At 48.6% G+C, this 57,671-nt stretch carries 40 protein-coding genes, 1 tRNA gene and 1 pseudogene (1 of these 42 running past the window's edge); 18 read left to right on the forward strand and 24 right to left on the reverse strand.

What is annotated here, in order from left to right; genetic code table 11:
* Positions 1-64: 64 nt before the first annotated feature.
* From istA to AB1656_22015, 8 genes are all read right to left on the reverse strand, one after another.
* Positions 65-1,579, reverse strand: a complete 1,515-nt coding sequence (gene istA / locus AB1656_21980) for an IS21 family transposase (protein MEW6238068.1) — start codon at positions 1,577-1,579, stop codon at positions 65-67.
* 291 nt (positions 1,580-1,870) lie between these two features.
* Entirely contained in the window at positions 1,871-2,137 is a 267-nt protein-coding gene (locus AB1656_21985) for a helix-turn-helix domain-containing protein (GenBank protein MEW6238069.1), read from the reverse strand.
* A gap of 714 nt (positions 2,138-2,851) precedes the next feature.
* Entirely contained in the window at positions 2,852-3,079 is a 228-nt protein-coding gene (locus AB1656_21990) for a DUF2283 domain-containing protein (protein ID MEW6238070.1), read from the reverse strand.
* Positions 3,067-3,378 (reverse strand): hypothetical protein, encoded by a 312-nt coding sequence (locus tag AB1656_21995; protein MEW6238071.1) that lies wholly within the window; start codon positions 3,376-3,378, stop codon positions 3,067-3,069. Before AB1656_21995 ends, AB1656_21990 begins: the two co-directional genes overlap by 13 nt.
* A 205-nt stretch (positions 3,379-3,583) precedes the next feature.
* A complete protein-coding gene (locus AB1656_22000) occupies positions 3,584-3,763 on the reverse strand; it encodes a hypothetical protein (protein MEW6238072.1) in 180 nt (59 codons plus the stop codon).
* A 105-nt stretch (positions 3,764-3,868) separates the two neighbouring features.
* On the reverse strand, positions 3,869-6,322 hold the full coding sequence (locus AB1656_22005) for a DNA methyltransferase (GenBank protein ID MEW6238073.1): 2,454 nt from the start codon (positions 6,320-6,322) through the stop codon (positions 3,869-3,871).
* 1,205 nt (positions 6,323-7,527) lie between these two features.
* Positions 7,528-10,719, reverse strand: coding sequence for a helicase-related protein (locus tag AB1656_22010; GenBank protein ID MEW6238074.1), 3,192 nt, complete (start codon positions 10,717-10,719; stop codon positions 7,528-7,530).
* Positions 10,720-11,672: 953 nt separating this feature from the next.
* The gene (locus tag AB1656_22015; protein ID MEW6238075.1) at positions 11,673-12,866 is read right to left on the reverse strand and encodes a tyrosine-type recombinase/integrase; all 1,194 of its coding nucleotides are present in this window, start codon (positions 12,864-12,866) and stop codon (positions 11,673-11,675) included.
* A gap of 726 nt (positions 12,867-13,592) precedes the next feature.
* Here AB1656_22015 and AB1656_22020 point away from each other — a divergent pair.
* From AB1656_22020 to AB1656_22030, 3 genes are all read left to right on the forward strand, one after another.
* Positions 13,593-13,898: a hypothetical protein gene (locus tag AB1656_22020; protein ID MEW6238076.1), complete on the forward strand. Its 306-nt coding sequence runs from the start codon at positions 13,593-13,595 to the stop codon at positions 13,896-13,898.
* A gap of 281 nt (positions 13,899-14,179) precedes the next feature.
* The gene (locus AB1656_22025) at positions 14,180-16,858 is read left to right on the forward strand and encodes a formylglycine-generating enzyme family protein (protein MEW6238077.1); all 2,679 of its coding nucleotides are present in this window, start codon (positions 14,180-14,182) and stop codon (positions 16,856-16,858) included.
* 20 nt (positions 16,859-16,878) lie between these two features.
* Positions 16,879-17,490, forward strand: a complete 612-nt coding sequence (locus tag AB1656_22030) for a sigma 54-interacting transcriptional regulator (GenBank protein MEW6238078.1) — start codon at positions 16,879-16,881, stop codon at positions 17,488-17,490.
* 44 nt (positions 17,491-17,534) lie between these two features.
* Here the strand turns inward: AB1656_22030 and AB1656_22035 are convergent.
* Both AB1656_22035 and AB1656_22040 read right to left on the reverse strand, forming a co-directional pair.
* A pseudogene (locus AB1656_22035) lies at positions 17,535-17,684 on the reverse strand (hypothetical protein).
* Entirely contained in the window at positions 17,672-17,959 is a 288-nt protein-coding gene (locus tag AB1656_22040) for a hypothetical protein (GenBank protein ID MEW6238079.1), read from the reverse strand. Before AB1656_22040 ends, AB1656_22035 begins: the two are co-directional and overlap by 13 nt.
* A gap of 572 nt (positions 17,960-18,531) precedes the next feature.
* Between AB1656_22040 and AB1656_22045 the strand changes: the two genes are divergently transcribed.
* Positions 18,532-21,015: a hypothetical protein gene (locus tag AB1656_22045; protein MEW6238080.1), complete on the forward strand. Its 2,484-nt coding sequence runs from the start codon at positions 18,532-18,534 to the stop codon at positions 21,013-21,015.
* Positions 21,016-21,433: 418 nt separating this feature from the next.
* Here the strand turns inward: AB1656_22045 and AB1656_22050 are convergent, their stop codons facing one another.
* From AB1656_22050 to AB1656_22085, 8 genes are all read right to left on the reverse strand, one after another.
* Positions 21,434-21,943 carry a hypothetical protein gene (locus AB1656_22050; GenBank protein MEW6238081.1) on the reverse strand — a complete coding sequence of 170 codons (510 nt, stop codon included), beginning with the start codon at positions 21,941-21,943 and terminating at the stop codon, positions 21,434-21,436.
* Positions 21,940-22,389 carry a helix-turn-helix transcriptional regulator gene (locus AB1656_22055; GenBank protein ID MEW6238082.1) on the reverse strand — a complete coding sequence of 150 codons (450 nt, stop codon included), beginning with the start codon at positions 22,387-22,389 and terminating at the stop codon, positions 21,940-21,942. Before AB1656_22055 ends, AB1656_22050 begins: the two co-directional genes overlap by 4 nt.
* Positions 22,390-23,591: 1,202 nt before the next feature.
* Positions 23,592-24,008 carry a response regulator gene (locus tag AB1656_22060; protein ID MEW6238083.1) on the reverse strand — a complete coding sequence of 139 codons (417 nt, stop codon included), beginning with the start codon at positions 24,006-24,008 and terminating at the stop codon, positions 23,592-23,594.
* A 152-nt stretch (positions 24,009-24,160) separates the two neighbouring features.
* Positions 24,161-25,576 carry a sigma-54 dependent transcriptional regulator gene (locus AB1656_22065; GenBank protein MEW6238084.1) on the reverse strand — a complete coding sequence of 472 codons (1,416 nt, stop codon included), beginning with the start codon at positions 25,574-25,576 and terminating at the stop codon, positions 24,161-24,163.
* An 8-nt stretch (positions 25,577-25,584) separates the two neighbouring features.
* Positions 25,585-26,970, reverse strand: a complete 1,386-nt coding sequence (locus tag AB1656_22070; protein MEW6238085.1) for a sigma-54 dependent transcriptional regulator — start codon at positions 26,968-26,970, stop codon at positions 25,585-25,587.
* Between the two features lie 8 nt (positions 26,971-26,978).
* Positions 26,979-28,127, reverse strand: coding sequence for an ATP-binding protein (locus AB1656_22075; protein MEW6238086.1), 1,149 nt, complete (start codon positions 28,125-28,127; stop codon positions 26,979-26,981).
* Positions 28,128-28,427: 300 nt separating this feature from the next.
* The gene (locus AB1656_22080; protein ID MEW6238087.1) at positions 28,428-29,015 is read right to left on the reverse strand and encodes an OmpA family protein; all 588 of its coding nucleotides are present in this window, start codon (positions 29,013-29,015) and stop codon (positions 28,428-28,430) included.
* A gap of 258 nt (positions 29,016-29,273) precedes the next feature.
* The gene (locus AB1656_22085; GenBank protein MEW6238088.1) at positions 29,274-30,053 is read right to left on the reverse strand and encodes a sirohydrochlorin chelatase; all 780 of its coding nucleotides are present in this window, start codon (positions 30,051-30,053) and stop codon (positions 29,274-29,276) included.
* A 673-nt stretch (positions 30,054-30,726) separates the two neighbouring features.
* Here AB1656_22085 and eno point away from each other — a divergent pair.
* The 6 genes from eno (at position 30,727) to AB1656_22115 (ending at position 37,896) form a co-directional block, all read left to right on the forward strand.
* Complete coding sequence (gene eno / locus AB1656_22090) at positions 30,727-32,010, forward strand: phosphopyruvate hydratase (GenBank protein MEW6238089.1); 1,284 nt, start codon at positions 30,727-30,729, stop codon at positions 32,008-32,010.
* Positions 32,011-32,101: 91 nt separating this feature from the next.
* Positions 32,102-32,413, forward strand: a complete 312-nt coding sequence (locus tag AB1656_22095) for a hypothetical protein (protein MEW6238090.1) — start codon at positions 32,102-32,104, stop codon at positions 32,411-32,413.
* 229 nt (positions 32,414-32,642) lie between these two features.
* A tRNA-Met gene (locus AB1656_22100) sits at positions 32,643-32,714 on the forward strand.
* A 246-nt stretch (positions 32,715-32,960) separates the two neighbouring features.
* Positions 32,961-33,236, forward strand: coding sequence for an HU family DNA-binding protein (locus tag AB1656_22105; protein ID MEW6238091.1), 276 nt, complete (start codon positions 32,961-32,963; stop codon positions 33,234-33,236).
* A gap of 3 nt (positions 33,237-33,239) precedes the next feature.
* Positions 33,240-33,656, forward strand: coding sequence for an Asp23/Gls24 family envelope stress response protein (locus AB1656_22110; protein ID MEW6238092.1), 417 nt, complete (start codon positions 33,240-33,242; stop codon positions 33,654-33,656).
* A gap of 250 nt (positions 33,657-33,906) precedes the next feature.
* Positions 33,907-37,896, forward strand: coding sequence for an Ig-like domain-containing protein (locus AB1656_22115; GenBank protein ID MEW6238093.1), 3,990 nt, complete (start codon positions 33,907-33,909; stop codon positions 37,894-37,896).
* Between the two features lie 228 nt (positions 37,897-38,124).
* On the opposite strand, the gene AB1656_22120 is transcribed toward AB1656_22115, so the two are convergent.
* The 3 genes from AB1656_22120 to AB1656_22130 form a co-directional block, all read right to left on the reverse strand.
* A complete protein-coding gene (locus AB1656_22120) occupies positions 38,125-40,755 on the reverse strand; it encodes an FAD-dependent oxidoreductase (GenBank protein MEW6238094.1) in 2,631 nt (876 codons plus the stop codon).
* 384 nt (positions 40,756-41,139) lie between these two features.
* Positions 41,140-42,612, reverse strand: a complete 1,473-nt coding sequence (gene dacB, locus AB1656_22125; protein MEW6238095.1) for a D-alanyl-D-alanine carboxypeptidase/D-alanyl-D-alanine-endopeptidase — start codon at positions 42,610-42,612, stop codon at positions 41,140-41,142.
* 257 nt (positions 42,613-42,869) lie between these two features.
* A complete protein-coding gene (locus AB1656_22130; protein MEW6238096.1) occupies positions 42,870-43,277 on the reverse strand; it encodes an ester cyclase in 408 nt (135 codons plus the stop codon).
* A gap of 107 nt (positions 43,278-43,384) precedes the next feature.
* Between AB1656_22130 and AB1656_22135 the strand changes: the two genes are divergently transcribed.
* Positions 43,385-43,837 carry a hypothetical protein gene (locus AB1656_22135; GenBank protein MEW6238097.1) on the forward strand — a complete coding sequence of 151 codons (453 nt, stop codon included), beginning with the start codon at positions 43,385-43,387 and terminating at the stop codon, positions 43,835-43,837.
* A gap of 121 nt (positions 43,838-43,958) precedes the next feature.
* On the opposite strand, the gene AB1656_22140 is transcribed toward AB1656_22135, so the two are convergent.
* Entirely contained in the window at positions 43,959-45,134 is a 1,176-nt protein-coding gene (locus tag AB1656_22140; protein ID MEW6238098.1) for a 1-deoxy-D-xylulose-5-phosphate reductoisomerase, read from the reverse strand.
* Between the two features lie 527 nt (positions 45,135-45,661).
* Here AB1656_22140 and gyrB point away from each other — a divergent pair.
* The 6 genes from gyrB to AB1656_22170 all read left to right on the forward strand — a co-directional run bounded on the left by gyrB (position 45,662) and on the right by AB1656_22170 (position 53,601).
* A complete protein-coding gene (gene gyrB / locus AB1656_22145; GenBank protein MEW6238099.1) occupies positions 45,662-48,193 on the forward strand; it encodes a DNA topoisomerase (ATP-hydrolyzing) subunit B in 2,532 nt (843 codons plus the stop codon).
* Positions 48,194-48,200: 7 nt separating this feature from the next.
* Positions 48,201-48,398: a hypothetical protein gene (locus AB1656_22150; GenBank protein MEW6238100.1), complete on the forward strand. Its 198-nt coding sequence runs from the start codon at positions 48,201-48,203 to the stop codon at positions 48,396-48,398.
* A 26-nt stretch (positions 48,399-48,424) separates the two neighbouring features.
* Positions 48,425-50,317: a hypothetical protein gene (locus tag AB1656_22155; protein MEW6238101.1), complete on the forward strand. Its 1,893-nt coding sequence runs from the start codon at positions 48,425-48,427 to the stop codon at positions 50,315-50,317.
* Positions 50,318-50,530: 213 nt separating this feature from the next.
* Positions 50,531-52,309 (forward strand): NAD+ synthase, encoded by a 1,779-nt coding sequence (locus AB1656_22160; protein MEW6238102.1) that lies wholly within the window; start codon positions 50,531-50,533, stop codon positions 52,307-52,309.
* A gap of 12 nt (positions 52,310-52,321) precedes the next feature.
* Complete coding sequence (locus AB1656_22165; protein MEW6238103.1) at positions 52,322-52,864, forward strand: hypothetical protein; 543 nt, start codon at positions 52,322-52,324, stop codon at positions 52,862-52,864.
* A gap of 386 nt (positions 52,865-53,250) precedes the next feature.
* Positions 53,251-53,601, forward strand: a complete 351-nt coding sequence (locus tag AB1656_22170) for a hypothetical protein (GenBank protein ID MEW6238104.1) — start codon at positions 53,251-53,253, stop codon at positions 53,599-53,601.
* 122 nt (positions 53,602-53,723) lie between these two features.
* On the opposite strand, the gene AB1656_22175 is transcribed toward AB1656_22170, so the two are convergent.
* On the reverse strand, positions 53,724-55,952 hold the full coding sequence (locus AB1656_22175; GenBank protein MEW6238105.1) for a two-component regulator propeller domain-containing protein: 2,229 nt from the start codon (positions 55,950-55,952) through the stop codon (positions 53,724-53,726).
* A gap of 360 nt (positions 55,953-56,312) precedes the next feature.
* Positions 56,313-57,215, reverse strand: a complete 903-nt coding sequence (locus AB1656_22180; protein MEW6238106.1) for a sugar phosphate isomerase/epimerase family protein — start codon at positions 57,213-57,215, stop codon at positions 56,313-56,315.
* A gap of 242 nt (positions 57,216-57,457) precedes the next feature.
* Here AB1656_22180 and AB1656_22185 point away from each other — a divergent pair, with 242 nt between their 5' ends.
* Positions 57,458-57,671, forward strand: the 5' portion of a protein-coding gene (locus AB1656_22185) for a PTS sugar transporter subunit IIA (protein ID MEW6238107.1). The gene runs 245 nt beyond the window's last position; the window shows 214 of its 459 coding nt (coding positions 1-214); the start codon lies at positions 57,458-57,460; its stop codon lies beyond the right edge, outside the window.

Below are 57,671 nucleotides of genomic sequence, written 5' to 3' on the forward strand. Positions count from 1 at the left end.
GTCGTAACGTTTTCAGTTTTTCCAGAGTCGGATGAATGAGCATGGAATCGTCTCCTTCCAAGGATTAGTGATAGTATTGCGCGCCGCGGATGTTGGAGTGTTGAATCGAGGGAGCCGGAGGCGGCGGTTGCGGGGGCGGAAGGCGATCCAATCCTTTCTTGAGAATCGAATGTACGCTCTGGTAGGTCAGGGCTTGAATGAGCAGCGCGCGTTCGCAGGCGCGCTCCAAGCGATCCGTTCCAAAGATCTTGCCCAGACGGAGAATCCCCAAACTCGTGCGGGCTCCTTGCAGGGGATGACGGCTGCTTTCCAACACGCGCTCGATCAGGCGTCCGCTGAAAAGGCCGATGCTCTGGGCTTGGTTCCGCAATTGTTCCGGCGTCCAATCCAGAACCTCTTGATGCTCTTTCGGCATGTGCTCGCGCACTGTCGTACATCCCCCCGCCCGGTCGCTGCGCGCGTGGCTGGCAATCCGCTCGCCCCGCCAGTACGCTTCCACCGTCTTGGCCGCATGCCGGATATCGACTTTCCGGCGCATGTAGGCGTGCGGAACGCTGTAATAGTGGCGATCCAATTCCACATGATAATCGTTTCCCACCGTGACCTGCTTCCACTCCGCCAACTCGAACGGCGTCGCGGGAAGCGGTTGCAGCGCGGGGCGTTCCACGGATTCAAACAACGACCGGCGAGTCCCATTCAGTTTTTGAAAGGGACGGTCGTTGAGCTCCTGCAAACACGCGCCCATCGCTTGATTGAGTTCGGATAAACTGAAAAAGGTTTGATTCCGCAATCGAGCCAGAATCCAATTTTCGACCAGCTGCACGCTTTTTTCCACTTTGGCCTTGTCTTGCGGTTTTCGAACCCGCGTCGGAATTACGGCTATTCCGTAATGCGCGGCGAAGGCCTGGTATGTTGGATTGAGGTCGGGCTCGTAGCGGCAGGCTTGGCTGACTCCGCTTCGCAGATTGTCGGGTATCAGAACCTCCGGACAACCGCCGAAAAAATTCAGCGCCCGCACGTGCGCCCCGATCCAGTCGGGAAGCTGCTGCGTCCACGTCGCTTCCGCATAGGTGTAGTTCGACGCGCCCAGCGCCGCCACGAAAATTTGCGCTTCTTTCGCTTCCCCCGTGGTTCGGTCGATCACCGGGACGGTCTGTCCGCAGTAATCTACGAACAACTTCTCCCCCGCTTTGTGTTCCTGCCGCATACAGGGATCGAGGCTCCCCTTCCAACGGCGGTAGCGTTCGCAAAACTGCGTGTACTGATAGCCGTCGGGCCGCCTCTGTTTAAACCCCTTCGGCTTAAACCGGCAAACTTCGAATAAGAGATTTCCCTTTTCATCTTGATAGGGATAGGCTTTAGTCTGGATCGGTTTTTCGCCCGTGGGCTTCACCGTTGACGCTGGAAACACCGGGCCGTGGTTCTTACCGCATTCGCATGAGCCGTCTAACCGATGAGGATAGGTTTGCCCGTTCGGATCGGGCTTGAGGTTTCCCGCGTATTCTTGCCTGCTACAGTGAGCAAAAAGACCATCGCCGGAAAGAAAGCCATGACAGCGTTTCCCCTTGCCTCTAGGCATTTCATCGTATCCGCCGCATATAGGGCAGGGTGAATTTTTTGTAAATCGCGTCTTGCCGCCTAAAGGCGAGCGGGTTATAATGCTTCGCGAAGGGAAATTATCTTTATTGTTATGTGATGGAGAACACGAACGAGAGTCCATAACGTATTTGCCTTTCAGCCCGCCTAGCCGCCAAGCAAAGAGCGGGTTTTTCCTTTTTAAAGGGCTTTCTTTTTCGATGGAAATTACAGAAACTATAATATGCCAGGACAAAAAAAGGCATTATCGTTTCTCTTTCGAATACCGGGGCGTTCATAGACCTCTTCTCCCCTCTGCCAATTCCACCGATGCCAACACTGCAGCTGCGCCGCTTCCGTCGACGCTCGTCGAAGTTCGCAAATGCTCTTCAATCCAGCGGTCAAGATCGGCTTGGCGATAACGAACCGCCTTTGTGTCTTTTTTGAAAAAAAGCGGGCCGCCTCCGCGATGACGCCAAGATTGGAGCGCCGAAACACTAAAACCCAAATATTCAGCTGCTTTTTTCTCATTCATTACTACTACTTGTTTCTCCATATTCATTTCTTTTATTTCTCCAGTCTATTGGTTTGTATGATTCCTTGCATCGAATGATAAGTCTTTTTTATAACCTGTCAAGATTTATTTTCATATTGTGATAGTTTTTACATGGGCGTCAACTATTTGTGCAGTTAAAATACCTCAACTCCGACCAAAAGCAAAAATAGTCTATTAATGTCTGACAATGTACGGCTCATGTCTTACCTTATTAAACCGGTGTTTCGGATGTGACGCAGGGCGATGCTGGGGCTATGAAAGATGAGCAAGGCTTCACCTTGCATGAATCCAGAAAAAGATAGCTTTCTGCCCCCCAAACGATCAATAAATTTATTGCGGAAGCATATATATATATATATATATATTGTCTGTAAACTTTTGTTTCCACTATGGGACCATAATTCATTATAATGTTTTACCCGTCACTCGCCCTCTGTCTGTGCGTTAAGTACTTGCTTATCCCCTTGTCTTGAGAGGCATGAGAGAGATTGGAGGCGGCCCAGAAACGATTGGAACAATACCAGACGGTTGGCAGAATAATCGGTACGAACGCAGCCATTGAATAAAAGCGCCCCCGCCCCCCTCTAAGCCCCCGGCTTGGGACCCCCGACTGGTTCCATACGGTAGCGGGCGTGAGTGAAGATAGTTTTTTTATTCAACGCAGAGAGAAGCATGTTTAGCAGGGCGTGAGTTGGCGAGAGATTGGGAAGAAAAGCGAATTCAGGCGGGATAACTCTCCAACTGTTGAAGGGTTCTCGCTCGCAGCCCTATAACCGTTAAACCGACAATTTCTCTCTCTTTTTCGTCATAGCGAACAATCAAACCCTCGCCTATATCCGTTCCCAGGGCGGGGCGGGGTTCGCCGAGGGAAATATAGAGGACATCCGCTCCTTCGTCGTATTCCCAGGTTAAAGCGTTGTTTTTTTCTTTAATTTTTATCGTTTCCATAGGATGGTTCTCCTTTGCGAAGGCTGAGACGCGAAATAAGCCGTTAGAATAAAGCCGTCGTTCTGCGACGATTCTCGATACGCCGCAACCAGATATTTTCGGGTTAGCGGCGTTTGGGGAAATAAACGAATGGCTAATAATTCCTTCGTATCTCCTTCCAGAATCATATCCGGATTGGAAAGAGTCAGCGATACCTTGTCCAGTTGATTATACATCTCCGGATGACGATGCGTAATATGCCGCCATCTTTCATCGGTAATCCGTATAGGTACGGTATTGATTGAATTGACGATAATCACTTTTTACGCGCTCTCCGCCTTCTTCAACCGCGTCTCCACCAAGTTAATTGCCACCTCGCACGCCGCCTCCCAAGAGAAAAAATGGCGTCATACTATATTGACTTTTTCGAATATTTCAGTTATAAATATTAGATCCGGTGGACGAAATTCGGCTCCATGCCGTGTAGATTCTGGACTTCGGTTCGGGAACTCTATATTCACCGGCTTATAACTTGAATGAATCGGTAATCGTTTTTTCGATTTCCTCTTGTTCCTGACGGAATACTTCATTACGTTTTCGCCAATATTCGATTTTTTCCTGAAGACTCATATTCTTTAATTGTTCGTGAATTCGAATCGCGGCCTTACGCTTCATTTCAACGCAATCAAATGTTTTCGTTTTCATCCTGGATCACCTCCTGAGGAGTATGAATGGCAAGGGCGCCATAGCCGTTAATGGTATTTACCGCATTATACATTTGCGTTAAAATCTTTTCTTTGCTCCTCATTCTTACACGCTCTCCGCCTTCTTCAAACGATTCTCCACAAGGTTAATCACTGCCTCGTATACAGCATCCCGCTCGCCGGAGGTTAAACCAAGAACATCAAATAAAATATTATCTAAATCTCGACGATCTTCTAAATTGGATTCTACGGCAACATTATTAATTGGACGATTTGATAATTTTTTACGAACTGATTGAAAAGAGCTAATAATACTTATATCTCTTAGTCTCAATGTATAAAGTTTTTTAATGTCAATACCTTCAGTTTTCAACGCTCCTTGTCCAAGATTCGATCTTCCAAAAAGTTCCCTAAAAATTAATTGACCTGTCCAGGAAAGACTACCCCATAATATATCATCATCGAATCCATAAATTTCAAAAAGGTTGTGATCAACCGCAATGTTGTTGGGATTCCAAAATACATTTTGTCTGTTGTTATGGATCATAGGCCATAAAACTTTCGCCCATTTTTTTTCAGGAAATTCATACCATATTTTTCTACTATTACAACTTGGCCTTATATGAAATTCATTATTTTCACCCCATTGAATATATTTTAATGCGTTTGTTCCCTTAAGTTTATATTTATCTTTATGACAAACAAATGCTTGATACTTCAGTTCATTGCATTTTACTTCTATAGACAGGCATTCTCGTGGGCTAACAATTACCGGCTTCAAAAACTCCTCCTCAATACCCCACTCTTCGATCTTCTCGGCATCAAGGTAAAAAAACTCGTTGGCGCCGGTTTTAATTCCAAATCGCACTTCTGCCACATCGCCCAGACGAACCAATTTGCCTTTGCCCTTTTCCAGGATCGTCCAGTATATATCCGGGGCGCGCAGATATTTCCCTCCCCATTTGTTGCCGGAATAGGCGGACGTGTTCAGGCTGGTTTCGCCGTCTTCGTCTTCCACAACGCCGTATCCTTCTTCCAAAAGGATTTTCTGGGGGATGAGGCAAACCCGATATTCCGGCTTCACAATTCTTTCCTTGGTTTCTTCGACTTCCTGAAAGATAACGGGAGACAAAATCTGCTCGAAAGGCAGTTTAAACATAACGAATCGCGCTAAATGACTTTGATTGCTTTCAGAATCATCATGGGGCGAGGAAAAAAGGGAAATCACCGTATTGACATCGGCTTCCTTAAAGGAACGCTTTGCTTGATTGTCAATAATAAGTTTCACTTGGCAATTTTTCAGTAAAAATTCCTGTAAATCCTTTCCATACCCCACATCCAACCAGGAATTCGAAGTGATAAAACAGAAGGAGCCATTAGCATTTAACAGGTTCAGGCCGTGGAAGTAAAAATAAATATACAAATCGCTTTTGGCGTCCAACTTATGTTTAGGCTTATTTCTCTTGTCATCATATCCAAAAAAGCGAGGATACATGGAATAAACAGATTGGATGAGTTTTTCTTTGTAGGCTTTTCTGTTTTCGGGAGTAGCTGACTCTCTTGTCATGGCGGGATCGGAGATTTTTTCTTGCCGAACGTAAGGAGGATTGCCGATGACAATATCGAAACCTTGCTTTTCCCCTGCAAAAATTTCGACAAAGGCAATGTCCCAGATAAAAGGAATATTTTTGACTCCTTTTAGACGATCCAAGGATTGGCCGATTTGGCGCAAGGAGTCTTTAATGGATTCGGACTCCTTTTTTAAGCGCGCCATTGCTTCAGGTACTATTCCGGATATCTTTCCTCCAAATAGATCGGTCGAAGATAACGATAGCGATTTTTCGATCCGCTGAAGAGAGATGTTGCCCGCTTTTTGCAAATCGTAAAGAATCTCTTGAAAAAGAGTAAATTCCTCGCGATTGACATCTTTGGGATTATGATAACGGCAATTAGGATCATTATAAAAAAATTTGAGTTTTTGTTCGCGTAAATCCTGAATTCGATTTTTCGTTTGGGGTGAAATTTCAATCGCGGAATGAATGCGGCTGAATTCGATGCCGCCCACTTCCTGCACCAAACTATTGCCGCTGCGGATTTTGAAAGAGAAATGGGGAAGCAAAGGTTTATCTTTGGGGAGTTTTTCCAAAGTCAGATCGGGATCGACAATTAACGTTAACCAAAGCCGCAGTTCGGCCACATGGCAAGCCCAATCCATAACATCCACGCCATAGAGGTTTTGCCCAATAATGCGTTTTTTCCGTTCGTAGGCGGATTCTTTGATTTCAAGACGCCGATGGCAGCGCTCCTGCAAATCGTCCAAGATATGCAGCATACCTACAAGAAACGATCCGGAACCGCAAGCGGGATCGAGTATGGAAAGGTCTTTAAGATGGCGAGATAATTCACTCCAAAGTTTACGTTCGGAAACTTGCCGGTCAGCGTCTTTCTTATCTTCCGGCTCCAACGCAAATATCCAATCGTATAAAACCGTTCTGATGGATTTATTCTTTTTCTCATCCAAACGATTCGCAAGGTGATCCACAAGGGTTAAACGGCACATGAGATCGATTTCCACGCGGGGAGTGTAGAAAATGCCCGCATCGCCCCGTTCGTCGGCTTCGATGGAAACATTCACCAGGCTTTCGTAAACCTTTCCAATCATTTCGGGATCGACGGCGACTTCTTGATCGAGAGGACTGTCTTCGGTAATGGTAAAGTTGTATTGTTCCAGGAAATCGATGATCTGTTTTACTTGGTTATCCGTTATAGAAAATTTCCCTTGATATTTTTCATCCAATTCATTTTCCAAAAAAAGGCCGCCATTGAGGAATGGGGCTTCTATCAGCGCTTGCCGAATGGCGCCGGGCAAATAGGCTCGTTGGGGAGTACTTAACAAATTCTTATGGTTATTGAAAGATTCAAAGAATAGGACATTTAACCATTGAGAACAAAAAGAATCGTTTTTATGACGATTCGCGCGGTATTCATCCCAAAAGGTTTTTATGAATTGAGGATTGTTTCCCAACCATTTCTTTCGTTGAATAAAGTAAATGAACATCAACCGATTTAAGAATTGGAGCGCATAATCGTGCGCCCATTGGCGATCGCTCGTCTGTTTTCGTAAATTTTCCAAAAGCCAGTCAAATTGTTGTTTATATTCTTCGTAGAATTTTTGAGTTAGTTTTTGTTTATCGAAAGCTTTGAGCCATTGGGAACGCCAAATATTTACATTTTGGGGATCCTTAGGCCAATGTAACGGCGGAAGATTGAATTCCAGCACGGTGCGGTTATGGGAATCCGGCGTCCATCCAAAAGAAGAAAGCCGAGCCGCTCGTCCTTCGAGATTCGGTTGCGAGAAATGGACAAAGGTAATGGCATTCCCATTTTCCACAATATGGGCGCATATAAAAAGCAAATCTTCAAGATTCCAAGTGGGACGTTTTGCGTAATCGATGGATTGGCGTTTTTTTCGGACAAACGAACGCAATATTTGGCGCAAAGCGACAACCGGCAATCGCTTTTTTTTAAAATTTACAAGAAAAATCCCCCACGGTTGTGTGGTTGTTAGAGGACGCAATTGGTTAATCTCGGCCTGAATATCGATCCCCAGTTCTTTAGGTTCATAGTCGAAGGTTATGTCATCAAAATCTTTCGCCTCTATATCCCAGTCAAGTTCATCCTTAAGATATTTCACCAAATCCGGGATTGTATGGATATTTGACAGATCGATAGATCGATGGTCGGACATGGTTTATATTTCCCCCCTCAATTGAGTTCCATCCAGGCTCGAAGAATAGGCTTTACTCCAATGGGCGCCTGGACTTGTTTTAGATAAGTATTTTTAAGATGTTTGTCTATCTTTTTACGGATATCCACCAGCGATTCGCGCTCCATGCGGCAAACTCGCGGGGTTTCGGGCGTGGAGCGGATATGCCGGATAATTTCCGAAGGCTCTTCGATGATTCTTTCCGTCGCCAGATCGTAAAGATACCATTTCACATCCCCCGCTTCTACAGACCATTCCTCGCTGTCGATTTCTTTGGCGGGGCGAGCGTAGCAAAAAAACACGCCTTTTGCATCTGGACTAATGGCGTCCTTGCCGCTGAAAATCCGGTTGGGCATTTTGTTTAAACGTTCCTCTAAATTCGGGTGCTCACGAAGCAGCCGCTGTAATTCCAAACTTAGGCTTTCTCCCTGCGTCTCCGTTCCTTCGCATTGGCGAGTAAAATCGCGCAGGATATCGTAGTCGTCGTCCGGTCTAAGAAGTTTGCCGTTTTCAATGCCGAACGTTTTGGAAATTCGGAGCGTTTTGTGGGTTACGGTTTTGAATAGGGTGAGAAGTACGTTCAGTTCATCAGGCGGCAGGAAGTTGTAATACTGAACGTTACCACGGAATTTTTCTAGTTCCGGCTGCTCGGCGACGATCCTTGCTTCGACCTCCGGGTCCAAACGGCGGTCAATACGGCCAATGCGTTGCATCAGGCGAACCGGATTCCAATGAAGGTCGTAATTGATGAGCCGGGTGGCGTCCTGCAAGTTCAAGCCTTCGGATAGGACATCGGTAGAGATGAGGATGCGAATCTCCTTAATTCCCTGAGAGGCCAATTCAGAACTTGACGTATCGTTGTAGTAGGGCGCGAACGCCTTGATGATATCGAGCCTTCCGTCGGTGGTGGAATCGATTTCCAATAGGTTGTTAATTCCCGCATGGTGGAGTTGTTCTTCCAGATATCGGGCCGTATCTAAAAACTCAGTAAAAATCAGAACCTTATGCCGTTGAAGGGCTACATCCTTCAAGCCGCCGATATGTCCGCGAAGCAGTTGAATGAGAGCCTGGAGTTTTTTATCCTGTTTCGGTTCGAATTGTGCTAATTCCTTGAGGAAATCGGCGAGAGTTTCGAGATCGCTAAGGGTTTCGGCTAAGAGTCCGGGAATATCAAAATCATTGGGATTGAGTCGTTTTTCAGATGCTTGTTCGAAAAACTCCGGTTCGACAACGTCTTCATCGGCAAGTTCTAATTCTCTCATTTCAGGAAATAATATATTGTGAACCTCAAAGGGATCGTATCCCGTTAATTTTTTATTCCTCGCCATCCACCGATCCAAACGATCCTTATCATGCTGGTCTTCCGCATGAACCAAATAGAAGGCTATCAGTTTTTTCATTAAGGTTTCGCAAGAGGATTTAAAAGCGAAAACGGAACTTTCAAATCGTTTAAGGAAAGCCGTACGTATCAAGCGGACAACTTGCCGCTGCCGACCGACGACCATTGCCTTTTCATGTTCGGTGAGGCTTTCTTTACCTTTATAAAAATCAAAGGGGTAATACATAGCCAATGAGAAAAGAGGTTTCGTTTTACTAAAAGCCTCTTCGACCATTTTCAACAATTTCCCATACGTCTGCTTGACGGAATAAGGGACAACCTTTGGGGGAGCAACCTGGGGGAACAAAACTTTTCCATCTTCATCAGCTAGGGATTTTTTTACATATGCCCGGCTGCGTTGAACAACTAATTCTTCAAAGAGGGAATCATCCCGTAGAATCGCTTCGGCTTCGGCAAGAGTCGTTACGCCGTCATCGCTTTCGGATTCGAGCGTTTTTTCTCCCAATTCGATTTCCCGTTTTTGCGCAGCGGCTTCGATGCTTTTTTCCAATTTCCGAATATGGCCTGGCAAACTATGAATCCCCAAAGGAGCCATACGGAAATAATCCGCTTGACGCTGCGTGAACAATTCCGCCATGTGCTGGAAATCGGTCAGCCGGTTGTTTATCGGGGTTGCGGTAAGAAGGTATACCTGTTTGCCTGCGCAAATATCGGACATCTCCCAGTATCGGCTTCGGCGTTCATTCTCTTCTTCGCCCCGTATTCCCGTATTGCGAAAATGATGGGCTTCATCGATGATAACCACATCGGCTTGTTCTTTCATTTGTTCCAATTCAAGACGAATTTGACGATTCTCTCGGAGCAAATCCGTGTGATTGTAGATGCGAAAACTCAAGAATCCTCCCATAATATGCGGCAAATATTTCTTGATTTTGGCTTCCCAGACCGCTTCCCTTGCGGCTTTCGGCACAAAAAGGACAACCCGCTTTTTCTCATGGATTACAAGGCGCTCAATGAGCATAAGTCCAATATAGGTTTTACCCAAACCAACGCCATCGCACAGAAAAGCGCCGCCATATTTTTTGGCTCGTTTGAGGACGCCGTGATAGCCGTGCTTTTGGTAAGAGGCTAATATTGGGTAAATACTGGATTTTTCCTGCTCCCACTCATCGGCGGTCAACTCATGGCTTCGGAAAAACTCTTGCAGGCTTCTAGCGTAAACCTCAAATGGGGAATATTCGCGACTATGGCGTTCGATGGCGCGAAGGATTTCCAGAGTTATGTCTTCGGCTTCAGCCCAGTGTTCTTCATACCATTCCTGAAGAACGCTGACGGGGCGGCCGGTGATCTGGACATTTAATTCGATATTTTCGGTCAAACCGGGATAGGTAAAATTTGAGGAACCAACGAGAGCGGACGCGCCAACGACTTCAAGACGGGCATGAGTTATATAGGCTTTAGCATGGAATTTTTCTTTGCGGTAGATGCGGCAAATGATTTTCCCTTTTTGGATTCCTTCAACAATAGCCGGAACTCCGATGAGAAAGTCGTTTTCTTCTTTTTCTTTTTCTAGGCTTCTATCTAATTCTCCTATAGCGACGGAGAGTCCATTCTCAAAAGCCTTTTTCGTCCGAAGAGAAACTTCATCTCCCATGAGTATGCGGATGGCATCGACTTTTTCCCAAGCCTCTTCAAGAGACAATAATGACCCAATTTCGAAGTAACCAGTGGCCACATCGATCTTATTCGATATCTCGCACCAATCGCTAAGATAACGCTGAACCTTCCAGTCGGCATCACTGTTATCGACAATAAAAAGTTCACTCCCTGTTTTACTAATTTTATTAGGCATCGTTCACCCTTAGCAAAATTGATAATCGATTATCGCGTTAAAGAAAATCAATATAAGAAAATTGCGGAATTATCAACAATAATATTACTAAATTACCATAAACGTTTAATGAACGCTACCAGGTTCAAATTCTAAAATAAATGCCGGGCATCGAATCCATAATTCTTTATCTATCCTTGACGAAACAGCAAAAAAATTATGTCGAATTGAATATTTTTTGATTAAAAATTCACGAAAAACGCCTATTTATTGGCTAAAAACGCCCTATTTTATACCATATTTTACTCGAAAAAAGACGTTTTTGGGAGAAAACTTGTATTAAAGTAAGTTATGAACCTATCGAATATAACATATTATTTATAAGTATATTATATTACTTATATTCCATTCTTTTCCCTAGAAAATGGGGACAAAACATCAGAGGCGGCGTATTTGAGGTTACTGAATTATTATTTTGGCGGGAAGATTGATAGTGTTTTTCGATGTTGCACGCTTGGCGGCAGTCTGCAATTTAACTAAAAGAATAGATGCAAGGTAAAAATAAACGAATTAAATCTCTTTACAGAAAAAACGTTCCGATTTTTAACTAAGGCGAATTTAAAAAAATTTCGGGAGGGGAAACATTGCTCTTACGGATCGATAGCGTTTTTCCCCAAGCCCCCCTTCGATTCATTTAATAAAGCGCATCGGGCGGGGGAAGGACAACGTTGTTATTCGGGTTGTCCTGATTAATTCTTCTTGAAGATAGTTTGTTTTCATGCGTGCAATTTAGTAATTTTGTCAATAGGATTTCACCGGCATAAATGAGTATATCCCATTGATGATATTGGCTTTAAGTAAACATGTTCCGATTATTATTTACAAGTAAACAAAATAATGAATTTCGATCTTTTTTTTTAGTAGATTTGCATAGGTTTTTTTAATCGCAAAAGCAGTTCGTCAGGCGGATCGCCTCATGCTTTCCCTATCTTCACTTCCGCCGCCGTGCGAACGTCCTTTATGCTTACAATTTTCTTTCCTAGTTTTTCCATCGCCGCTTTTTTGGGATCTTCGGTCATATGGGCGTAAATCTCCGTCGTCTTTACATCGTTATGACGAAGGATTTTCGAGACAAGGTAAAGGCTGTTTCCGTCCATCGCCAACCATGAACCAACGGAACGGCGCAGGTCATGGATGGTTATTCCATCCATGCCCGCTTCGTGACGAATACGCAACCAACGGCGATTAAGTTCCCATAGACGCTTTCCTTCAATGCTGGATGCGAAAACATAAGGATTCCCCTGGATGCGGGGGATGCCCTTCATCAGTTCAATAGCCGGTTCGTTCAGGTGAATGTACTGCGTTTCCCCGGATTTCGTTTCAGGCAAGCGGATTTCTCCCCGCTGTAAATCGATGTTCTCCCATTTTAGGGTAAGCGTTTCTGTTTTTCTCATGCCTGTCAGAATGAGTAAAAGGATCGCCGAACGAACGAAAACGTTAGACTCCGTTTCCAAGGCTTGCATCAAGCGGGGGACGGATTCCATCGGCATTAAAACGTCTCTGGATTTCTCTTCGAATTTATCCACTTTCCGGCATGGATTGGGATGATTCGATTCTATCATCTCGATCTTGCAGGCGTATTCTATCATCGTTGACAGTAAGGCTAAAACGCGGTTCGCTTCGTAGGGCTTGCCTTGATCCTTGCCTATCCAGGAATGAAATTTAATCACGTCAGGCCGCCGGATGTCGCTTACGTTCCACTTTCCAAAGCGGGGGAGTATGTAGGTATTGATTCGGCGTAAATCTTCCTTCCAAGACTTCTTGAACGGCTTCGAGTAGTTATCCATGAATTGTTCCGCCAAGTCCTTCATGAGCGTTCCACGGGCCGCCTTCGCCTTCTCTTCCGCCGGATCGTCGCCTTGACTCACCTGGACGAGATATTCCCGCGCCTTTTGCCTTGCCTGTTCAACCGTCAAAACGCCGTAATGCCCAAGGGAAACGATCTTTTTTCGGCCTTTGAATCGATAGGAAACGACAAAGCATTTTCTTCCATTGGGCGTAACGCGCAAACCGAAGCCCTTCAATTCGTCATCCCAAACCGCAAAAAAACCGCTCTTGCCCTTGCCCTTGTACTCTGCCTTATCGCAAATCATCTTTGTTAGTTTCATCGGTTCGATCCTTCCTTTTTTGACGAGTCAGTAAGAGAATCAGGTTGTAGCCGTGCTACCTATATGCTACCTCGCCATTAAAAACGAAAAGATTCATGCAATACTAAATATTAAAATTTCTTAGGAAATATTGGGTATTTATAAACGCATGGAAGGAAGAAAAACGTACACTTCAAGACTCTGGATCAGGAAGCTGTAGGTTCGAGCCCTACCTCCCCAGCACTTGATTCTCCTAAACTTACGATGCGACAATCATTCCTCAAATAATCCTTGAGTCAACGATGAGTCAACGGCAGAACAGAAAACTCCTTCCTTTTTTCCCCTTTTGAACAATTTTTCCAATATAAAAAAAACGGAAGAATGCTTTTTCTTTTTTTGATTATGGAGAAAGAATGAATTGGACTTAATTTTGATGATTATCATGCTCATTTTTTAGGATTTACGTTCATCTTCCTCAGTCATTCCTCTGAAAAACATGTTTTGAGTGCGAAAAGTACTCAAAATTACCCGATTCTGACCATTTTTTTTCTCAAAATCTTTTTTCGAATCTTAACGGAATTATAGACGACGATCATTCTTCCATTCGAAAATAATCTCTGATAGCTATCATCATCTATCCAACATGATTCTATTTGGAAGGAACTGAGCCGGTTTCTGGGTATGGCGGCGCCATATCTCTGTAAACCGCCTGGGTGAGCGCTTGAACATGGAGACGACGAGGACATCTTGCTGGATGAGCGCAACCGCTTAAAGGGTTGCGAAATGGCCGGCGTAGAGCCTGGATTCCGGTATTATATGGGGGACGATCCAGAAGGCTTTATCATCAGCAGCAACCTGTATCGGCGGCATTTATGCGAGTCGAAACGCGGCGATATGGCCGCTAAGTTTTCCAATATGCGGCAAGGCAGTAGGACGGATATACCTAGTCAAAATTCAGACGAGGTTAGCATTCAGCAAGCGGCGATCTTTTTAATGTTGGCCGGAGTACGGTGGCTGACGCTAAATCGATTCGTCAGGAGGCGCCGGAGTTAGCCAAAAAGGTTGAAGCCGGGGAGATGACTGTCCATGCCGCCAAAGAAATTATACGCCCCCACCCCCCCCTAACCGCCCAGCTTAGGTACTAGATCTGATTCCATACGGCTCCATGTCCGCAAGAGAAGGACTCCTGTGGAAATGCCCCTTCAGTTGTTTTGAAAATCGTGAGTGGGAAATATTTTTTTACCACTTTGGGTTTTTGCTTATGTTGTTATAATACGATTGTTTACGATGTTGCATTCAATCATGAGCGTGATCGTTCTTTTAGGAGAGTGATTATGTTCGTAAAAAAATCGTCTTTTTCTATTTTCTTCTTGCTCTTTTCGGTTTGCGCCGTATTCGCCCAGGGAGATATTCCCAACACTCCCACGCCTACCGTTACGCCAATGCCTCAACCGGCGCTTCTTGCTTCCAGCAGCTTGATCGATCTTAACGGAAGCAATCTCGCCGAGAATCAACTCGTAGCCGATCCCCCTTCCGGCTTCCGCTTCGGTAAAATCTCTTTCGGCGCGATTCCCGATGGATTTTATACGGACGGCAAGGGCATGGCCGTTCGCGTTTCGCCGGGGGAAGGGATTTGGATTGTCGTCAATGTCGCGATGGAAGCGCCTTCTCTGGCGGTTATTTCCGGCGCGTTCCGTTCTTCCAGCAAGGACGTATCCATCGCTCTCATCGCTTTGAATTGTCCCGTTGACGGCCAATTGGGCTATACGAACATAACCGGCGAAGAAATTCCCGTGGAGCAATACCGTTCTCTCAACCTGATTTATCGCCCGCCTTCCGGCTGGCTGCAAATCGCCGTGCAAATCGTGAACTATCCCTATTCTTCGCTCACCAGCACCGTTTATGTGGATAACCTTTCCGTTAAGCCGTTAGCGCCTTCCATCAGCAATCTATCCGTAGGGCTGGAAGTGGACGGTTCGTTTGAAAAGGGCGTCGATAAACTCATTTCCAATATCAACGACGACGATGGGCGCATCACACCCTTTTTCGAATCGCTATCGGACATCGCCATTCGTCTTTCCATCGAGCCGGAGAATAGCGCCGCTAATGTAGGAACGATCGTTCAAGACGTGGAAAATTCCTTCCCCATGACTCTTGTAGGCGAAGTCAATATCTACCGCGAAACGCCCCCTAGCGATGGAATGCTGGCGTTCGTCTTGGCGAATGGATTTCAAAGCCTCTGCGTCTACCGCTTCGCGAAGGATATCCCCGACGCCAAAAGCAAAGAGCCGGAGTATCTCATTATCGGCGGGGATTTTACCGTTAACAATCCCAGCGTCCCCATTCATGCCATTGTTCAAAACGGCGGCCCCAACGTCTCGTCTTCCGTCGTCGTCGATGATCTGGTTGTCAAGAATTGGGGATTAATCAATCCCACGCCGACGCCGACAGCGACGCCCACGCCAACCGTCACCCCAACCCCGCCCGTTACTCCAACGCCGACGCTCTACCCGGGAGAAATTATCGTTCCATTGAATCTGCCAGAAGGCGCTATTCCTTTGTATATGGAATACATTCCAGCGGGGACGTTTTTTATGGGATCACCTCCTAATGAGATGGACAGACAAGATAATGAAGGCCCGCAACATCAAGTAACAATTACAAAACCGTTATATTTTGGAAAATATGAAGTAACTCAAGCACAGTGGCAGGCAGTGATGGGAAACAATCCTTCGTTAGATTCTGGCGTCGGACCTAATTATCCTGTATACAATGTATCCTGGAATGATTGTCAGATCTATATCCAGAAGTTGAATCAGATGGGAATAGGAACATTCCGTTTACCTACAGAGGCGGAATGGGAGTATGCCTGTCGGGCGGGTACATACACTAGGTTTTACTGGGGAGATGATCTGAATTTTACCCAGATAAAAGACTATGCGTGGTATGATGGAAATGATGGGACAAAAGAGGTTGGTTTGAAGTTGCCTAACTCCTTTGGTTTGTATGACATGAGCGGGAATGTTAGGGAGTGGTGTCAAGATTGGCTTGGAGTATATAGTATAAATGCACAAAATGATCCAATTGGAGTAAGTAATGACATGACCCGGGCATCGCGTGGCGGCAACTGGAGCGCTCATCTCAGGGACTGCCGTTCTGCCTTTCGCAATAGTCGCGCTTCGGACGACAGGGATGGCACTCAGGGTTTTCGGATTGCGGCTTCAAGCCAGAATTTGCCTCCCGCATTAACACCTACGCCGACGATAACAGCTACACCGATATCTCCCGCAGAAGAAATAACCATTCCGCTGGATTATCCCAAGAATACGATATTGTTACCCATGAAATTGATCCCAGCGGGAACGTTTATGATGGGATCGCCGGAAAGCGAGGCGGGACGTTCCTCTAATGAAGGGCCGCAGCATCAGGTGACGATCACCAATCCGTTTTATATGGGGAAGTACGAGGTGACGCAGACACAGTGGCAGGCGGTGATGGGCAGCAATCCTTCATACAACCCTATCGAAGATAACAATCTCCCCGTCGAAAGGGTTTCCTGGAATGATTGCCAAACCTTCATTCAGAAGTTGAATGCGTTAGGTCAAGGAACTTTCCGTTTGCCGACGGAGGCGGAGTGGGAATACGCCTGCCGGGGGGGAACGACGACGCGGTTTTATTGGGGGGATGACACGAGCTACAGCCAGATTGGGAATTATGCGTGGTATAATGGTAATTCAGGAGGTGAAACCCATGGAGTCGGAGCCAAGTTGCCGAATGCGTGGGGGCTGTACGATATGAGCGGGAACGTGGGGGAATGGTGCCGGGATTGGATTGGATCATATAGTTCGAATGCGCAAATTGATCCAATTGGAGCAAAGGGAGGCAATTATATTGTGTGTCGCGGCGGAAGTGTAGGCGGCAATAACTATAAGTGCCGTTCGGCCCATCGCGGTGAAAACTACCCAGACACCAGAGATGGCGGCCTTGGCTTACGTCTCGCCAGGAATCAGTAAGGCAGCGGTGAAGGTTAGCTATGCCAGAAACATCAAAACAGAATCCTTCCGATTCCGTCCATTCCGATCAAAAATGTAAATGGATCGTTCCGCCAGGATTACATAAGGCAGTCAATGATTTTGTTTATCTCTATGAACTACTTTATTCATCGCAAAGACACAATCTTTCCAATCGAAGGCCGCTGATGATTATCGGCGATAGCGGCGTTGGAAAATCTCTTTTTACGGATATTTTTGAAAAATTGCATCGGCTAGATTACCCCTCCTCCAAAATACAAACTCTTAATTGTGCAGCATTTCCAAAAGACTTAATTCTTGCAGAATTGTTCGGCTATAAAAAGGGCGCATTCACTGGAGCGATTAAAGATAAAGTAGGATTATTGAAAACTGCCGACGGAGGTTTGGTCATTCTCGAAGAAATTGGAGAACTAACCGAACCGGATCAAGCCAAGTTGCTTACCTTTTTGGAAAATGGCGGTAGATATTACCCCGTGGGCAGCACAAAGGAAGAACAAACGAATGTTGATATAATAAGCATTACAAACCAACCCCAAAATAAGTTCCGCCATGATTTTTGGAATCGTTTTTTTCAATTCATGGCAAGATGGTATTATCATTTCTCAAAACAATAACTCGGATGTAGTCCAATATCGAGGGAAAATTATTCGCCTCTTCGCTATTTCGTGTGGATAGAGGGTCCAACCGGCGGCAGGTTGAACTCTAATTTGGCTCCGATCAGATAAATCATGGTGATGAAATTCTTGACGTTTCGGAATCCCCGCGAGTGGGCTTTCGCCGCTTGGATCAAACTATTCATTCCTTGCACGACGCGCTCTCCGAAGACGCCAAACACGGCTTTACCGGAAACGGCTTCGCTTTCATCAACAACGCCTTCGTTTGAACCATGCCGATGCGAGGCTCGCCGCTATCGATGAGAACCTCTTTCATCTTCACTACGCTTTGGTTTTCATCCACGGCGTCAAGGGCTACCGGTGAGCGCTCAAGGTTGAGCCATTCGGTTTGGTCTTTATTTTCAACGAAGTCAAAGACCTTTTCAATGGCTTTTTCCTGAGAATTGGCGGCAAGTACGAATATTGTCATAGAGAGAGAGAACAGCGGATTTTTTCAACATGATTTCTTCCTTTATCCCCCATCGCCGATGCAAGAGGAATGCATAATGCGTTTGTTATATTTGTTTATGCGAATTATTATATGGTTAGCATTGCGGATGGAAGAGAGAAAACCCCCTATATAAACAAAAATATATATTAATTATCTATAATACGCCGTTCACCAATACAATAACCCATTATGCTGCATCTGTCAAGAAAAAAATGATTAAAATTTAATTATGATTAAAAAAGATAGACAAGTAATAATAATCATTATGAAAGTAGGTTATTTTATGAAGATCCATTAATGTAGATAAAAATCGGCTTCGTTAGAAAGAATAAGCGCTCGAATACCCTATAATCCTTAATATGACGTTCAAGAAGTTTTATACTATTCTTATTTCCGTTAGAGAGTTACGCCCTACCCTTTTCATTCCGGCCAAAGTCCAAGTATTATGGACATATTCGCTGGGAAATGAACGCTGAGCCGCACGATGGACGGCATGGCGCGCCGCAAATTCCGGGTCTCTCGCCCCATATTTATTGCATGGAGAAGAATTCATGAATCGCATTCGCACTATCGCCGGACTTCTTTGTCTCCTTCCGATCCTGCCGATCCTTGGCGTTTTGGCTCCCGGCGCGATGGCTCAATCGAAGGGATGGTCGGAAGAGAAATACCTGGCTCGGGAATCCACGCTCGCTATGCGAGTCCAAGCGCCCGCCATCGCAGCGGAAGGCGACAACGTGTACGCCGTGTATGTCCAACGCAGCCTGAAATTCATCGCTTCCCGCGACCGAGGCAAAACCTGGAGCCAACCCATGGATTTGGCGAAGGAATTGAACGATTGCAGTTCTCCCGCCCTCGCCGTCGTTGGGACGAAACTCGTGGCCGCCGCGGCCGCCAGAGTGGAAACCAACGGCGTGATCGCCTATCAGCTCTTTTCCTTGGAAAGCGCCGACAAGGGCGCCTCGTGGTCGAAAACTCAAAAAATCCGGACCAGCCGCGACGACGCCTTTTCGCCCCGCTTCCTCGTCCTCGGAAACCAGGCCAAATTGCTATGGATGGAATCGCCTCTCTCGGAACTTCTCGGCAAACTGGGCGCCCGCGAAGCAATCAATTTCAATCCCCAATCGGTAGATGCGCTCGTCGATATGCGCATTCCAGAAGGCGCTTTGAAAGACAAACTTCGCCAGACGCAATCCAAATTCTATGTTTCTACCTACAATTCCCAATCCGGCACTTACGCTGATCCCAACTCTCTCGATACGATTTTCAGCGAATGGCTGCCTTACGTCTTCGGCATTTACGGCCCCATCGACAATAGCCTCTACGTCGTCGCCAACGTCAATACCGACATCAATATTTACGAAAGCAAGGTCGAAGGCGCCCAATGGTCCAAGTATTACCAGGATAAAGAAAATTTTAATTCGAAAATGATGCTCGACTTGCAAATCATCGGCGGCGAATGGATATCAACCTGGATCCGGCGCGATCCCTATCAACAGATTCCCATCAACTTCCGCGCCGGGAAAAATGGAAAAGACATCGCGCTTTCCCCCCCGCATTACGTGCGCGCCGTTCCGCGAATGGCCTTTCATGACGGCGTCTACCACATCATTTGGGAAGCGGGAAACAAGGAAGAGAGCTGGATCGCATACCTGCGCACGGACAAAGTCACCCCCACATCCAAAGTCGTTCAACCTTCGTCCCCCGATCTGATCGAACGCTCTACCATTTTCCAATGGGAAGGAAACGACAATATCTCGGCCACGGAACGCCTTGTCTATTCTTTCATGTACGGCGATAAACCCTGGTCGTCGATTCAATCCGAGACTTCAACCAATCTGAAAACGCCGCCCGACGGCGAATATATCTTCAAAGTCCGCGCCGAAGACGTGGCGGGCAATATCCAGGAACCCCCGGCGCAGTATGCATTCAATACTTTCAAATCCGCCCCAGAGACGGTAATCGTCAACGCTCCACCGGCGGACCAACCCTTAAACAGCCGCGAAGCGGAAGTTGCTTTCACTGGCGAGGATAATTCCGACGATCCTAAAGTACTGGAATACTCCGCCCAGACCGACGGCGGCCCCTGGACGGAATTCGCCAAAGGCGACAAGCATATCTTCGCCAATCTGGCTAATGGCCAACACGTTTTGCGCCTAAAAATGCGCGACAGCCGAGGCAACGAAGATCCCACTCCCGCCGAAACCTCCGTTACGATTAAAGTAAAGATGGAAGTTGTCCTGCAATCCACGCCGCCGCTCTTTTCCAAAGATCAAACCGACGAATTCGCATGGGCGGCGAAAGACGATCAGGGCAATCCAATCAAACTGAAATACTTATACCAGTTGGACAAGGATGAAACCAAAGAACTCACTGAGGAGAAAGTGGTATTTTCCGATTTGAAGGAAGGCCGCCATCAAATCGCGGTTTGGGGCAAAGACGCTTCCGGCGATGAATCGGCCAAAGTCCATTATCAATGGACCGTCGACTGCACTCCCCCCGAAACCGAAGCTTCCTTCTCCAAGGAATATACCGCCACGAAATTTCCTCTGATCTCCCTGAAATTGACGGACCCCGATCTAGAAGATGGAACGTCGCCGCCGACGCCGGTGAAATGCCAATATCGCATCAACAAAGGCGAATGGCAGCCCTTCGATCATGAAGGCGCCATCTGGCCTGCAAGCATCGCGCTGCATTTCTATTCCTGGGGCTATATCGTCCAACTGAGAGCCGTAGACGCCGCCGGCAATATCGATGACGCGCCGGACGCCGTCGATTTGCGCATCTTTTCGCGCACCAATCCTTACGTTTTCTATACGGTCGTCGCCATCCTGGCCATCGCTGTTCTGTTGATTCTGAAAGCGATCTTAGGCCGCTTCTTCGAGAAAAAACCCACTCGCATCCCCGCTCCAGCGGCGGCTTTCGATGCAGCGAGCGATAGCGATTCCTTCGCCAAGGGAAGCATGGATGAGCCGACAACCACGACGACGACGTCCAAATTTTCTTTCGACGACGATGACGACGATTTGTATAAATAACTCATGGAACGCATTTCCATCTCCACCCCCTCTGCGAGAGAGAATGGGTGAGATATTAAGTCTATCCATATCAGAGAAAGAAGAATGGGGCGAGTTTTTCGCCCCATTGTTTTTAACGGATATTACAAATCGCTGGATCAAACATCCCAATCCATCCTGCCATCCTCGATTTCTCTATTGTTGTGGAAAATGCGCTTATCTTTGGTGGGGACGCTCTCTTCGCCCGATCGATCGGCGGAATCTTCAGCGAAGCGGCGAAACGCAAAGAAATCGAAAACATCCGAACGAAAATTTTCATCCTGCCGGATTAAACCCTACAATGCCCCGGTCACAGAGCCTAACTAACGCAGACATCAAAAAAACGCTGATTCGTATTTTTGAGTTTTTTAACTAAATTTGATTGTCGTTCTATCCCTTTCTATTTTTCTCTTAAAGGGCGTTTACTTTTTGTTTTTTTCGCCTTGGCAACGCTTTTTTCTTTTATAACTTTCAGTAATTTCCTTTTATAAATTTCTGCAAAATTGACAGAAGGCAGAACGTAATCTTTTAAAGGCCCTTGGCCTAATATTTGACCAAGAACTCCTCTCGCGATTCCATAAAGCATCGCTGCCGGATTTAACGGTAACAGTTTATTTCTTAAGTCCTCGCTCGTCTCCGGTTTTATGGAAAATACACCAAATAATTCAAGGGAATATTTTAAAGGTGTTGGTTTATCTCTATCCTCGATACCTAAATTTACTGTTAAATTGGAATAGAGTTCATTTTTTTCGTCTATGGGACTTACGTAAAAGTCGATATCCGGATCGATCATTTTAATATCCGATAAGATTGTCGATTCCTCTTTCCCTCTGAAATAAATCGGATTAAATTCGACATGAATTTTCGTCACCAGATAATGAACAATTTGTAAATCGGCTTGAATGCTCATGCGGCTTTATGGTATTCCTCTTCAGAATTCGCGATTTTTTTATTTTCTTCGATGGATAGTGGCAGATTTAAATTTTTAAAAAAAGGAATTATACGCGATTCATCGAATTCGAAACGTGTCTGTGGCGCTTGATTCCTATCAATGGAATCATCCTTAGCAGATAAAGGTTTGAAATCGACGGTCAACTCCAAACCTAAAGCGACGCTGATTTGGACGGCTGTCGAAAACGTTAAGTTGCTTGCGCCTTTTAAAATTCGGGTGATGAATGGCGGTTTTTTTCCCATTCTACGCGCGAGTTCACTGCGAGAAATTTTTTGTTTTTCCATTTCGATGGCAATGCGGTTGCTTAAATCAAGCAATACTCCTTCCAAAATAAATTCCGGATCCTCTCGATATTCTTCCAGTTGGGCGTCGAACCATTCTTGCATGGTTTGATTTTCATTCATGATGCTGCGCTCCTGTAGTATATTCATTTCGCCATTCTTTGGCTCTGCGAAGGTCTTCGGGATTTGCTTTATCTCTCTTTTTGATACATCCATTCGTAAGAATAAATTTCTTTCCTCCGAGGCTCTTGCAAAATGAATAAAATCTATCCTTAAATTCTCCCCCCAAGTTTTGGAGGAGTTAGATCCCCCAAGCCTGTGTCATTTCGAGCGATAGCGAGAAATCTTAAAATTCTCCCCCCAAGCTTGGGGGGAGTTAGAGGGGGGTTGATTTTTTTAGACTTATCTCAACCCCCTCCTAACCTCCCCCAAGCTTGGGGGAGGAATTATGGAGTTTTGCAAGAGGCTCCTCCATTAAAGAAAAAACCATAGAGACGAATCTGGTGTGCTTTTATAGCATAAATTTGATCGCCTTCATGATTAAAATTCTCTGAATTATAGGGAATAAAATCGGTTTGAGAAAAACGTTCAATGCGCTTAATGATCTTTTTTAAAATCGGATTCTCGACTCTTTTTCAACTCATCCAAAAATTCTTTGATTGGAGAAACGATCATTTCTTCCTTCCGTAGTGAAAAGAAGGATATCTTTCCAGATATTATCGTCTCTTTTATCATACTTTTAACATAAAAGTTAAAGAAGTCAAGGAAGATTATGGCTCTTCTCAAAAAATTTTAAACTCGCCTCAAATCAATCTCCAAAAAGTAGGATGCTTTTTTATCATATATTCACGCTTCCAAAAAGTGAAACCTTATCAATTTCACTCTATTAATAAAATTTTCACCGTATGAGCCTCTTGCAAAACTCCATAATTCCTCCCCCAAGCTTGGGGGAGGTTAGGAGGCAATGTCATTAAGTTAAGACATAACGTGACGAAATTCCATTCCCTCGCCCTCTGGGAGAGGGTTAGGGTGAGGGATTTTAAATTCAACAAATTCATGCTATTAGATTTGTTGATATTTTCGATTAAGGAATTAGTCTATCCTTAACTTAACGACATTGGGTTAGGAGGGGGTTGCTTTAAGTCTAACATAATCAACCCCCCTCTAACTCCCCCCAAGCTTGGGGGGAGAATTTAAAAGCGGATTTTATTAATTTTGCAAGAGCCTCCGTATTTTTATTCATTTAACCATATTAGAAGCAAAAGGTTAAAGTATTTTTACTAGAATAGAAAGGTATTGGTTTTAAAAACAAACATCGAATGCAACTACAGCAGGATGAAGGAGGCGATTTCGAGGAGGTCGTTTTTGCGGAAGGGTTTGGAGAGGTAGTAGCGGACGCCGAGTTCTAAACTTTGTTTGCGGGAATCTTCGTTGGGGTGGGCGGTGATCATGATGATTTTGCTGGAGGGTTTTTGGCGCCGCACCTGTTCGGCGAATTCCAGGCCGTTGAGGCGGGGCATATTTTTATCGACGATCAGGAAGTCGAAATCTTCGCCGATGGCTCGGCTTACGGCTTTCGTCGGATCGGTGATCCGCGTCACTTTGCAGCCCTGAAGCGTTAACACTTCGTCGATCGCTTCCGCGTAATCGTCATCGTCATCCACAACCAGAACATTTCTTCCTGCGAGGAGGTCCTTCACCAAGCGATCTCCATTGCAATTCAAGTCATGATCGTGGATCATGGTTCGCCTCTCGTATCGTTGCCCGGCGCCGCCCCAAGGGATATAATTCGCGCAAATCGCTCCCGTTGTTTCGATCTCCTGGTCTTTCGATGATGTCAGGCCGATGGCGTATTCCCAGAGGAAATATTAAGCATATTGCGTGCCAAGAGATTTTAATCTGAAGTTAGGGAGGGAATTTCGCTTTCCGGCGCATCGGTTTGATTCAATTTGGGAATCCGGCGGTATAACGAACTGCGCGACAAACCTAGCACTCGCGCCGCTTCTTCTTTGTTCCCGTTTACGCTGTTTAACGTCCGCCGGATGATTTCCAGTTCGGCGTCGTCCAGCGTCGTTCCGATGGGAATAACGATGTTATTGCCGTTGTTTACTGGTCTTACGTCGGATCTATACAGAGAGGGCGTTCGATCCTGCCTTATCTCTTCCGGCAGATCGCGCAAAGATACGGAAGATCCCGCCGCGAAGATGCAGGCGTGTTCCACAGCGTGCTGCAACTCTCTCACGTTGCCCGGCCAGGAATAGGTAAAAAATAAATCCATAACGTCGTTGGAAAAATGCTCCAGCGTTTTTCCCGTCTCTTCGCTGTACCGTTTCAGAAACGCTTGTGCCAGAATCGGGATGTCTTCGCGCCTTTCCCGCAACGGGCAGATGGGAATCTGGACTACCCGCAAACGATAATAAAGGTCTTCCCGGAACTTATGCTCCGAAATCCGTTGCTGCAGGTCTTTGTTGGTCGCCGCAATCACTCGCACGTCCAGGTGAATCGTGGCGCTGCTGCCTACGCGCTCCAGTTCGGAATCTTGCAGCACGCGCAGAAGCCTTTGCTGGGCGCTGGCGGACATCTCTCCAATTTCATTTAGAAAAATGGAACCGCCGTCGGCCAGTTCGAACCGACCTTTGCGGTCTTTGATGGCGCCTGTAAAAGAGCCTCGAATATGCCCGAACAGTTCCGATTCCAGCAGGGATTCGGGCAGGGAAGCGCAGTCCACTTTAATAAGAGGCTTGTTATGCCGCCGGCTCTGTTCGTGGATCTCCTGCGCCACTTGATCCTTGCCGGTTCCCGTCTCGCCGGTGATGAGCACGGTGCTGCGCGTCGGCGCCACCTGCTCGATGATGTGGAAGATGCGCTGCATGGCGGGGGATTTGCCCAAAAGGCGGCCGGAATAGCGCGCCACCTGCCGCCGCCACTCCTCCCGCTCTTCCACTAACTTCTTTTGTTCGAGAGCGCGATCTACGACGACGCGAAGTTCTTTAAGCCGGACGGGTTTGGTGATGTAATCCGCCGCCCCCAAGCGCATAGCTTCCACGGCGGTATCGACTTCGTTCAAGCCTGTCAGCATTAATACTTGCGTATCCGGTTTAATCTCCTTGATGTGTCTCAATACCTCGATGCCGTCTGCGCCGGGGAGCAAAATATCGCAAGTTACAAGATCAATATCGTGCAAAGAAAAAAGTTCGATGGCCTTCTCGCCGCTCTCCGCTTCGAGAAATTCATATCCTTTCCCCTCCAACGATTCCCTCACTACTTCGCGGGAAGAAGCGTCGTCGTCGATAATCAGGATGGTTCGCATGACCGCCACTACTTGCTCTCCTCGGGCTGTATGGTAGGTATTCGCCGATACAATGAACTCCGTGACAATCCTAATACTCTTGCAGCTTCTTCTTTATTCCCTTTTACGCATTTTAATGTTTGGCGGATGATTTCTGATTCAGCGTCTTCCATTGTCGTTCCGAGAGGAATAACGATTTCATTTTCCTCATTTATTTGTTGGGTATTTGATTTTATAAATGAGAACTTACTTTTTGACCGTATTTCTTCAGGGATATCGCACAAGGTTATGGAAGATCCTTTCGCAAATATGCAAGCATGTTCCACCGCGTGCTGTAACTCTCTAACATTACCTGGCCAGGAGTAGGAATAAAATTTGTCCATTACTTCATTAGAAAATTGATCTAATGTTTTACCAAATTCTTCGTTGTAAAGTTTAAGAAAAGTCTGTGCAAGAATTGGAATATCATCGCGTCTTTCTCTCAAGGGGGGGACGGTGATTTGGATTGCTCGCAAATGATAATAGAGGTCTACGCGGAATTTTTGTTCCGTAATTCTCTGTTGTAAGTCTTTATTGGTTGCTGCGATGACGCGTACGTCCAGGTGGATATTTGCGCTGCTGCCTTCGATCTCCAGTTCGGAATTTTGTAAAAAATTCAATAACTTTTTCTGAGTGCTAACGCACATTTCTCCGATTTTGTTAAGAAAGATGGTTCCATCATCAGCTAGTTCGAAGCGGCTTTTCCGATTTTTGTAAGCTCCGATAAATGAACCTTGAATTTGACCGAATAATTCCGATTCCAACAAAGATTCAGGCAGAGATGCGCAATCCACTTTGATCATCGGTCTGTTATGGCGGCGGCTTTGTTCGTGAATCTCCCGCGCTACTTGTTCCTTTCCTGTCCCTGTTTCGCCAGTGATGAGGACGGTGCTTCGCGTCGGCGCCACTTGCTCGATAATGTGAAAAATACTTTGCATGGCGGGAGATTTGCCTAGTAAGCGTCCAGAAAAATGAGATATTTGTCTGCGCCACTCTTCTCGCTCTTCCACTAACTTTTTTTGTTCGAGAGCGCGATCCACGACGACTTGAATTTCTTTGAGACGGAAAGGTTTAGTGATGTAATTTATCGCTCCAAGACGCATGGCTTCCACAGCGGTATCTACTTCATTCAAGGCCGTTAGCATCAATACTTGCGTATCCGGTTTGATTTCCTTGATTTGCCGCAATACTTCGATACCATCCATGCCGGGCATCAGAATATCGCAGATGACGAGGTCGATATCAAACAAAGAAAATACTTCGATGGCTTTCTCGCCGCTTTCCGCTTCGAGAAATTCATATCCTTTCCCCTCCAACGATTCCCTCACTACTTCGCGGGAAGAAGCGTCGTCGTCGATAATCAGGATGGTTCGCATGACCGCCACTACTTGCTCTCCTCGGGCTGTATGGGGATTTTGATTCTCACCGTCGTGCCTTCCCCCTTGGAGGCATCGATGGCGATGGTTCCTCCGTGGTTGACCACGATCTCCCTCACCAGGTAAAGACCAAGTCCCGTCCCGATGCTTTTGGAGGTAGTGAAGGGATCGAAGGCCGCTTCCCGGATATCTTCCGGCATCCCTGGCCCATTGTCCATGACGGTGAATTCGATATGGCGGTCGTCATGCTGCACATCCAACTTCACCCAGCCGCTTTTGATGTCGGACGTCCGGATCGCTTCTACCGAATTGCGCACCAGATTGACGAATACCCGCTGAAATTGCTGCGAATCGAGCATCGCGGGAGGAACGGATTCCGCCACGAAGCATTCGAAGGCGATGTGATCTTCCAGATAATGCTCCTTGAATTCCTGCGTGATGTCCCGGATAAACGTATGCAGGTTGATCTGCTCCCGCTCCATCGTCCGCGTTTTGGAAAGATGGAGGTAGTTGTTGGCGATCTCCTCCAGCCGCGAGATTTGTTTTTGGATGTCCGAGACGCATTTTTGAATCGGTTCGCGGTATTTCGAACCGTCGCCCTTGCCCCAATTGCCAAAGGCTTGGCATAACCGTTCCAATAGCAGATCCGATTTGAGAAAAAGTACGCCCAGCGGCGTGCGGATTTCGTGCGCAACTTTGGCGGCCACTTTCGCCATGGCGACATTTCGTTGCAGGGTTTCCACCTGCTTTTGCAGTTTTTTCTCTTCCGAGATGTCTTTCAGAATGGCCAGCAGAGATACCGTCTCTCCCTGGGGATTGGTCAAAGGAAGCCGGGTAAGCAGGATGGGAACCCTCTCTCCCGATTTGCGAATCCGCACCGTCTCTTCGTTGATGACGCCGAATTCCCCATTAATCTGGCGGCGGATGGATTCGTACGTCTCTGCCAGGATCTCCGGCGGCACGAACAGGTCGATGGTTTTTCCTACGGCTTCTTCACGGTTATACCCCAAAATGCGTTCCGCGCCCGCCGTCCAAGACAAAATTCTTCCCGTCGAATCGATGCGGCTGATCCCTTCGGAAGAGCCTTCCCCAATGGCGGAAAGTATGACATCCTCGTTTATATCGTCGGATGGATGGATTTCGGGATGGGGTCTCATCGTTTCTCTTCCCTGCATGAGCGATGTTCGCCTGGTTTGGAATATATTGTCTGCATCCAACATGATTATTGGATATTTATGCGCTCTCTATGCGTTCTCCCCTAACGCAACGGCGCCAATGCTGTTAATCGTCCGGAAATCGATTTATCTTAGACGTTTTCTGGAAAAAGGGTAGCGTTGAATTATGGCTTCCATCCAATGAGGAACAATTTCGGGAAAGGCGGCGCCTGTTATTCGTTTCGATTTCGCCGCTCCAGAAAAGCAGGCTTCCTTGAAATCGTAGAAAGCGTCTGGTTGCGTTTATAATTTGGAAAAATACATTTCCGCCCGCCGGTTCCGGCCCCAGGCGTCTTCGCTATGGCCTAAATCCACGGGTAATTCTTCGCCCCATGATTTCGTCGTAATACGCTCTTCGGCAACGCCTCCTTCCACCATGAATGTCTTTACGGCGTTTGCTCGCTGATCGCCCAAAGCGATATTGTATTCCGGCGTCCCTCGTTCGTCGCAGTGCCCTTCGATGAGAATGTAGCATTCCGGATTGCTCTTCAAGAAGTCGATATTCACCGAAATTCCCTGTTGAGCTACCGGCTTCAAATTCCACATATTGTAATCGAAATATACGGATTTGATGGGCAGCGCTTTCCATAGAGACAACATCGGCGTTCGCATGGGAAGATTTTTGGCTTTTTCTTCCTTTTTTTGCGTAATAGCCTCGGCGGTCTTTTTTACTTTCTTTTTTAATTTCGCTCTAAAAATATCCGGATGGGTTGTTTCCGCCAAATCGGCGCCAAGACGGGCGGCGGCTGCGTTTTGTCCCCGCGTCTCCATACCCGCCAATCCGAAACCGGCGGCGAGGAAGACGGCGAAAAAAAGAAAAGTACGCATCATGACAGTTGACTCCGGATGATTCCCATTCATTCACAGTAAACGATGGAAAAGGACATCTCGTTATTTTCGATCGATGTCCTTTCAAATTGCAATTCCTCGGCGCAATCCTGAATATCCACTTTTCGGTAATCGGAAGACAACGCTCCAAAATATCTCACTCTCAACATAAAGTTAAGATTATTCATACTTTATGAACTTTTTCCTAAAGTTCAAGTCTTTCAATGGACTTAAGAGACTAAACCGCCTGCGGCATGAATATTAATCCGGAATAGATAAAATTTCCCGATGGATTTGGCGCAAAGCCTCGCATAGTAGAGGATGGGCATTCAACGGTTCCGAAAGAATCGTTTTGGTTCCGGTCTTTTCGGCGAAACACCGTATAATCGTCCTTGCTCGGTTGAATAAAACTCCATGAAACAACAAGTAGGGAAACACGAGAATCCGCCGCAATCCCAGCCGCGGCGCATGTTCGAGAATTTGCGCCATCGAAGGCGAGACGCTGGCAAGAAAACCGGTTTCCGCCCCGCCGAAATCCATCGACTCCATAAGAATCCGCGTCAAAGCGAAAACATCCGCATTTCCTTCTTTCCGCAGGCTGCCCCCGCCGAGAACCAGTAAAAGCGTTTCGCTTCGCGCTTCCTCTCCGGCTTTTCTCTCCGCTTCTTCGATCCGCAATCGGCATAATTCGATAATCTTGGGATGAAGTGGAATCGGCTCTCCACAGCGAAATTCGAGGCCGGGATAAAGCGTTCGCGATTTATTCAATTCGCCGGGAATATCCAACGCCGCATGTTTTCCCGCGCCGAGAAAACAGGGGATGGCGGCGATGTTTTGGGCGCCTTGTTCGGCGCAACGGCCAATGGCGGAAAGAATGTCAGGCTGCGTTTTTTCCAGAAAACCGTATTCCACAATCCGCTTAGGTTCCTGGCGCTGGAATAATTCCGCAAGATGGACGAATTCCTCTCGCCCCGCCGGGTTGGAGGTTCCATGCGCAACTAGAAGCGCAGCGTTCATGGTCTCTTTTTCACCATTTCTCATGCCAGGTTATTAATCCATGTTATGCGCGATGGAAAAGTTAAAGTAGTCAATTCAAGTCGCCGTTTCGAATCGCGAAGACGCGAAACGAAAAAGAAAAACACGAAAAAAAGATAAAAAAAATGCGCATGGGATCACGCCGTGAATGGCTTTTTTTCCGTGAAATCCAAAAAGAATCCGCGATATCCGTGATTCAAAAATTTCGTGAAATTCGTGGTTTCGCGTTTCAATAACGCAAAAGAAATGAAATCCTTACTGATCTTTTGAACGATTCTTCAACTTGGTTTTGAAATACCTAGGTTGAAAACTAAAGATCATTGACTGCGTAACATAAATTGGAATTTCCAGCAAGAATATCCGTTTAGCCCTAGCCTAAACCCACCTGCCGCCATTATTATAGCCTCTTGATTCTTGAATTTTGTGATAAAAAGTATTGCCTAGAGTAAATTTTTCGCTTTTTGTTAGAATATTATTAGTTCGATCTCCATCACCATTTTTTTATAAATAAATACGGTAAGAAGCATTGACAATAATACCTGAATATATTAGACTTTGACTTGTTTTCTTCATATTGAATTATAGGATGAATCCCATTCGGCGGCTATGGTTGCGAATGGATAAAATATCATAAATTCAAGTTTACGAATTATAAAGGAGTCTTTTTCTCATGGCCAATTTGAGCGCTATCAAAAAAATTCACGCCCGTGAAATTTTGGATTCCCGCGGAAATCCTACCGTCGAAGTCGACATCGTTCTGGAATGTGGAATCGTTGGCCGCGCCGCCGTTCCCTCCGGCGCATCGACCGGCGAACATGAAGCGATCGAATTGCGGGATGGCGACAAAAAGCGTTATCTGGGAAAAGGCGTCTCCAAAGCCGTCGCCAACGTCAATGATGCCATCGCTCCTGCTCTGGCGGGTTATAACGCCCTCGATCAATTGGGCGTTGACCGCTTGATGCTGCAATTGGATGGTACGCCCAATAAATCCAAACTGGGCGCCAACGCCATCCTCGGCGTCTCTCTCGCCGCCGCCCGCGCCGCCGCCAATATGAAGGGATTGCCTCTCTACCGTTACCTGGGCGGCGCTTCCACCTTCATGCTTCCCGTTCCCATGATGAACATCCTCAACGGCGGCCAACACGCCGATAACAACCTCGATATCCAGGAATGCATGATCATTCCCCACGGCGCGCCCTCCTTCAAGGAAGCATTGCGGATGGGATCCGAAGTTTTCCATACCCTGAAAAAAGTCCTTTCTGAAGAAGGCAAAAATACCGCCGTCGGCGACGAAGGCGGATTCGCCCCCGAAGTCGCTTCCAACGAAGAAGGCCTTTCCGTCATAATAAAAGCGATCGAAAAAGCGGGCTATAAGCCCGGCGAGCAAATTTCCCTGGCGCTGGACGCCGCCGCTTCTTCCTTTTATGACAAAGAAACCAAGAATTATGTTCTCAGCGCCGAAGCCAATCCCAATAAAACGGCGGCGGATATGGTCGCTTTCTACGAAGCGTTATGCGCTAAGTATCCCATCGTTTCCCTGGAAGACGGCCTGGATGAGAACGATTGGGACGGCTGGGCGTTGCTTACGGAAAAATTAGGCAAGAAAATCCAACTTGTCGGCGACGATATCTTCGTTACGAATAAACAGTTGCTCTGCAAAGGCATCGAAAATGGCATCGCCAATTCCATTCTCATCAAGTTGAACCAGATCGGTTCGCTCAGCGAGACGTTGGAAGTCATCGACATCGCCAAACGCAACAAATATACGAACGTTATTTCTCACCGCAGCGGCGAAACGGAAGACTCCACCATCGCCGACCTGGCGGTGGCGACGAACGCGGGACAGATTAAAACCGGTTCGCTTTGCCGCACCGACCGCGTCTGCAAATACAATCAATTGCTGCGCATCGAAGAAGAATTGGGCGATTCCGCCGTTTATATCGGCAAGAAAATTTTTGGATGATATAGTATACATATAGAGGGATGGTTTTCTCCGATTCCTTTCGTCGGCGGCATCGCCTGCGGAACGAATCGGAGCGAGGGACGGGGAAAGAATGTTGCGATTTTTCAAGGCGTTCCTTCACGATTCCGTTTCATGGATTTTGCTCGTCCTCTTGGGCGTTACGGTCGTCGTTGGCCTTGCCACCCTCGTCAACCGGTATGACCGCGTGGACCGATACGATAAAAAACTCTACCTTTTGGAATACGATATTCTTAATTTGAAAAAGGACGTGGAGAGAAAAAAAATTTGGGCCGCCCGTCTCGTTTCCGATCATACCGCCTGGGAACAAGTGGCGAGAGATAAGATGAATTACTTGGGTCCGGATGAGGTGCTGGTTACATTCGTCCCCGCCCAAAAGCCTTGATTCCCCGTCCGGACGCGCTTCGTTTTCCGGCTGGAATAAGGCTCGATGACATTCAAGTATTCTGAAATCAGAGGCTTTAGAAGATTTTTTCTTTGGAAAAAGGATTAAAATTCCTTGACAATTATGGGGGGTTGGGGTAACGTAACCTAAACCGCCCCCCTTTTGGCGATGGAGCCTTCAAGAGGAAGCGGAATTACGGATGAAAATCGGAAGATTGGAATAAAACTGACGCGGGGTGGAGCAGTGGTAGCTCGTCGGGCTCATAACCCGGAGGTCATGGGTTCAAATCCCATCCCCGCAATTTATTCTTCTTTCCGAGCAACGTTGACATTTGAAATCCTCCCCTCGCCCTTTTAATGTGGGTGAGGAATGTAATTGTTCCCTCGCCCTCTGGGTGAGGTTTAGGGTGAGGAAACTTTATCGCCAAAGCGGCGCACAAAATCAAATGTCATCGGATAATAGGGTTTTTGCCTGTTTTCTTCGATTCGATGAACGATAATAACCCGTTTTGCGCGAAAAGCCATTATTCTTGCGGGAGTCTATCGGCGTGACGAAAAAAGAAATTATCGAAATCGTTTCCCAACGTACGAAACTCAAAAAGAATTATACCAAAGCCATCGTGGAATGCGTCTTCGACGTCTTCATCGAAACTTTGGCGGAAGAAGGCAGAATAGAAGTTCGCAATTTTGGCGTTTTCAAAGTGAAGCGGACTCCTGCCCGCGTTGGGCGCAACCCCGTAACCAAAGAATCCGCCGATGTTCCTGCGCGGAATATTGTTCAGTTCAAAGCCGGGAAACAAATGAAAGAACTTGTCTCTTCGTGATCGATGATGACTGACGCGGAAAATAACGAATCCGTCCCTCGCGAGTTTGGAGATATCGGCGTCTCCAACGAGGTGTTCGAAACCATCGCCGTAACCTGCGCGCGCAGAATCAACGGCGTGGCGGGGATGGAATCCGCCGATGGCTTGGTGGACAGCCTTTCTAAAGTTTGGGGACGCAGCGACGCTCCCAAAGGAGTGAAAGTCGCAACCGGCGACGATGACGTGTCTATCGATATGACGGTCATTCTCAAAGAAGGCTACGCCATACCCCAAGTCGCCGGCGCTATCCAACGGGAAGTCAAAAGCATCGTCGAAGACATGACGGGCCACGCGGTCAAAGCCGTGAATATCCTCGTGGCCGACCTGCAGCCGGAGGCGGTCGAAGCGCAGATCGTAGCCCCCGACGAGGAAGAAAAATAACCGCTCCCATTCCTGCCGCGGGGATTTTCTTCCCGCCGCGGCGGCGGAAAAAGCTTTACCTGGCGACAGGGAAACCGAAAATAGTTGGCGATATGGCCGATGGTCGCTTTCGGCTTCGCGTTCCCCATGATAATGTAAACAAACTGAGGATTTCGCTCTTCATCTCAGTTATTCGGATAAAACGAAAGACATTCGAAATTCCGTCTTAAGTCGGATCCTGCGAGACGGCGCCTGGATAGGAGGATGGACGATGTTACAACATAACGGGCTGTATTGTGCGGTAAAGGCACTGGCTTTCATGATTTTCGCAGCATTGCTAGCCATGCCCGTCTCAGTTTCCGCCCAATCGGATGTAGCCGCGAGAGTCAGAATTCAGGGATCGAGCGAATTTGGAGACGTGTTGCTGCTGCGCGACGGCAACGATATCGTTCTCTACGGCTTGGCTTTCTCCGTTCCCTCGATGAGCAACGTTACGGTGACCGCCGCTGGTCAAGAATTTTATCATAACGCCGCGTATACGGGGCAATTTCCTGTTTTACCCAATAGCCCTATCAGAATTGTCGGCGGCGCCAGCATCCCCACCGCTAGCATCTCCGCCGTTAAAACCAATGGAACCGTCCTCAACGGAACCGTCAATTTGGATTTAACTTCCCCGGAAATCTTAAAAGCATTGCAAGACTATCAAGCGGAAGTCGCAAAGCTGAAAAATAAGGAATTGGCGAACCCAAAAATCGGCATTCCCGTGAATAAACTTCTCGATATCGTCGCCGACAATCCGTCCGACCAATCCTTTTTAGGCAAAGTGCTCCTTACGCAACGGATCACCGGCAGCGGCAACGACATCGTTGTCGTCGACCAAATCGAGGGGCTTTCGTTCGCTGGCGGCTCCACTCTCATACGCAGCGTTACTCCCAACTCCCAAATCGAAGTCTATTCCGAACCGATCAAAGATATTAATAAACCCGACGCGACGAAGCGGATTCAGGTGATCGATACCGTCTTCTATTCTCAAGGCCAATTCGCCAGCAGCGGCTCTTTCTTCCCCTTCTCCGTCTTGGACGCCAATAGCAGCAATACGGGCAATTCCGTTCTTTACCTTCGCATTACCGCCCGCAGCGATCGCGGCGCCAATGGCGCCACTCCTAAAGTTTTCGCGGCGCGCATCCTCAACGATATCGCGGCGGAAATCGCCGGCGCTCCGGCCGCCGTCAACAATAATGTGAAAGACAACCCGGAAAAACCCGGCGCTTCCGGCTTGGCCAACATTTCGGGAATCGCCGATCCTTACTCCCTCCTGACCGCCTATGTGGGCAACGCCGCGACCTCCGACGTAATCGCCCAAGCGACGTCGGACGGCTCCGGCAAATTCAAAATAACCATCCCCGGCGTTTTTGGAACTGATGGAATCTATATCTCCCGCAAGGAAGTCTATCTCGCCGTTTTAGACCCCTTCGGCAATGTCAGTTCGACATTGACGCGAGTGGAAACCGATGCGGCCTCCATGATTTTCGGAACGCCGACGGCGGCGGACAATGGCGATGGCACGTTCCTGGTTCAAGGCGAAGCGGAACCATTGGCGAAAGTTATTATTCGCGGTTATTCGAAAAACATTATCGACGGCAAAGAAGTTACCGCCGTCGATACGAAAGTAACCGACGCCGATGCATCCGGCGCTTTTAGCGCCGTGATGGCGGAAGCGCAAGAGTTTACCGTTCAGGCGATCGATCAGGCGGGCAACGTCTCCGATCCCGTTCAAGTCGCCGCCGATGTTGCGACGGCCAATCCTACCGTCGCGACCGTCGTCAGCGATTATCCTTATATTAAAATTACCGGTAAGGCGGAACGCGGCGCATTCATCCTGTTTTACGCTTTCCCCTTGGATAAAGTGCCCAGCAACGCCAACGATTCCGCAACCCAGCCCGCCGATTCCTATCTTCTCCAATATGCGGCGGACGTGAACGCCATCGCGGACGCGAATGGGAATTTTGCCATATCGATTCCCGGCGGCATCAGTAAGATCGTCTATCTCCAAGCCGTCGATCGCGCGGGCAACGCCAGCGGCTTTACCGGACTCGATCTTGGCGATTTGAGCCGGGGGCTTATCGTCTTCGATTCGCTGCAAGTAACGAATCAAGTTGCTGGCATGGACGATATCGTTAAAGGAAAAACGGTGAAAACCGGCGCGTTGGAAACCATTACGGGGATTTACGTGGGCGCCTTCGCGAAATTGACGGATGATCCCGCCAGCGATTTCCCCTTCCTGAGTCCGTTAGCGGATCCTGTAGCCGTGGCGGCGGATGGCCAGTTCGAAATTACCATTCCCGAACGCGACCCTCTCTCCGGTCAATTTGTCGTTGAGTTCTATTTAGTCGCGCTTGACCAGAATCTTGAGGATCTTTCTTTCCGCGATATTGGTTTCGTTTTAATCGGCGCCGATCAAGGCTTCGACCGCGTTGGGCCGGAAATTCTCTTCAATCCCAATATCGCCGATATCGTATTGAATCAAGCGGGCGCAGGCTACCGCGATACATTATCCGTCCGTCGCGTGTTGGCGCCGGGACTGGGTTCGAACACTTTACCCGATGACTCCCTTCCCTTCATCATCGTCATCGCGGACGGCAGCGACGATACGGAAATCGACGTCAATGCTCCGGATATCGATATCGTCGGCTTCCAACCGCTCCTCTCTCTCTTGGGATTGCCTTTCCCTGGAGCGATCAACATCGATTTGGGCGATAACCACTGGAACGCCGGCAGCCGATCGGTATTTGGCCGCACGTATTACTACGTTGCGCTAATGGATCAATATGGAAACCTGAGTCCCAATCCCATCCGCGTCAAATTGGATGTAGCCATCGCCGATCCCAAATCGTCCTTGATTGCCGCAACGGGACAACAAGTCTTTGGCTATCCCGGCTCGGTGGAACCCAACGCCAACGTCTCCATCTTCGAAACGCCCAGCAAATCCAATCTTCTTGGCGCGGTGAAGGCGGATGCCAATGGCACATTTTATATCTCCGTTTCCCTTACTCAAGAATATGTCTACATTGTGGCTAAAGATGCGGCGGGAAACGAAAGCAACGCCCTCAAAACGAAAGTCTCTAAACCTATCGTCGGCGCCCAGTTCGTAATTTTGGACGGTTTTGGCGTCATCCACACGCCTTCTTCCGATTTGACCACCGGCTTGCTTTCCGGCGATTCCGCCCGGGCGCTTTCCGGCGTTAAGAAAGTCGGCAACCGCGCTCAGCTGGAAGAGGGAACCCCGCTTTATATTTTGCAGGATGACGGTTCCATATCGAAATTGGGCGAAAGCGGCCAAGATCCGAAGGATTCCGAAAAGATTTCCATTTCCGGAAAATTCGCGCGCGATCTGGTTGTAACGAGTTACGAACCCTTTGCGGGTTACGTTCTGCTGGGCAACGGCTTGATTATTCCCTTTGGAAATGCTCCCTTCTTTGGCGATATCCTCCAGCTTCAACGAGGATATACTTCGAAAAATCGCCTGCGCTTGAGCGGAACGAAATTGCTTTTCGACGATCTGAACGATAATAAAATTTACGATACGGAAGATAAGAACAGCAATGGCGTGCTCGATGTCGTGATCGGTTCGGGCGGAATCGTTTTAGTCAACGAAGATGTAAACAAAAACGGCAAATTGGACGTCGAACCGCTGATCAATCCCGAAGTTCTTGCTCAAGGTTTCGAAATGGATATCGCTCGTGATCTTGAATTAGTGCGCGATGCTTCCGGCGCCCCCAAAGGCTACGTCATTCTTGACGGCTTCGGGATTATGTGGCCCTTCGGCGACGATATCGGCGCTGAAAACGTCAAGGTCGAATTTACCACAGGCGTGAGCGACAAAGATATTTTCCGTGCTCTCGAGTTGGTAGTAGAAGACGGAAAAATCGTAGATTTCGTGAAAATGAACGGTTATGGCCAACTCTTTGTCCGCCCGGGTGGAGTCGTGGAAGTCGGCAAACCCATTCCACCCGAAAACTTGAAGAACAGCAATATCGTTATGGAAGCGCCCAGCTATTCCTTCGACATCGCCCGCGATCTTCGTTTGAATCCGGAAGACTCGAATGGCGACGGCGCGTATGATTGGAAAGACGGGTTTTATATACTGAACGGATACGGCGGCATCGATGCAATCGGCGGCGCCCCCGCTCTCGAAGATTATCCGTTCCTAGGATTCGATATTGCCCGAGACCTCGAATTCGGTACTAATATCTCGAAATAGCTTAGAAAACTTATAGTAAATTGAGCAAAGGGCAAAGCGACAAACGCTTTGCCCTTCGTCATTATATGGAAATTATCCTAAAAACGGCAATTAGCAATTTGTTTGAGAATATTAATCTTTGTTTTCAATAATGATGAGTAATAACATCCAAATCACCCAAAAGGCGAGCGGAATGTATCTCCTAACTCGCTTAATTTATTTTACTTATCACTCGTCACATGTCACTATTCACTGTTTTATAACGCCGCGAAGATAATGTCCTGCTGCTTGTCCCGCCTTGCGCCCTTCGGCGATAGCTCTGACGACGGTAGTTCCGCCGTTGACCAGGTCTCCCGCCGCGAAAACGCCGGGAATGGAAGTCATCCAAGTTTCCGGATCGACGGCGATCAAGCCTCTTTTCGTCAATTGGATGGGATGAAGCGCTATAGCCGCTTCTAGAGGCAGCGTCTCCCCCATTGCCTCGATGGCCATATCGACGGGGATAGCGTGTTCCGTCCCTTCGATGTCTATGGGACGGCGGCGTCCGGATTCGTCCGGCTTGCCGAGTTGAGTGCGAACGACGCGAATGGCGGATAGCTTTCCAGCATTGTTTTTTTCATAGCCGACGGGTTGAGTAAGAATGACGAAATGAATCCCCGCCGCCAAGGCTTTATGGCGTTCGCCCGGCCAGGCGGGCATCTCGGCGAAACTGCGGCGGTAAATAAGATAAACGTCTTCCGCTCCTCGTTCTTTGGCGAGGACGGCGGCGTCGACGGCGGTATTGCCGCCGCCGATGACGGCGATTTTGCCGCCAACTTTGTGCATGGGATTGCCTTTCATCTGTTCGATGAAAGCCAGGGCGTCCATAACCCCTTCCGGCTTTTCCCCCGCCAGCCCGCTGGCGTTTCCGAGGCCGAATGCGAGAACGACGGCGCCGAAGCCTTCCTTGAGAATATCGGCCAATGCATAATCCGGGCCAAGAGCCGTTTCAAAGCGCCACTCCAGCCGATCCGAGCTGACAGGTTCGAAAATGGAAAGAATTTCGCCCTTCGCGTCATCGTCCGAGAGGCGTTGGCTGGGGATGGCGCTGATCGTTTTTCCGCCGGGACGGGCGGCGCGGTCGAAGACGACCACTTCATGTCCCTGTTCCAATAGTTCCGCCGCGCAGGACAATCCAGCAGGACCGGCGCCGATAATGGCGGCGCGCTTGCCGGTTCCCGGGATGGGAATATCCAACGCCGTCCAGTTCATTTCGCGGGCGCGTTCCGCCGCCCATCGTTGAATGCGGGCGATGGGCGCGGCTTGGCCGCCGACATACTGTTCGAGGCAATGGCCTTGGCATTGCACTTCCACCGGGCAGACGTAGCCGCAGATTTCCGGGAGCAGATTGGCGCGCCGGAGAATGCGGTAGGCTTCCCGGTCCTCGCCCTTGGCGACCTCGGCCAGAAAAGCGGGAATGTCGATTCCGGCGGGGCAATGGGCGGCGCATGTGGGTTCGACGCATTGCCGACAGTGGGCGGCGGCCTCCCGGATGACGAGAGGGTCCTTCCAACGTCCCTCCTTGAAGATCGGTTCGTAGATTTCATGGTCGCGGGGGACGCAGCCAGCGCGTCCGCCGTCGCGCATGATCTGGCTGCAAGAAGAGCAGGCGATGCAAACCTTAAGCGGCTCCATTTTTCCATGACGCAGGATGTCTTTGGCGAATTCGGGATAAGCGAAGCCCCCGCGTCCCAGCCCCGCAATGGTCATCCAGCCGTTGCGAATGGCGGCGGCGGCGAAATAGGGGAAAAATTGGCGCAGCCAGGAAAAACCCGTCCCGACGATCGTCAAATCTGGATACGCCTGTTGCGTAGCGCGAACGAGATGCAACAGCCGCGCGACTCCGGCCAGTGGATGCTCCGGCGAGGGCTTGCCGCCCGCGATGGGATCGTCGTAAGGGCGCCCGTAGTGGGGGTTGTAATAGGGATTGGCGATCGTGATATTAAGCCCGCGATATCCCAAATCCCGCAATTGTCCGATCAAACGCAGCGGCTCCGTCAAATCGGGGCGGCGGTAATCCTCGCGGTCGACGCCCCAGCCGTAAGGGTAGGAGATGGCGTCGTAGACGTTCAGGCGCGAAGTTGCTTCGATGCCGGGAACGGCTCTTTGTACTTTCGCCGCCGTCTCCAGCAATAGGCGGACTCGATTTTCATAAGAACCGCCGTAACGGCTGTCCTCCCGCGTAAAAGAAGCCAGCAATTCGCTGATGAGATAACGGTGGCAACTTTTAATATCCACGCCGTCGAATCCCGCTTCTAACGCCAATTGCGCCGCTTTGACGTAAACGCCCTGCAACCTGTCGAGTTCTTCATCCGCAATCAGCGGATAATCCGGCGGGAGATTGTGCCGGGGATCGAGGATTTCGCTGTGATGGGCGATGATGGGCGCCGGTTTTTTGACGGGACGGCTGTAGCGTCCCGAATGCGTGAGTTGGAGAATCAGACAAGGATCGTGATCCATCGAACGCCCGGCGGCTTCGCGGGTCATTTCCACCATGCGCTTAAAATCGGGAAGCGTCTCTTCATGCAGCCATAACTGGCGCGGATTGGCGCGGCTCTCCTTGGTAATGGCGCAGGCTTCGAACCAGATCAACCCCGCTCCCCCTTCGCCGAAGCGGCGGTATCGGCGCAGCGTCAAATCGGAGGGCGCGCCGTTGGCAAGGCCGTCGCACCCTTCCATCGGGTGATTCGCCAGCCGGTTGGGAACTGCTTTTTTTCCATAACAAACCGGTTTGGCTAGTATGGAAAAATCTTCGCTGGCCGGAAGATCGAGCCGCAATTCCTCGATTGTCTTTTGCAGATCCGCCAAAGTTCGAAAATGAAATCGGAATGAATCGGGCATGATCTTATACCAATTCCTTATTGGCGAATAATTCCCTCGCCCTTTGAAAGAGGATGAGGGTGAAGTTGTTTAAGTCGAACCATTATAAATAGGCAGGGTAGGTCGAGCAAAGCGAGCCCCACCCAATCTTAGCGTTATTTACTCATATTACGCGCGAGAAGAACTTGGAGAAGTCTATTATGATCGTCGCATCGAATCGCGAAAACGCGAAAAAAACTCGCGAAAAAAATCAGAAAAACTATTTACGCAAAGGATCGCGCCATGAAGCGCTTTTTATCCGTGAAATCCAAAAAAAATCCGCGCTATTCCGTGATTCGAAAATTTCGTGGAATTCGAGCCTTTTCGCGGCTGCGTGATTCAATAACGCAAAAAAATGAAATCCTATTATCCCTTTTCGCAAACCAGTACGCAGGCGTCGTCCATGATTTGCGTAAATTGAACGGCGGAACGCCTTCCGTTGGCGAGCATGGAAAATAGATACGTTTTGCCGCTCTTGGCCTGAATGCAGCCGGAAAGCGCTCGCACGCCGTTGATGGTTCCCGTTTTCCCCCAAACGCGGCCGTCCGCAGCGGAATTGGCCATGCGGCGCTTCAACGTCCCGTCCTCTCCCGCCACGGATAGCGCTTCGCGGAAAATTTTCCCGTAAGGGGACGCTTCCATGCAGCGCATAACGCGCACGATGCTTTCGGCGCTGATGCGGTTTTCTCGCGATAAGCCGCAGCCGTCCGCGATGAATTGGCCGTCCAGATCGCATCCGTTCTTGAAGAAAACGTCTTTCAAAGCCAGCGCCCCCATTTTCACGCTGCCTTCCCCGTAATCATGGCTGCCCAACGTTTTTAGAAAATGTTCGGCGTATAGATTTTGGCTGTTTTTCAAACAAACGCTGATAAGGTCGATCAGAGGCGGGGATTTTATAACGTCGATTAAATTCCATTGCGAACGGTTGGGGAGAGATTTTACGGCATCGCCGTCCTGGGCATCCCCTTTGACTTGGATGCCCTCATTTTGCAGCGTTTCCTTGAAGACCGTTGCGAAGAAAAGCGTTGGATTGGGAATCGAAGCCGGATGCGTGTTGACGCTTTTGGCGCGGATCGAACCATTGAGGCGAAAAACGGTTGAGTCGGACTCGTGAACGATGCTGATTCCCGATGCCTGCTTTTGGGATGAGACCGTCTGAGCGTTGTTTTCAAAGGTAATATAATTCGTATCTGGACTCAATGAGACGGAGGGTTTGGCTTTTGCGGTTTTCGCGCCCGTCACCGTGAAATCGATGCAAGCGTCATTGAACGACAAGCCGCTGATTTCCGCCGCATACCAGTGGGAAAAATAACTGGGGTCCCAGTTCAACCCGTGCGCCTCATCGTCGAAAACGTCGTCCACACCGATAATATTCCCCGAGACCGTCTTGATATCGATGATTTTCAGCGCCGCCGCCCACTGCCGCAGCGGGAAAGTGACGTCGCCATCGTGAAATCGGCCCCCAATGCTGGGATCGCCCGAACCCTCCACGATGAGATCGCCGTTCAGGGTGGAGCCGCTTGCCTTTCCATAACTGTAAAGTCCGGTTTCGTATACGAAATCCGGACCCAAACGCAGCAGAATGGCGGCGCAGACGGCGATTTTCATATTGGACGCCGGAATCAAACGGTTTCTGGGCGAGAGGGAATAAATGGACTTGCCGTTGTCGAGCGACTCGAAGAGAACGCTCCATTCCGATTGCGGCGGGGTCTGTTTCGTGAATAATTCGTTTAACTCCGACGTCAAAGACGAATACGACGGAGATGCGAAAAAGCATACATAAAGAATGGCCGTTCCCCAAAAGTTCGCTGAGGAACGGGTAAAATTCGCGTGTTTCATTTTTCCCTTAACCCTAGATCAATAAAATAATCCGTATCGTTACGAAACGGTTTACAACTTCCATCGCTCCTATGGCTTGATAACGACTTTCTACGATTTTTCCGCCTTTCCATTTCTCCCATATGAAACGCCAGAGTAGAAGAGGCTTCCAGCCTCTTAAGAGAAGAAAGAGCCAGGATGGCTCTTCAACTCAATGAAATTCGTAGGGTAGGCTCAATGCGAAGCATAGCCCGCCAAGAGAAATATACGGCCTCTCTCTATTTTTTTCTAGGTTGTTTTAGAGCCAATTCGCCCGCCAATTCCGAAACAACCCATTCCTCGGCAATCTTGCCTTCTTGAAAACGGCTGACTACCATGTCTTGCCATTTTACTTTCTTTCCGCTTGGAGGAATACCCCTCATGTTCTCTTTATGCGTGCCGCTTAATGTACGCAGCCAAGTTACGGTATTACTTGTTTTGACTAGGAACTCAACGCTTATAATTTTAATATCTGGAATGGCGGAACGAATTTGTTTCGTGAACTTTTTTATAAATGCATGTCCCTTATAATCCTTATCGCCCGCATGGGCGATGTAATCGGTCGAGAAGATAGTTTTAACTACATCTAAATTCCCCCGCTCAATAAGTTGGTCAATTCCAGATTTAATTTGTTCTTCTTTGTTCATAGTATTATCCATAAAAATTATAGATTATAAAATTGTTACGGAGATGATTTTATGCGAATCTTTCTTGACTTTCAAGACAATCTGGCATAAAATGCTCAAACCGTTAAATGAATTGTGATATTTTTTTAGGTAATAATGCCGATTATAGACAAGAAATATTTACAAAAGAAAGAGAGAGAAATATGGAAAAATCAAATCAAAAAGGCAAATTATTAATCTTTTTAATTATTGTTTCATCGATTATTTTCTTAATACTCCATAATAATGAGTTATATTTTCAAGAATACGGTAATAGAATCTTACTAAATCTTTTCAGGGTGTCAATTTTCGCTCCGCTTCTATATTTTCTTTACAAAAAACATAATTGGGCTAGGTATACCCTTGCCATTATAAGTTCAATACTCTTAATAGTTGGGATGATTGGAATTCCTCTAGTTGCAAAAGATTGGATAAAACAATCAGATTTAATATATTTGGGAAGCATGATGGCGTGTATGTTGTTTAATGCCATTGTATTATTTTTTTCAAAGGATGTAATTTCTTATGTAAAATCAAGATAACAAATTAAAGTTTATAACATTTATATAAATTATTCCATTGGGTAAAGCCCCGCAGAATAGGCTCAAAGCGAAGTGCAGCCCGCCCTGATCGTTGTCCCTTGCCTTGTCAATTCATAACCCTTCAAGTCTTGGAAACAAACAGAGGCGTTTGCGCGATCAATTCGCGGGCGATGCGGCGAGCCTCGGCGTCCACGGCGTAAATATCCTCCAACGTATAATCCTGAATAACGCGATGCCGCTTCATGCACGCTTCCAACAAACGCGGAATGGAGCCGAAGGAGATGCGCCGCTTGAGATAAGCGTCCACAATCTCCTCGTTGGCGACGGATAAGCAAGCAGGCAGGGTTCCCCCAGTCCGCGCCGCCTCGTAGGCCAGCCCCAGACAGGGGAAACTCTCGATATCCGGCTTGAAAAAGGTAAATTGCGGTGTTTGCAATAAATCCAACTTGCGCCCCGTACGCTCGATTCGCTCCGGATAGGATAAGGCGTATTGAATGGGAGTGCGCATATCCGCGTCGCCCAGCTGAGCCATGACGGAGCCGTCGATAAATTCCACCATGGAATGGATGATGGACTGAGGATGCACGATCACGTCGATGCGATCCAAAGGCATGTCGAAAAGATGATGCGCTTCGATTACTTCCAAACCTTTATTGAAAAGGGTGGCGGAATCGATCGTGATCTTGGCGCCCATATTCCAGGTAGGATGGTTTAAGGCTTTCTCGATGGAAACATTCTCGAAATCTTCCGGTTTTTTGCCTCGAAACGGCCCGCCGGAAGCCGTAAGAATAATCCGATAAATTTCTTCATAGCGTCCGCATTGCAGGCATTGTTGAATCGCGCTGTGCTCGCTGTCGATGGGCAAAATGGCGCGGTCGTACGCCCGCGCCTCCCGCATCAGCAAATCGCCCGCCATCGCCAGCACTTCCTTGTTGGCCAGCGCGATATGCTTGCCGCTGCGAATGGCTTCGAACGTAGGTTTGAAACCCGCAGCGCCCACGGTGGCGATGACGGCCGTCTCCGCCTCGCATTGTTGCGCCAAACGGCAAAGACAATCAGGACCGCTGATAAATTCAACCCCCGCAGGAAGTTCCCTGCTCTTGAACGACGCAGCCGCCGCTTCATCCGCTAAACCCGCATATCGGGGACGGAATTCCCTGATTTGTTCGAATAGAAGATCGATATTTTTATTCGCGCCCAAAGCGGCGATTTCAAAACGGCTGGGATGCCGCCTTACGACATCCAAACACTGGCAGCCGATAGACCCGGTGGAACCAATCAGAATTAATCTTTTCATACCCTTATTGTCCGCTGCCAGCATTTTCTCGAACTGAACATTCAACCTGGAGATTAAAAACAAAATATAGGATTCAAATGATAAAACAATCCCATATATTGAGTCCAATCCCCAAAATAAAATGCTTGCGAGTTCGTTATGAAATTCCCGGCTTCACTCTTTCTTATTCTTTCATGCGTATTTTTTATGGTCGTTTTAGGGCGCAACCTTTGCGATTTCAAAGGTATGCGCGATTTCGAAAAAATTGCGCCTATCTCACTGAAATCTTGACAGTTATATCCGCTTCGAGTACAATAATATATATATTCAATCAATAGTAAGCCTAAGCGAATAGGAAAATGTAAAATTTCGTTCTCTTCCGCCTTCCTGGATCATCGGCGAAATCGTTATGCCGTCTAGGACAATCTCCTTCATGAGAACGATTTTTTAAATCCGCTCGCAATTCGCCTATTATGATGAACAAAACTTGTTTGAACCAGCCAATGGTTTCGTTTTAATACCATGTTAGGGATCGAGGGAAACTTCCTATGGTTAATGCCGTAAATCAATCGACCTATGATGAAAGTAATATTGTCGTTTTGGAAGGGTTGGATGCGGTAAGAAAACGCCCCGCCATGTATATCGGCAGCACGGGCGCGTCGGGACTCCACCACCTGGTTTACGAAGTAGTGGACAACTCCATCGACGAAGCCTCCGTCGGATTCGGCCAACAAATCGACGTTATCATTCACTCCGACAACAGCGTCACCGTAAAAGACGAAGGCCGCGGCATTCCCGTCGGCCAGCATAACGTTCAGAAAAACAAAACCGCCCTGGAAGTCGTCATGACTGTGCTTCACGCCGGCGGAAAATTCGACCATAAATCCTATAAAACCTCCGGCGGCCTTCACGGCGTTGGCGTCTCGGTCGTCAACGCCCTTTCCGAATGGCTGGAAGTGGAAGTCAAACGCCAAGGCAAAGTCCATTACCAAAAATACCAGCGCGGAATTCCCGCAGGGCCAGTGGAGATCATCGGCGAGACCAAAAAAACGGGTACGAAAATTCTTTTTAAGCCCGATCCCAAAGTATTCGAAACCACGGTTTTTTCCTTCGACGTTCTCGCCGGACGCTTGCGGGAACTGGCTTTCCTCAACGGCGGCATCACGATTACGATGACCGACGAAAGAGAAGAAGCAAAGCAAGTCGCTTTCCATTTCAAAGGCGGCATCGTCGAATTCGTCAAATATTTGAACACGAATAAAACCGTCGTCAACAACCGCCCCATCTATTTCCAAAAAGAACGAGAAATCGCCGTAGAGGGCAAAGAAAACGAACTGGTCTCCGTCGAAATCGCCATGCAATACAACGACGGCTACCAGGAAAACGTCTTTTCCTTCGCCAATAACATCAACACCCGCGAAGGCGGAACCCATCTCGCCGGTTTCCGCTCGGCGCTGACGCGCACCACCAACGATTATATCAAGCGCAACGATCTGCTCAAAAAAAGCGACATCGTCATCTCCGGCGAAGATTTGCGCGAAGGATTGGCCTGCGTTATTTCCGTCAAAATCTCAAACCCGCAATTCGAAGGCCAGACCAAGACCAAACTGGGCAACAGCGAAGTCAAGGGTTTGGTCGAATCGATCGTCAACGACGGCCTCTCGGAATTCTTCGAGGAAAATCCCACCGAGGCTAAAAAAATCGTCCAAAAAGTCATCGGCGCGGCCCAGGCGCGCGAAGCCGCCCGCAAAGCGCGTAATCTCGCCCGCCGCAAAAGCGTCATGGACGGCAGCGGCCTGCCGGGCAAACTGGCGGACTGCTCCGAACGCGAGCCGGAACATTGCGAGTTGTTCCTGGTGGAGGGCGATTCCGCCGGCGGCTCCGCAAAACAAGGGCGCGACCGCCGCTTCCAGGCCATCCTGCCCCTCAAAGGCAAAATCATCAATGTCGAAAAAGCCCGGCTGGACAAAGTGCTCTCCAACGAGGAAATCCAAACCATCATCACCGCCATCGGCACCAGCGTGGGCGAAGAAGACTTCGACCTCTCCAAAAGCCGCTACCACCGCCTCATCATCATGACTGATGCCGACGTCGACGGCGCCCACATCCGCACCCTGTTGCTGACCTTCTTCTTCCGCCAGATGCCGGATCTGATCAACGCCGGATATATCTACATCGCCCAACCCCCCCTGTTTCGCATCAAGCGCGGCAAGAAAGAACAATATCTGGAATCCGAACGCGATCTCGACGCCTATCTCTTGCAATTGGGCGTCGAAAACGTGGAATGCGTTCCCCTCAACGGCGATAAAGAGGCCAAACCCCTCACCAACAACCAATTGAACGAACTGCTCGAATCCCTTATGCAACTTATGGAATTCGACCATAAACTCTACCGCCGCGGCCTTTCCCTGCGCGAGTTGCTCCACGAACGCAAAGAGAGCGGACGCACTCTGCCCCTCTATAAAATCGTCAGCGAAGCCGGCCCGGAATACGCCTATACCGAAAAAGAATACACCCAAATCATCGACGCCATCCAAGAAGCGAACGAAGTAAAACTATGGGATAAGGAAGAGAATGCAGAGAAAAACGGCGGCGAAAAAGAACATCAATTGCATTATCAAGTCATCGAATTCTTCGAATCCCAGGAATTGGAGCCGCTCGTCAAAAAAATCGAAAAAATGGAATTCGATCTTCTGAACCATTGGCCCAAGCAGGACGATCCCCATTCGAATCTAAACGGCAAAAACGGCAACGGCAAGCAACTTCCCCCGCCTATCTTTCAAGTTCGGGACAAGACGGGCAGCCGCCAGGCCCATTATCTTCCCCAATTGCTCGAATTTATCAAAACCGCCGGACGCAAAGGCGTCGATATTCAACGCTACAAAGGATTGGGCGAAATGAATCCCGATCAACTTTGGGAAACCACCATGAATCCGGAATCGAGAACCATCCTCCAGGTCAGCATGGACGACGCCGTGGAAGCGGAAGCCATCTTCACCGTCCTTATGGGCGATTCCGTAGAGCCTCGGAGGGAATTCATCCAACGCCACGCTCCCGAAGTCCGATTTTTGGATGTGTGACGAACTCATGAAAGATCAAGCCTCTGAACCCTATCAACCTCATCTATTGGAAGCTCTCCGCGATCCCTGCGAGGCGGCGGAATATCTCAACGCCGTTCTCGAAGAAGGCGATGTGAATTTATTGTTGCTCGCCTTGAAAAATGTTGCCGAGGCCAACGGCGGACTAGATCAACTGCCGCGAAAAATCCATTTCACCGCCGCCTAAGAAGGCGACAAGGAGACTTGGAGATAATGACAAGGTTGTTTCTACCCGTGAAACATCCCAAATTTTTCATCATTCATCATTCATCATTCATCATTCATCTTTCCATCTATCTCATACTCCTGACAGCATCGCTTTGGCTAGTCGCATGCCGTCCCGTCTTCGGCGAAAGCGTCCGCGCTCTCTTGGAAAACTATCATTCCCGCCAACTCCAATGCCTCCAGGATATCGCCGCCGCCGCCAGCCCCTCTCCCGAACAAAGCGTCGCCCAAATCTTGCTGAATCGGGATATCGAAAAGGCGAATCGAACGCTTCTCGCCTTTCGCGGCGATGAAGCCAGCCTGCGGGAATGCACTCTTCTGCTGCGATTGCTGAGAACCTGCCAGGACGATGCCAACCGGCTGTTTCCCGAAACCAAACAGCATATCGAGAAGGAGATCGCGTCTTATTTTTCCCGTTACCAAAAAATGTTGTTCGCGCAGGATAATTCTCCCCAATTGACGGAGAGCCGCGAGATTCTCAAGACGGCGGCGCTCTTTTTATGGGCGAAGCACGTTTCCAGCGCCACGCCTGATTACCGCTGGCCCGACGGACAGTCTAACGATAGCCATTTGCAACAATCTCAGGACGACGCTCATCAATGGCTGGACCGGCGCGGGCGCTACGGCTTCGAAGAACGTTCTTCCGCCTATTACGTTTTCGATCTGGGCGCCTTGCTCTGCCTGCGCGATTTTTGCGATGACGAGGTTCTGCGCCTCAAGTCGGACGGCGTCATCGATATGCTGCTGACGGATATCGCCCAGGAATCGCTGGACGGCTTCTGGGGCGGCGCCCGCTGCCGTTCCTTCGAAGCGGTCGCCCCTCTTCCCGGCAATCGGCTGCATTATATCTTCTTCGGCCATCCTCCCGCCGAACTTCAAGACGCCATCGCTCCCATAACGCTCCACGCCGCTTCCACGAACTACATCCCCCCCCTCGCCGTCGTCCGCTTGGGAAACGACTGGAAATTCCGGGGAACCTACAATGTGAAAACTCGATACTGCCTGGATAGAAACCGCCCCGAAACTTCCGGCAACGGCAGAAAATACTCCCATGTTGCGCCCCAATACATCCTGGGTTCGTTTCAATTGCGCGACGAACGGATACCCTCGCAAACCCGTCCTTGGGACTTGCTGATCCTCGACGATAACAATCAAGGCCATCATATGTTCTCCTTTGCCGGAGACCAACTATACAGCGGCGGCGCTCCTCCCTATCAGGACGAGTTTTATTTTTGGAACGCCACCTGTTTCCAATATAAAAACATCCTCTTCTGCCAATTCCACCGCCATGACCGCAAACGCGCTTTCGCCGATTCCGCCGCAATGAAGATCGACGAACGATACGCCCAGTTGCCGACGCGGATTTGGATCCCCGACGCTTTCGCCCCGCTTTCCCAGGAAAACGACTGGTGGTTCGCCGAGGTGGGGGAAGTATATCTGGCCTTTCGTCCCTTGGCGGGAAAAAGTTATTGGTGGCGTTCCGCCCATATCGGAGCGGAAGAAAAATACAATGCGGCCATTCTGAGTTTTCAAGACTTGTATACGGCTTTCTTATTGGAAGTGGAACTGAAAGCCAACTTCTCCTCCTTCGCCCAATTCAAGAAAGAAGTGAGCGATTCTCCTTTGGAAATAGAAAAAGAGTGGGCTTCCTTCGTCTCGCGGCGAGGCGACGTTTTTCTCTTCTCTATGCAAGGAAGAGAATTTATGATCAATGGCGCGAAATCCGATCCCTGGAAGGATTCCTCTTATGATTTATATTCCAGCCCCTTTACTCGTTCCGTGTATGGAAGCGGAATCTTCAAAGTTCAATGGGATCCCTTCTCCCTGGAATTGGACTTCAGCGACCCGAAATCGCCGAAGCGCATCCTTTCTCAAGAATAATTTTCACCGAGACTCTTCGTATTCGGCGCTATCCGGTTTTATACTTAATAGGGACAGTGAGACGGTGAGACATGGTGACTTGGCGACTTGGTGATTCGGGTAAGGTTGTTTCTGTCTATTAAATATCCCTTATTTTTCATCATTCATCATTTGCATTTGCAGCCCCGCTATTCAGGTTGTCAATAAATACAATTCGAGAGTAAAAGTAAAAAAATGACCAGCAAAAAAAACGTCTCCTTTCTGCGCGCCGGCGCGGCGCAAATCAATCCCACGGTCGGCGATCTTCCCGGCAATACGCGCAAGATTCGCGAGTGGATTCATAAAGCCAAAGATAAAGGCGTTCAATTTTTAGCCTTTCCCGAACTAGCGATCTGCGGCTATCCTCCCAAAGACCTGCTGCTAAAAACCCAGTTCATCGCCGATCAACAGCGCCGCCTCGACGAAATCGTCCCCGAAACCAAGGGAATGCTTGTCGTCGCCGGCCTGGTCGTCCGCGACGGCGACAGCTACAACGCCGCCGCCGTCATGCACGACGGCCAGCTCGTAGGCGTCGCCCGCAAAGTGGGATTGCCGAATTACCGCGTCTTCGACGAGAAGCGCTATTTCCGGCGCGGCGAGTTTCTTTCCATTTTCCAGACCGACATCGCCAGCTTCGGCGTTTTGATTTGCGAGGATTTATGGCATCCCCAAACCGCGGCCAACATGGCGGCTACGGGCGTTGATCTTATCCTCTGCCTCTCCGCCTCCCCCTTCAGCGCCGGACGCTGTCTGGAGCGGAAGACCATGATCGAATGCCGCTGCCAGGATCACGCCGTGGGGCTGGTCTTTTGCAACCAGGTGGGAGGGCAGGACGAACTCCTGTTCGACGGGCGCAGCCTCATCGTCTCTCCCCAAGGGAAGATCATCGCCGAAGGGGCGGCTTTTGCGGAAGACCTCATTGTAGGCGACATCCGTTTCGAGGAGATTCACCGCGGTCGGCTGGCCGTTCCCATCCAACGCGATTCCCTTCCCGCGGAACAGCCAGGGGCGGAACCGGTGCGCCTTTTCGTTTCCAACGGCAACACGGCTTCCACTGTTCCCAACGCGGGCGCCCTCGATCTGCGCCGCAATCCCTTTTTGCCCAAACCGGTTTCGCTCGCCTACGATCCCATCGCAGACGTTTACCAAGCGCTGGTTATGGGCGTGCGGGATTACGTCCATAAAAACGGCTTCCAAAAAGCCGTCATCGGTTTGAGCGGCGGGATCGATTCCGCCTTGACGGCGGCCATCGCCGCCGACGCCCTCGAACCGGAAAACGTAACCGGCATTTCCATGCCTAGCCGCTATTCCTCCGATCACAGCCAAAGCGACGCCGCCCAATTGGCGCAAAACCTGGGCATCGAATTCAAGCAATTCGCCATCGAAGACATTTTCGCCCAATATCTGCAACTTTTTCATGAAGAATTTCATAGCCGCGATCCGGATATTACCGAGGAAAATCTGCAATCCCGCATCCGGGGCAATATCCTGATGGCCATTTCCAACAAATTCGGGCATATCGTGCTGGCGACCGGCAACAAGTCGGAAATGGCGGTGGGCTATGCGACGCTTTACGGCGACATGTGCGGCGGCCTGGCCGTCATCGCCGATGCGCCGAAAACGATGGTGTACGAATTGGCGCGCTTCCGCAACCGCGCAGCGGGACGCGATTTAATCCCGGAAAACTCCATCCTCAAGCCCCCGTCGGCGGAATTGCGCAACGGACAGCTCGATACGGACAGCCTTCCCGAGTACGATATATTGGACGGCATTCTGCACGCCTACATTGAACAGGATTGCAGCCTGGCCGAAATCGTGGAACTGGGCTACGACCCGGAAACGGCGAGACGCATTATCAATATGGTCGACCGCGCCGAATACAAGCGCCGGCAAGCGGCCATCGTCTTGCGCGTTACCTCCAAAGCCTTCGGCAGCGACCGGCGTTTGCCCGTAACCAACAAATACAAATCTTGAAATGGTGTTGCAATGAAAAAGATCTTTTGTTTATTTTCCATGTCGATTTTGACGCGCCAGGCATTCGCCCAAACCGAAGGCGAATCTTTCTTTGACAAATATTTGCCTATTGCCAAACTTTTCGATTCCCCAGTTTTTTTCGGAATCGTCATCGGCAGCGCCATTCTGTTTTTGCTAGCCGCTTATATCTTCATTAATTATGCGAAAGCGCTGGAAAAGAGAAGCAGCGAGTGGGCGAAGAGCAAAAAACTCGATGAGATCGTTGCGGCTCTTGAAAGCCCTATACCCCAGGAAGCCAAAATGGCCTTCGTCCATCTCCGCAAGCGTTCCGGCGAGCAAGAAATCCAGTCGCTCATCGAAAGGCTGCAAGAACAGCGGCGCACCGGGAAAATCAATCCTTCCTTCATTTATCTTTTAGAAGATCTGCACGCCGTTTCCGCCGTACCGCTGCTGGAACAAATCGCAAAAGGCAAATCCCAAGCCGCCTCCCTAGCCGGACACGCCTTGGACTGCATCATGACCGAAGAAGAAGCCCGCAGCGAAACCAAAGCCTAAAATTCCATCGTTATCATAAGTGCAACTATTTAGCCTTATGAAGAGAAGAAATACGAATTCATTATTTCGCCCTTTCAGGGCTTAAGGTTTTTGTTGATCCTGTTCCCAGGCCGTTGGCCTGGGCTATCTTATTTCGCCCTTTCAGGGCTTAAAAACAAGGATTTCTCTTCAATCGGGTAAACTGTTACAATTCTTTTTCCGATCATATCAGTTTCGACGTTCGACTCTCGGAGACGATTCCCGATGCATTAACTCTTTTATTTTCTCTTCTTCCAATTATTTGCGATGAAAACATAAAACCTAATATCTGGACGCAACGTCCCGGCTCTCTTCAAGGTTCTTATCCTTATCAAGTTTTCTGGCTGTATTTTGAGGCTTATTCTTTTATGGAAGATAAGGTTGAGTTTGAATGCCTCACCGATCCGGCTACGATTTTTGGGGATTATTCATTCGTCAACATTGACTTAACCGCTAAAGGTTTCCCTGACGTCGTTGATTCCGTTTCGTTTATTTTTCTCAACGGCGTTTCTTATTATCCTCCAAGAAAATTCATAAAAATGGATATTAATTATTTTCGCTATGACGGTTTTGAACATATTTTTAGGGAAGTTAATGATGTTGTGTTTTTAGTAGAACTAACAAATGGGGAAATATACAAAATATCCGTTCCCGACATGCCTCCAAAATTTACATTGACGCCGCAGGTTGGCATTATCGACTGGCAGGAATACGATTGAAGAAAAAGGTATACAGACAAATCCTCAAAAGGCAGGCGGCAAGGGCAAGGTAGTTTCTGCCCTTGAGACCGTAGGATGGGTCGTGTTTTTTGACCCATCATTTTTTCATCACTCATCACTCTTCATTCAATGAATCCGGCATAGCGGCCCAGCCAATAGGGCAAGAGCCAAAAGACGCCGCAACTTTCGAAATGCCCTTCAGTATCTTGAATATCTCCCGCTGTTGCGCTCCACGGATTCTTATCCCACCGCATGACTCCCCGTTCGCTGGCGGGCAGCATACGGTCGATTTGCAGCGATTCCACCATAGGAAAGCGGACAAGCCGAACATCCTCGCGCTGCGAATTGTCCACCGTCCATTGGATTAAATCCAACGATTGATCGCGCAGAAAATCCACGCTTTCGGTTGGATGGCAATCCTCGCCTCCAACTAAACCATAGATGAAATTGTAAAAAGGATCGTTTTCATTCTCGATGGTTTTGTAAGCCCAAGTCAATCCTTCCAAAAACGCTGTGCGCAATTGAGGATCGTCTTCGTTCAGCATCAATCCCGGCGCGGCCAAAGCGAGCAGTTCGTCGTCGATATGGGTGCGGTCCGATCTCCCGTAACTTTTAGGGCGGCGGCAATTGTCCAGATAGCCATGTTTTTCGATTAATTTTTTAAACTCGTTTTGATATTTCTCGTCGCCGGTGATGAAATAGGCAGTTTTTAAATAGGACAAAATTTCAAACGAATTGATCGGCCTTTCCACCCGCCAATCGGGATCGTGATTCAATTTTTCCGGCGACCATACGCCCCACCGCGTCGGCTGGCCGTCGATGTCGCGCAGAACGTAGCCGCCGCGAATGATTCCATCCATAATTTTGCGCACATGATCGCGAACGCGGGATTTATGCGCATCGTCGGCGGCCAGTTTGTAATAAAAATAATATCCGAAAAAATGTCCCGTAATTTCATCCGAACTGGTATCGCCTTTCCAAAGCCATTTGCCGTCCGCCGAGAGGCGCCAACGCTTCTCCATCGGTTTATAGCGCGGATCGCGAAGGCGTCGCTCCGCCGCTTCTTGGGGAGAAATCGCTTCGTTGGAGTCGGCCATGCGCTTCCAATCGCTGGGAACGATGGTGCGGGCGACGAAACTGCCGGTTTGCGTGATAGTTTGCAGCCGCTCCAGCGCATCGTAGGCGCGATCCGCTCGATCTTTGGCTTCGGGATTCTTCGTTACGGCGAAACGCAGGCTTTCCATGGCCATATACATGCTAGTGTATTGGCCGTCGTTGTCGTCGTCGTAAGGTTCGAAAACCGAACGATCGGCGGGATTGGGGAAGTAACATTTCTCCACGAATCCGGGCGGCCGGATATGGCGCTTTCCCAGAATTTGGCGAAAATAAGCCTCCTTTTCCGCCAATGTCATTGTTTTTCGCTTGATGGCGCTGACGCCTTTGGCCGTAGCAATCCAAGCCGCGCCATCCGGAGCGATGGCCAAGGCGCGCACATCGTCGCTGAGCAGCCAACGGCGGCTATGGCGCTGCGACCATCGCAGGCCGTCATACCGCGCAACGCCGCCGCCGGTTCCGATCCATAAGGTTCCGTCGGCGTCGAAGGCCAAAGCGCGGACATCATGATAGGGCAAACCGTCGCGTCCGGAAATCGATCGAATGCGCTTGCCGTCTTGATAAACGTCAATGCCGCCCAATTCGCCGATCCATAATTTCCCATCCGGCGCAAAGGCTAAAGCGTTCGTCTCGCTATAGGTCAACTCTTCATCTTTGAAATAATAATCCAGTTCTTTTTCGTCCCAGCGATAAAGTCCTACTCCCGTTGCGATCCACAATGCTCCTTCACCGTCGAGCGCGGCGTCTCTGGCGTTCAACGACCAGCCGCTTGCGATGTTTTGCCATTGGCCGTTATTCCAACGCCATGAACCGTCCGGGCCGATGGCGATCATATCATCGGGAAGCAGGCCGATAACGCCGATAGGATTTTGAATTCCCTTAGTTTTATCAATCCCCTTATCGGAGATTCGATATACGCCGTTCCAAGCGCCCACCCAAAGAACGCCCTGGCGATCCATCTGCAATTCGTATACGGGTCCCGGTTCGACTTCGGGAACGATAGACCACGCTCCGCCGCGCAAAGCGAAAAGACCGGCTTGGGTTCCAGCCCATACGGTTCCATCTCCATCTATGGCGATAGCGCGAACGTCATTGGCGGAGTCTCCGCCGGGAATTGGATAGGCTTCATGATATTCCTGAACGAAGGGATCGTCTTTTATTCCTGCGGAGGCTTCTAAACCCCATAAACAAATAAGGAAGGCGAAGAAAAATCGAAATACGTAAATGGACTTCTTCATAAAAATCTCCCAAATCGATCGGATTTCAAACTCCTACTACGCAGCTCGTACTCTCAGGCTGTTGTAAATATCATTTAAAAAAGGCGTTGAGTCTTTCATGTTCATAGCTTTCGAAACGCGAAATGAGTCGAATGCCGCGAAATTAATTCTCCCAGCCTTGAAAGGCTGGGCTATTGCCAAATGCCCCTTTAAAGGGGCAAACGATAATAGCCCACCGTTTCAACGGCGGGTATGTGGAGGTTTTCTTTTCGCGTCTTCGTTACATAAGCGTAATTTTGGAACGTCTTATAAACTCCTCCTCGCGCCTAACATGAGTTGCAAAAAAGGAATAGAGATAGTAGTTTTAAAACATTCCGGCGATTATCCAACAAAACTCTCGACGAATTGTTTCGCCTTTTTGGCTTGCGCCAGGATTTCCGCCTGGCTGCCGGGCGCCAGCGTTTCAATCACAACGGGACCGCGAGCGAATCCCCCCTTCTTCAATAGGGAAAACACTGCTGGGAAATCCACCTTCCCTTCGCCGGGCGTAACCATCACGTTTTGCGGAGGCAGATAATCCTTAACGCACATGCCCGTCACAATACCATCGACGCTTGGAGCGTCCAGGATGGGATTCAACTCGCCTTTCGAATAATAAAAAATATTGCCGGGATCGTACCAGAGAGTAAAATTGTTCTTGCCCACTTTTTCGATCGATTTTCGGCATTGCGGACCGGTGGCGTTCGAACCGCCATGTGGTTTCAATGTCAATCCTACTTTTTTGCTCTCCGCATAATCGCAGCATTCGGAGATAATCTTATAATAAGGTTCATAAAGTTCGGGCGCCTCGACGCCCCCCATCATCAGCGTTTTCCCTTTCACGGCGGCGCAACGATCGATCAATTTCCTTAGCGCGTCGATTCCCGTCTGGATCGTAGGCTGCATCGGAAAGCCTCCGCCATAGACGGCGGGAACTTCCAAACCTCGTTTCTTGACCTCTTCCCCGATCTGCTGCGCCTCTTCCGGCGTGGTTTCGAAAGTTATGATCAGACTGGTTTTGGAATTGCACGTCATCAGTCCGGCATGTTTGAAACCCGCTTCCGCAATGGCGTCCAGCGCTACGCGATAGTCGTACTTGTCCCAAGGCCGCGTAAAACACCCGATTGGCCAATTCGATTGGCGATCCGTCGATTCGGAAGCGAATACCGATCGCGAAACCGCCGCCGCTAATCCCAGATTCGCCGTCCATTTGAAGAAATCGCGCCGATTGCATTGATTGGACATAAGCATTCTCCCATTCGCTTCGATCATACTATCCTCATAAGGCTCCAGTATAGAAGAAAATAGGTTTGATGGCGACTCTTCCTCTTTAAGGAGCGCCAATATTCTTATTTTTCAGTTTTACGTTTGGAAAAAGTTTAAGAACTTTTTACGTTGAGTCGCCTCTATGGATTGCCCTTGGAAAGCAATTTTATATAATAATTTAAATGATCTATTTCAAGAATCGAATTTTGGGAACCAATGGGATGCAACTCTCCGAAATCCTAAGCGAAGATCGTATTTGTCTCGACGCCCAAAGCGAAACAAAATCGGAGGCGATCCGCGAACTCGCCGCAATTGCCGCAAAAAGCGGTAAAGTTAGCAATTTGGATAAACTAGTTGAATCCTTAATGGCCCGCGAGAAAATTCAAACCACCGGCATCGGCTATGGCATGGCGATTCCCCACGCCACGGCGGAAG

It is taken from the genome of Candidatus Omnitrophota bacterium, from assembly GCA_040755155.1.
Lineage (GTDB): Bacteria > Hinthialibacterota > Hinthialibacteria > Hinthialibacterales > Hinthialibacteraceae > JBFMBP01.

Bases quoted from the DNA above. Each gene is read 5' to 3' on its own strand.
- istA (MEW6238068.1), bottom strand. From the start codon at position 1,579: ATGCCTAGAGGCAAGGGGAAACGCTGTCATGGCTTTCTTTCCGGCGAT.
- AB1656_21985 (MEW6238069.1), bottom strand. From the start codon at position 2,137: ATGAATATGGAGAAACAAGTAGTAGTAATGAATGAGAAAAAAGCAGCT.
- AB1656_21990 (MEW6238070.1), bottom strand. From the start codon at position 3,079: ATGGAAACGATAAAAATTAAAGAAAAAAACAACGCTTTAACCTGGGAA.
- AB1656_22000 (MEW6238072.1), bottom strand. From the start codon at position 3,763: ATGAAAACGAAAACATTTGATTGCGTTGAAATGAAGCGTAAGGCCGCG.
- AB1656_22005 (MEW6238073.1), bottom strand. From the start codon at position 6,322: ATGTGCCGTTTAACCCTTGTGGATCACCTTGCGAATCGTTTGGATGAG.
- AB1656_22010 (MEW6238074.1), bottom strand. From the start codon at position 10,719: ATGCCTAATAAAATTAGTAAAACAGGGAGTGAACTTTTTATTGTCGAT.
- AB1656_22015 (MEW6238075.1), bottom strand. From the start codon at position 12,866: ATGAAACTAACAAAGATGATTTGCGATAAGGCAGAGTACAAGGGCAAG.
- AB1656_22025 (MEW6238077.1), top strand. From the start codon at position 14,180: ATGTTCGTAAAAAAATCGTCTTTTTCTATTTTCTTCTTGCTCTTTTCG.
- AB1656_22030 (MEW6238078.1), top strand. From the start codon at position 16,879: ATGCCAGAAACATCAAAACAGAATCCTTCCGATTCCGTCCATTCCGAT.
- AB1656_22040 (MEW6238079.1), bottom strand. From the start codon at position 17,959: ATGACAATATTCGTACTTGCCGCCAATTCTCAGGAAAAAGCCATTGAA.
- AB1656_22045 (MEW6238080.1), top strand. From the start codon at position 18,532: ATGAATCGCATTCGCACTATCGCCGGACTTCTTTGTCTCCTTCCGATC.
- AB1656_22050 (MEW6238081.1), bottom strand. From the start codon at position 21,943: ATGAGCATTCAAGCCGATTTACAAATTGTTCATTATCTGGTGACGAAA.
- AB1656_22055 (MEW6238082.1), bottom strand. From the start codon at position 22,389: ATGAATGAAAATCAAACCATGCAAGAATGGTTCGACGCCCAACTGGAA.
- AB1656_22060 (MEW6238083.1), bottom strand. From the start codon at position 24,008: ATGATCCACGATCATGACTTGAATTGCAATGGAGATCGCTTGGTGAAG.
- AB1656_22065 (MEW6238084.1), bottom strand. From the start codon at position 25,576: ATGCGAACCATCCTGATTATCGACGACGACGCTTCTTCCCGCGAAGTA.
- AB1656_22070 (MEW6238085.1), bottom strand. From the start codon at position 26,970: ATGCGAACCATCCTGATTATCGACGACGACGCTTCTTCCCGCGAAGTA.
- AB1656_22075 (MEW6238086.1), bottom strand. From the start codon at position 28,127: ATGAGACCCCATCCCGAAATCCATCCATCCGACGATATAAACGAGGAT.
- AB1656_22080 (MEW6238087.1), bottom strand. From the start codon at position 29,015: ATGATGCGTACTTTTCTTTTTTTCGCCGTCTTCCTCGCCGCCGGTTTC.
- AB1656_22085 (MEW6238088.1), bottom strand. From the start codon at position 30,053: ATGAGAAATGGTGAAAAAGAGACCATGAACGCTGCGCTTCTAGTTGCG.
- AB1656_22095 (MEW6238090.1), top strand. From the start codon at position 32,102: ATGTTGCGATTTTTCAAGGCGTTCCTTCACGATTCCGTTTCATGGATT.
- AB1656_22110 (MEW6238092.1), top strand. From the start codon at position 33,240: ATGATGACTGACGCGGAAAATAACGAATCCGTCCCTCGCGAGTTTGGA.
- AB1656_22115 (MEW6238093.1), top strand. From the start codon at position 33,907: ATGTTACAACATAACGGGCTGTATTGTGCGGTAAAGGCACTGGCTTTC.
- AB1656_22120 (MEW6238094.1), bottom strand. From the start codon at position 40,755: ATGCCCGATTCATTCCGATTTCATTTTCGAACTTTGGCGGATCTGCAA.
- dacB (MEW6238095.1), bottom strand. From the start codon at position 42,612: ATGAAACACGCGAATTTTACCCGTTCCTCAGCGAACTTTTGGGGAACG.
- AB1656_22130 (MEW6238096.1), bottom strand. From the start codon at position 43,277: ATGAACAAAGAAGAACAAATTAAATCTGGAATTGACCAACTTATTGAG.
- AB1656_22135 (MEW6238097.1), top strand. From the start codon at position 43,385: ATGAATTGTGATATTTTTTTAGGTAATAATGCCGATTATAGACAAGAA.
- AB1656_22140 (MEW6238098.1), bottom strand. From the start codon at position 45,134: ATGAAAAGATTAATTCTGATTGGTTCCACCGGGTCTATCGGCTGCCAG.
- gyrB (MEW6238099.1), top strand. From the start codon at position 45,662: ATGGTTAATGCCGTAAATCAATCGACCTATGATGAAAGTAATATTGTC.
- AB1656_22150 (MEW6238100.1), top strand. From the start codon at position 48,201: ATGAAAGATCAAGCCTCTGAACCCTATCAACCTCATCTATTGGAAGCT.
- AB1656_22155 (MEW6238101.1), top strand. From the start codon at position 48,425: ATGACAAGGTTGTTTCTACCCGTGAAACATCCCAAATTTTTCATCATT.
- AB1656_22160 (MEW6238102.1), top strand. From the start codon at position 50,531: ATGACCAGCAAAAAAAACGTCTCCTTTCTGCGCGCCGGCGCGGCGCAA.
- AB1656_22165 (MEW6238103.1), top strand. From the start codon at position 52,322: ATGAAAAAGATCTTTTGTTTATTTTCCATGTCGATTTTGACGCGCCAG.
- AB1656_22170 (MEW6238104.1), top strand. From the start codon at position 53,251: ATGGAAGATAAGGTTGAGTTTGAATGCCTCACCGATCCGGCTACGATT.
- AB1656_22175 (MEW6238105.1), bottom strand. From the start codon at position 55,952: ATGAAGAAGTCCATTTACGTATTTCGATTTTTCTTCGCCTTCCTTATT.
- AB1656_22180 (MEW6238106.1), bottom strand. From the start codon at position 57,215: ATGTCCAATCAATGCAATCGGCGCGATTTCTTCAAATGGACGGCGAAT.